This window comes from Melioribacteraceae bacterium, from assembly GCA_019638015.1.
Lineage (GTDB): Bacteria > Bacteroidota > Ignavibacteria > Ignavibacteriales > Melioribacteraceae > JAHBUP01.
Genome location: JAHBUP010000001.1, coordinates 2,537,545 through 2,595,215, shown reverse-complemented (window position 1 = coordinate 2,595,215; position 57,671 = coordinate 2,537,545). Strand labels below are relative to the sequence as shown.

General features: G+C 34.5%; 48 protein-coding genes, 3 tRNA genes and 1 other RNA gene (2 of these 52 only partly in view). 42 read left to right on the top strand and 10 right to left on the bottom strand.

All coding sequences use genetic code 11. From position 1 onward, the window contains the following. The 4 genes from KF816_11095 to KF816_11080 all read left to right on the top strand — a co-directional run. On the top strand, positions 1 to 426 hold the 3' end of the coding sequence (locus KF816_11095; GenBank protein ID MBX3008554.1) for a glycosyltransferase family 4 protein. 705 nt of this gene lie to the left of the window's left edge; the window shows 426 of its 1,131 coding nt (coding positions 706-1,131); its start codon lies off the left edge, out of view; its stop codon occupies positions 424 to 426. After that, positions 423 to 1,439, top strand: a complete 1,017-nt coding sequence (locus KF816_11090) for a glycosyltransferase family 9 protein (GenBank protein MBX3008553.1) — start codon at positions 423 to 425, stop codon at positions 1,437 to 1,439. The genes KF816_11095 and KF816_11090 overlap by 4 nt, the downstream gene beginning before the upstream one ends. Positions 1,440 to 1,482: 43 nt before the next feature. Further along, an RNA gene (gene ffs, locus KF816_11085) (signal recognition particle sRNA small type) lies at positions 1,483 to 1,579 on the top strand. Between the two features lie 159 nt (positions 1,580 to 1,738). Next, positions 1,739 to 3,652 carry a sialate O-acetylesterase gene (locus KF816_11080; protein ID MBX3008552.1) on the top strand — a complete coding sequence of 638 codons (1,914 nt, stop codon included), beginning with the start codon at positions 1,739 to 1,741 and terminating at the stop codon, positions 3,650 to 3,652. 10 nt (positions 3,653 to 3,662) lie between these two features. On the opposite strand, the gene uvrC is transcribed toward KF816_11080, so the two are convergent. Then, a complete protein-coding gene (gene uvrC / locus KF816_11075) occupies positions 3,663 to 5,492 on the bottom strand; it encodes an excinuclease ABC subunit UvrC (GenBank protein MBX3008551.1) in 1,830 nt (609 codons plus the stop codon). An 88-nt stretch (positions 5,493 to 5,580) separates the two neighbouring features. Beyond that, positions 5,581 to 6,819 carry a glucose-1-phosphate adenylyltransferase gene (glgC, locus tag KF816_11070; protein ID MBX3008550.1) on the bottom strand — a complete coding sequence of 413 codons (1,239 nt, stop codon included), beginning with the start codon at positions 6,817 to 6,819 and terminating at the stop codon, positions 5,581 to 5,583. Positions 6,820 to 6,924: 105 nt separating this feature from the next. Here glgC and KF816_11065 point away from each other — a divergent pair, with 105 nt between their 5' ends. From KF816_11065 to KF816_10965, 21 genes are all read left to right on the top strand, one after another. Further along, positions 6,925 to 8,631: a M1 family metallopeptidase gene (locus tag KF816_11065; protein ID MBX3008549.1), complete on the top strand. Its 1,707-nt coding sequence runs from the start codon at positions 6,925 to 6,927 to the stop codon at positions 8,629 to 8,631. A 12-nt stretch (positions 8,632 to 8,643) separates the two neighbouring features. Then, complete coding sequence (locus KF816_11060) at positions 8,644 to 9,366, top strand: UDP-2,3-diacylglucosamine diphosphatase (protein ID MBX3008548.1); 723 nt, start codon at positions 8,644 to 8,646, stop codon at positions 9,364 to 9,366. Position 9,367: 1 nt separating this feature from the next. Continuing rightward, a complete protein-coding gene (locus KF816_11055; protein ID MBX3008547.1) occupies positions 9,368 to 11,662 on the top strand; it encodes a PBP1A family penicillin-binding protein in 2,295 nt (764 codons plus the stop codon). A gap of 169 nt (positions 11,663 to 11,831) precedes the next feature. Continuing rightward, a tRNA-Leu gene (locus KF816_11050) sits at positions 11,832 to 11,915 on the top strand. 110 nt (positions 11,916 to 12,025) lie between these two features. Next, a complete protein-coding gene (gene hpnC / locus KF816_11045; protein MBX3008546.1) occupies positions 12,026 to 12,871 on the top strand; it encodes a squalene synthase HpnC in 846 nt (281 codons plus the stop codon). Then, entirely contained in the window at positions 12,868 to 13,710 is an 843-nt protein-coding gene (gene hpnD / locus KF816_11040) for a presqualene diphosphate synthase HpnD (protein ID MBX3008545.1), read from the top strand. Before hpnC ends, hpnD begins: the two co-directional genes overlap by 4 nt. Then, positions 13,710 to 14,996: a hydroxysqualene dehydroxylase HpnE gene (gene hpnE / locus KF816_11035; GenBank protein ID MBX3008544.1), complete on the top strand. Its 1,287-nt coding sequence runs from the start codon at positions 13,710 to 13,712 to the stop codon at positions 14,994 to 14,996. Before hpnD ends, hpnE begins: the two co-directional genes overlap by 1 nt. A gap of 67 nt (positions 14,997 to 15,063) precedes the next feature. Beyond that, positions 15,064 to 16,371 (top strand): citrate (Si)-synthase, encoded by a 1,308-nt coding sequence (locus KF816_11030; GenBank protein ID MBX3008543.1) that lies wholly within the window; start codon positions 15,064 to 15,066, stop codon positions 16,369 to 16,371. Positions 16,372 to 16,461: 90 nt separating this feature from the next. Beyond that, entirely contained in the window at positions 16,462 to 17,412 is a 951-nt protein-coding gene (locus KF816_11025; protein ID MBX3008542.1) for a lytic transglycosylase domain-containing protein, read from the top strand. Beyond that, positions 17,409 to 18,998 (top strand): Ppx/GppA family phosphatase, encoded by a 1,590-nt coding sequence (locus tag KF816_11020; protein ID MBX3008541.1) that lies wholly within the window; start codon positions 17,409 to 17,411, stop codon positions 18,996 to 18,998. The genes KF816_11025 and KF816_11020 overlap by 4 nt, the downstream gene beginning before the upstream one ends. 145 nt (positions 18,999 to 19,143) lie before the next feature. After that, a complete protein-coding gene (locus KF816_11015) occupies positions 19,144 to 20,772 on the top strand; it encodes a CTP synthase (protein MBX3008540.1) in 1,629 nt (542 codons plus the stop codon). Further along, on the top strand, positions 20,769 to 22,253 hold the full coding sequence (locus KF816_11010) for a DUF3808 domain-containing protein (GenBank protein ID MBX3008539.1): 1,485 nt from the start codon (positions 20,769 to 20,771) through the stop codon (positions 22,251 to 22,253). Before KF816_11015 ends, KF816_11010 begins: the two co-directional genes overlap by 4 nt. Positions 22,254 to 22,296: 43 nt before the next feature. Continuing rightward, positions 22,297 to 22,908 (top strand): phosphoribosylglycinamide formyltransferase, encoded by a 612-nt coding sequence (locus tag KF816_11005; protein ID MBX3008538.1) that lies wholly within the window; start codon positions 22,297 to 22,299, stop codon positions 22,906 to 22,908. Positions 22,909 to 22,919: 11 nt separating this feature from the next. Beyond that, entirely contained in the window at positions 22,920 to 24,437 is a 1,518-nt protein-coding gene (purH, locus tag KF816_11000) for a bifunctional phosphoribosylaminoimidazolecarboxamide formyltransferase/IMP cyclohydrolase (protein ID MBX3008537.1), read from the top strand. An 8-nt stretch (positions 24,438 to 24,445) separates the two neighbouring features. Then, positions 24,446 to 25,471, top strand: a complete 1,026-nt coding sequence (locus tag KF816_10995; GenBank protein MBX3008536.1) for a rod shape-determining protein — start codon at positions 24,446 to 24,448, stop codon at positions 25,469 to 25,471. After that, complete coding sequence (mreC, locus tag KF816_10990) at positions 25,471 to 26,298, top strand: rod shape-determining protein MreC (protein MBX3008535.1); 828 nt, start codon at positions 25,471 to 25,473, stop codon at positions 26,296 to 26,298. The genes KF816_10995 and mreC overlap by 1 nt, the downstream gene beginning before the upstream one ends. Before the next feature lie 3 nt (positions 26,299 to 26,301). Then, positions 26,302 to 26,793 carry a rod shape-determining protein MreD gene (gene mreD, locus KF816_10985; GenBank protein ID MBX3008534.1) on the top strand — a complete coding sequence of 164 codons (492 nt, stop codon included), beginning with the start codon at positions 26,302 to 26,304 and terminating at the stop codon, positions 26,791 to 26,793. Continuing rightward, entirely contained in the window at positions 26,786 to 28,615 is a 1,830-nt protein-coding gene (gene mrdA / locus KF816_10980) for a penicillin-binding protein 2 (GenBank protein MBX3008533.1), read from the top strand. The genes mreD and mrdA overlap by 8 nt, the downstream gene beginning before the upstream one ends. After that, complete coding sequence (gene rodA / locus KF816_10975; GenBank protein MBX3008532.1) at positions 28,605 to 29,834, top strand: rod shape-determining protein RodA; 1,230 nt, start codon at positions 28,605 to 28,607, stop codon at positions 29,832 to 29,834. The genes mrdA and rodA overlap by 11 nt, the downstream gene beginning before the upstream one ends. A gap of 5 nt (positions 29,835 to 29,839) precedes the next feature. After that, complete coding sequence (gene pyrF / locus KF816_10970) at positions 29,840 to 30,652, top strand: orotidine-5'-phosphate decarboxylase (GenBank protein ID MBX3008531.1); 813 nt, start codon at positions 29,840 to 29,842, stop codon at positions 30,650 to 30,652. Positions 30,653 to 30,747: 95 nt separating this feature from the next. Continuing rightward, complete coding sequence (locus tag KF816_10965) at positions 30,748 to 32,229, top strand: DUF2851 family protein (GenBank protein ID MBX3008530.1); 1,482 nt, start codon at positions 30,748 to 30,750, stop codon at positions 32,227 to 32,229. Here KF816_10965 and KF816_10960 read toward each other — a convergent pair. The 3 genes from KF816_10960 to KF816_10950 are packed head-to-tail and all read right to left on the bottom strand — an operon-like array spanning position 32,222 to position 34,554. After that, positions 32,222 to 32,824, bottom strand: a complete 603-nt coding sequence (locus KF816_10960; protein MBX3008529.1) for a bifunctional nuclease family protein — start codon at positions 32,822 to 32,824, stop codon at positions 32,222 to 32,224. The genes KF816_10965 and KF816_10960 overlap by 8 nt on opposite strands. 4 nt (positions 32,825 to 32,828) lie before the next feature. Next, positions 32,829 to 33,800 carry an electron transfer flavoprotein subunit alpha/FixB family protein gene (locus KF816_10955; GenBank protein ID MBX3008528.1) on the bottom strand — a complete coding sequence of 324 codons (972 nt, stop codon included), beginning with the start codon at positions 33,798 to 33,800 and terminating at the stop codon, positions 32,829 to 32,831. 7 nt (positions 33,801 to 33,807) lie between these two features. Next, positions 33,808 to 34,554 (bottom strand): electron transfer flavoprotein subunit beta/FixA family protein, encoded by a 747-nt coding sequence (locus KF816_10950; GenBank protein ID MBX3008527.1) that lies wholly within the window; start codon positions 34,552 to 34,554, stop codon positions 33,808 to 33,810. 120 nt (positions 34,555 to 34,674) lie between these two features. On the opposite strand from KF816_10950, the gene KF816_10945 reads away from it, so the two are divergent. The 8 genes from KF816_10945 (at position 34,675) to KF816_10910 (ending at position 47,949) form a co-directional block, all read left to right on the top strand. Beyond that, complete coding sequence (locus KF816_10945) at positions 34,675 to 34,962, top strand: ATP-dependent Clp protease adaptor ClpS (GenBank protein MBX3008526.1); 288 nt, start codon at positions 34,675 to 34,677, stop codon at positions 34,960 to 34,962. A gap of 99 nt (positions 34,963 to 35,061) precedes the next feature. Further along, positions 35,062 to 36,141 (top strand): redox-regulated ATPase YchF, encoded by a 1,080-nt coding sequence (gene ychF, locus KF816_10940; GenBank protein ID MBX3008525.1) that lies wholly within the window; start codon positions 35,062 to 35,064, stop codon positions 36,139 to 36,141. Between the two features lie 17 nt (positions 36,142 to 36,158). Then, positions 36,159 to 37,982 (top strand): translational GTPase TypA, encoded by a 1,824-nt coding sequence (typA, locus tag KF816_10935; GenBank protein ID MBX3008524.1) that lies wholly within the window; start codon positions 36,159 to 36,161, stop codon positions 37,980 to 37,982. 10 nt (positions 37,983 to 37,992) lie between these two features. After that, positions 37,993 to 39,450, top strand: a complete 1,458-nt coding sequence (locus KF816_10930; protein MBX3008523.1) for an aminoacyl-histidine dipeptidase — start codon at positions 37,993 to 37,995, stop codon at positions 39,448 to 39,450. 179 nt (positions 39,451 to 39,629) lie between these two features. Beyond that, positions 39,630 to 41,351: an AMP-binding protein gene (locus tag KF816_10925; GenBank protein ID MBX3008522.1), complete on the top strand. Its 1,722-nt coding sequence runs from the start codon at positions 39,630 to 39,632 to the stop codon at positions 41,349 to 41,351. A 179-nt stretch (positions 41,352 to 41,530) separates the two neighbouring features. After that, entirely contained in the window at positions 41,531 to 41,803 is a 273-nt protein-coding gene (locus KF816_10920) for a hypothetical protein (protein ID MBX3008521.1), read from the top strand. A gap of 62 nt (positions 41,804 to 41,865) precedes the next feature. Further along, positions 41,866 to 47,115, top strand: a complete 5,250-nt coding sequence (locus tag KF816_10915; GenBank protein MBX3008520.1) for a PAS domain S-box protein — start codon at positions 41,866 to 41,868, stop codon at positions 47,113 to 47,115. Positions 47,116 to 47,385: 270 nt separating this feature from the next. Beyond that, entirely contained in the window at positions 47,386 to 47,949 is a 564-nt protein-coding gene (locus KF816_10910; protein ID MBX3008519.1) for a pyridoxamine 5'-phosphate oxidase family protein, read from the top strand. A gap of 97 nt (positions 47,950 to 48,046) precedes the next feature. Here KF816_10910 and KF816_10905 read toward each other — a convergent pair whose 3' ends face one another. Then, a complete protein-coding gene (locus KF816_10905; protein MBX3008518.1) occupies positions 48,047 to 48,976 on the bottom strand; it encodes a hypothetical protein in 930 nt (309 codons plus the stop codon). A gap of 420 nt (positions 48,977 to 49,396) precedes the next feature. Here KF816_10905 and KF816_10900 point away from each other — a divergent pair, with 420 nt between their 5' ends. Further along, positions 49,397 to 50,719 (top strand): T9SS type A sorting domain-containing protein, encoded by a 1,323-nt coding sequence (locus tag KF816_10900; GenBank protein ID MBX3008517.1) that lies wholly within the window; start codon positions 49,397 to 49,399, stop codon positions 50,717 to 50,719. 56 nt (positions 50,720 to 50,775) lie between these two features. Here KF816_10900 and KF816_10895 read toward each other — a convergent pair. The 3 genes from KF816_10895 to KF816_10885 all read right to left on the bottom strand — a co-directional run bounded on the left by KF816_10895 (position 50,776) and on the right by KF816_10885 (position 51,604). Then, a tRNA-Cys gene (locus tag KF816_10895) sits at positions 50,776 to 50,849 on the bottom strand. A gap of 80 nt (positions 50,850 to 50,929) precedes the next feature. After that, positions 50,930 to 51,002: transfer RNA gene (locus tag KF816_10890), tRNA-Gly, on the bottom strand. A gap of 83 nt (positions 51,003 to 51,085) precedes the next feature. Continuing rightward, on the bottom strand, positions 51,086 to 51,604 hold the full coding sequence (locus KF816_10885; GenBank protein ID MBX3008516.1) for a DUF2179 domain-containing protein: 519 nt from the start codon (positions 51,602 to 51,604) through the stop codon (positions 51,086 to 51,088). A gap of 75 nt (positions 51,605 to 51,679) precedes the next feature. Between KF816_10885 and KF816_10880 the strand changes: the two genes are divergently transcribed. The 8 genes from KF816_10880 to KF816_10845 all read left to right on the top strand — a co-directional run bounded on the left by KF816_10880 (position 51,680) and on the right by KF816_10845 (position 57,351). Beyond that, entirely contained in the window at positions 51,680 to 52,318 is a 639-nt protein-coding gene (locus KF816_10880) for a protein-L-isoaspartate(D-aspartate) O-methyltransferase (protein ID MBX3008515.1), read from the top strand. After that, a complete protein-coding gene (miaA, locus tag KF816_10875) occupies positions 52,303 to 53,220 on the top strand; it encodes a tRNA (adenosine(37)-N6)-dimethylallyltransferase MiaA (GenBank protein MBX3008514.1) in 918 nt (305 codons plus the stop codon). The genes KF816_10880 and miaA overlap by 16 nt, the downstream gene beginning before the upstream one ends. Positions 53,221 to 53,272: 52 nt before the next feature. Continuing rightward, on the top strand, positions 53,273 to 54,637 hold the full coding sequence (locus tag KF816_10870) for a DUF1446 domain-containing protein (GenBank protein ID MBX3008513.1): 1,365 nt from the start codon (positions 53,273 to 53,275) through the stop codon (positions 54,635 to 54,637). Positions 54,638 to 54,762: 125 nt separating this feature from the next. Further along, positions 54,763 to 55,077 carry a hypothetical protein gene (locus KF816_10865; protein MBX3008512.1) on the top strand — a complete coding sequence of 105 codons (315 nt, stop codon included), beginning with the start codon at positions 54,763 to 54,765 and terminating at the stop codon, positions 55,075 to 55,077. Positions 55,078 to 55,141: 64 nt separating this feature from the next. Next, positions 55,142 to 56,203, top strand: a complete 1,062-nt coding sequence (gene prfB / locus KF816_10860) for a peptide chain release factor 2 (GenBank protein MBX3008511.1) — start codon at positions 55,142 to 55,144, stop codon at positions 56,201 to 56,203. A gap of 11 nt (positions 56,204 to 56,214) precedes the next feature. Beyond that, positions 56,215 to 56,538, top strand: coding sequence for a cyclic nucleotide-binding domain-containing protein (locus tag KF816_10855; protein ID MBX3008510.1), 324 nt, complete (start codon positions 56,215 to 56,217; stop codon positions 56,536 to 56,538). A gap of 14 nt (positions 56,539 to 56,552) precedes the next feature. Continuing rightward, the gene (locus KF816_10850) at positions 56,553 to 56,966 is read left to right on the top strand and encodes a secondary thiamine-phosphate synthase enzyme YjbQ (GenBank protein ID MBX3008509.1); all 414 of its coding nucleotides are present in this window, start codon (positions 56,553 to 56,555) and stop codon (positions 56,964 to 56,966) included. 49 nt (positions 56,967 to 57,015) lie between these two features. After that, positions 57,016 to 57,351 (top strand): methylated-DNA--[protein]-cysteine S-methyltransferase, encoded by a 336-nt coding sequence (locus tag KF816_10845; GenBank protein ID MBX3008508.1) that lies wholly within the window; start codon positions 57,016 to 57,018, stop codon positions 57,349 to 57,351. 4 nt (positions 57,352 to 57,355) lie between these two features. Here KF816_10845 and KF816_10840 read toward each other — a convergent pair whose 3' ends face one another. Further along, positions 57,356 to 57,671: the end of a hypothetical protein gene (locus KF816_10840; protein ID MBX3008507.1), read on the bottom strand. The gene runs 587 nt beyond the window's last position; the window shows 316 of its 903 coding nt (coding positions 588-903); the start codon falls outside the window, past its right edge; the stop codon is at positions 57,356 to 57,358.

The following is a 57,671-nucleotide window of genomic DNA, read 5'->3' as shown; positions in this document are numbered from 1 at the left end:
AAGGAATATGAGGAATATGCCAGAGACCTTGGAATTTTGGGGAGAGTATTTTTTATGGGAACGATAGCGCAATCTGAATTAATTAATTACACAGCCGGGGGAGATTTAGGAATCTGTTTAATTGAAAATATAAGTGTTAGTTATTACCACGCTCTTCCGAATAAACTATTTGAGTATATAAATGCGGGGTTGCCGGTTATCTCGAGTAATCTCCCTCAAATGAAAAAAATAGTTGAGCAGTATAATGTTGGAATTGTAATTGATGATTTATCTGCTGAGTCGATCGCATCTTCAATAAAAAAATTAATAAGTGAAAAAGGTTTGATGAACAAATACTCCTCCAATTGTTTAGAAACTTCAAAAGAACTCAATTGGCAAAAAGAGTATGAGCGGATCAGAGATAGATTGTTTGAGTTTGTTTTATGAAAAGGCAAAAAAGAATTTTAATTGCTCGTCCCGATAGAATTGGTGATGTAGTATTATCGACTGGGATCCCTCGCGAGATCAAAAAGAAATGGCGCAATAGCTTTGTAGCCGTTCTTGTAAGAAAATATACCGCCGATATATTTCTTAATAATCCCAACGTTGATGAGATAATTATACTTGATGACGTGGATGATTCTGCAAAATCATTCTTCAAGAAAGTTAGCCAAATACGAAACTATAAATTCACCCACTCATTAAGTTTATTACCGACCGAGAGATTGAACTATCTTTTATTTTTTGCCGGGATACCTTACCGGGTTGGGGTGAGCCATAAATTTTATCAATTTATTACTTGGACAAAATTTGTTTCGAGAAATAAATACATTCCATTGCGTCACGAAGCTGATTATTGTATGGATCTTGCCCGTAAAATAGGGGTAGAGACTACAAATTACACTCCTGAAATATTTTTAAGTAAAACAGAAAGTGAATTAGTCCAATCATTAAGAAGTAAAATACTAGCCGGTAAAAAATATTTAGTGGGAGTTCATATAACAAGCGGTAATTCTGCTCCAAATATGCCTCTTCCTGAATACCGTAAGTTGATTGACCAACTATCAATTGATCCCGAAATACAAGTTGTAGTCACAGATAACAATATTCCCGATGAATTCATCAACGAACATTCACATTTTATCAACAAAAGCAAAAGTTTGCGTGAATCGATGATCGGTTTTGCGAGCATGGATTGTTTAGTTTCCACCAGCACAGGTCCAATGCATATTGCTTCCGCTCTTGGAATAAAAACGGTTTCATTATTTTGCCCGCTTACTGCATGCTCGCCCAAACTGTGGGGTCCCCTCGGGAATGAATCAGAGATAATTCTGCCTGAAGAGTGGTATTGTAAAACAAAATGTCCGGGAGATCCAAAAAAGTGTAGATTTGAGGGGGACGGTGGAATTAATTCAGAGAAGATTATTGAGCGGTTAAAAGGTTTTCTAAAACAAACCTAAATTTTTCTCTTCAACTTATTTTCCTATATTAGCAACCCAAATTTTCCGCGGGTTAATCGGCAAGTTAATACCCAACTCCGTCAGGTCCGGAAGGAAGCAGCGGTTAGTATCTAACTTGGGTGATTTTACCCGCGGTTTTTTTTATCCATACATTCTCCTTCAATCTTGTTTCCATTCTAATTAAAAACTATTTTGAAAAGTGTTATTATTACACCGGACAATTAAATTTGTATTACGATTGTAAATTATTAAGCTGAGGTAAGCCCATGAGACCCCGAATCAATTTTTTACTTACTACGATGCTATTAGCATCATTTTTAATGTTTGATCAGTCCAACGCGCAGATATCATTACCAAAATTAATAAGTGATGGAATGGTACTGCAGAGGGATGTAAAACTAACAATATGGGGCTGGGCTTCCTCCGGGGAGAAAGTTGAAATTGATTTTCTTAATAAGAAATATTCGAGCGTGACTGATAAGAATGGTAATTGGAGTATCACAATTCCAAAATTGAAGAGTGGTGGACCATTCGATATGGTCATTAAAGGTAAAAATGAAATCGTGATAAAAAATATTTTGATTGGTGATGTTTGGGTTTGCGGGGGACAATCAAATATGCAGACAAATATGGAACGGATTCGCGATTTATATGAAAGTGAAGTATCAAGTGCAAGCAATGAAAAGATTAGACAATTTATAGTTCCACAGAAATATGATTTTAACCAACCTCGAAAAGATATAAGCGGAGGAAACTGGATCTCTGTTTCACCAAGCACAATTCAAAACTTTAGCGGAGTAGCCTACTTTTTTGCTAAAAAATTGTTTGAAAGATATGGAGTACCTATTGGATTAATAAATACCGCTATCGGGGGAACTCCGGCAGAAGCCTGGGTTAGTGAAGAAACACTTAAAAATTTCCCAACTCATCTTGAGATTCTCAATGAATTTAAAAATGAAAAATTTGTTAATGAAATAATTAGCAATAATGAAAAAATCAGCCGTGAATGGATTTCTAATTTGAACAAAATTGATTTGGGATATGCTTCACAAAGAGATGATAGTTTGGATTTTTTCGAAAACATAAATAATTGGGGTGAGATTAATATCCCCGGATTTTGGGATGAGCAGGGGGTTGGGAAAATTAATGGTTCAGTTTGGTTCATAAAATCGTTTGCGGTGCCTAAATCTATGTTAGGGAAAGAATTAAAACTTTACTTAGGAAGAATTGTTGATAGCGATTCAACATTTATTAATAGCAAATTTGTAGGATCGGTTTCATATCAATATCCGCCAAGAAAATACAAAATACCTGCTGGTTTATTGCATGAAGAAAATAATGAAATTGTGGTTAGGGTAGTGAATAATATAGGACGAGGTGGATTTATAAAAGATAAACCTTATTATATAACCGATGGTGAACAAAAATTGGATTTAAGCGGTGAATGGAAATATAAAGTAGGCGCAATTGTGAATCCTCACCCTCCAACAATTACTGTGCATTACAAACCGACCGGTTTATATAATGGAATGGTTGCCCCTCTATTTAATTATTCTATTAAAGGTGTAATCTGGTATCAAGGGGAATCGAATACCGGAAAAGCAATAGAATACCAGTCTTTGATGCCGGCGCTTATCAACGATTGGCGGAAAAATTGGAAGAATAAAAACTTACCGTTTCTCTATGTTCAGCTTCCCAATTTTATGGAAACAAATAGCGAACCGGTGGAAAGCCAATGGGCTGAACTTCGGGATGCCCAACTTAAAACTTTATCAGTACCAAATACAGGAATGGCCGTAGCTATTGACCTAGGGGAGTGGAATGATATTCATCCTTTCAATAAAAAAGATGTAGGTGAACGACTCGCCCTAGCGGCGCAAAAAATTGCATATAGCAATAAAAAAATTGTTCACTCGGGTCCAATATATAAATCAATGAAAATAAACGACAATTCTGTAATCCTTTCATTTGAAAATGTTGGAAGCGGACTAATGACGAAAGATGGGAAAGAACTAAAATATTTTGCGATTGCAGGTGAAGATGGGAAATATGTTTGGGCGAGTGCAAAGATTGAAAATAATAAAGTTATAGTTTGGAATGATGAGGTGAAAAATCCAAAATTCGTTCGTTATGCATGGGCTAATAATCCCGAGGGGGCTAATCTTTATAATAAGGAGGGACTCCCCGCATCACCATTTCAAGCGGGAAAATAATTAGCAAGTATTAAGAAGTAGTTCCCGGATTATAGTGTTCGTATATAGTTTTTGCTTTTGCTTTACCTACTACTTTAGTTAGTGTTTCAATTGAAGCACTTTTGATTTTTTCGACACTTTCTAACTCTGTTAAAAGTTTCTCGGCAAGTTTACCGCCAATTCCATTTATCTCGGTCAATTCGGTTGTAATTGTTCTTTTACTCCTTCTTTCACGATGAAATGAAATTGCAAAACGGTGAGCCTCATCTCTAAGGTGCTGAAGCAATTTTAAACTTGATGAAGTTTTGGGAATAGATTGAGCTTCCGTGTCATAGGGTAAAAAGACTTCCTCCAATCTTTTTGCTAGCCCAATTACTTCAATATTTGAAAGTCCCAAATTCTTTAATATTTCTATCGCGCTTGATAGTTGTCCCTTACCTCCATCAACCATAACTAAATCGGGCAAATCTTTTTTCTCCTCAACCAATCTTTTATATCTGCGCTCAATAATTTCTCTCATGCTCGCAAAATCGTCAGGACCTTCTACGGTTTTAATTATAAATTTTCTATACAAACTTTTTTTAGGTTTGCCATCAATAAAACAAACCATACTAGCTACCGCGTCTGTTCCCTGCAGATTGCTATTATCAAAACATTCAATAACGCGGGGAAGTTTTTTCAATCGTAAATCTCTTTGAAGTGCGGATAAAACATAGGGAAGATTTCCCTCCTTTTTCATTCTTTGAAGTTGGATCTCTTTTAATTGAAGAATCGCGTTCTGCTTACACATATGAAGTAGTGATTTGGCTTCACTCTGTTTTTGTGGAATAGTAAATGAACATTTTTTACCCGATTTATTATTCAGCCACTCAATGAGCGTATCAGTTTCTTCTGGCTCAATCTCAACAATAATTTCCTTTGGTATTTCAACAAACTCATCATAATAGAACTTTATTATTGATGCATAAATTTTTGATAAATCCTCATTTTCCAATGAAGAAAGATTCATCTGTTTTTTCCCTACAAGTCTGCCGGAGCGGATATTTAGAATTGTAGCGGCAACGTCTTTCCCCTCGTTAGCTGCGCTAATTATATCGCGGTCATCCATATCGGAGCTTACAATTCTTTGTTTAGAAGTATAAACGCTCAACTGCTCAATTTTATCCCGAAGGTCAGCCGCCTTTTCAAATTCCAAATTGGAAGCAAAAACACTCATCTCTTTTTTTAACTCATCAATCAGTTCTGAGGTTTTACCCTTTAATATTTTAATTACCCGGTTTACCTGGTTTTGATAATGCTGGGAAGAAACCAAACCTTCGCATGGTCCTTCACATTTTTTAATATGATAATCCAAACAGATTTTTATTTTTTTCTTTTCGATAGCTTCATTTGTTATATCGTATTTGCAACTTCTAATTTTGAACAGTTTTGAAATCATTCTCAAAGAGTTTTTCATGTTTTTTACATCGGTGTAGGGCCCAAAATATTTTGAACCGTCTCTGATTATAGTTCTGGTCGGAAATATTTGTGGGAATAGTTCATTAGTAACACGGATGTAGGGAAATGTCTTGTCATCTTTAAGGTTAATATTGTAATGAGGTTTGATTTGCTTTATGAGATTATTTTCAAGAACAAGAGCTTCAATTTCGTTAGCTGTAATAATTAGTTCTATATCAGCGATCTTTGAAACAAGAATCGTGGTCTTGGGAGAATCGGTTGATCCGTGAAAATAACTTTTAACCCGGTTTCGCAAGTTCTTTGCTTTCCCAACATATATTATTTTCCCCTTATCATTTTTGTATTGATAAATACCGGGCGAATTGGGAAGGTTTTCTAATTTCTGTTTTAGTAATTCATTCATGTTAAATATTGATTCTCTTACCGTGAAATTAGGTAATTTGGTTTAAAACAAAAAAGGGCTGATAACCAGCCCTTTAAAGGAAAGCAATTTATTTAAAGACGTAATTCTTTGGAATAACCACAATGCCGGTATCGGAAACAGTGAATCTCTTTTTATCTGTCTCAGGATCAAATCCTATTTCTGAACCTTCTGGAACGGAAACATTTTTATCAATAATTACTCGGCGTAAGCGTGAGTGTCTTCCAATTTTGCAATTATCCATAATTATCGAATCTGTAATGTAACTGTAACTGTTAACGCGAACATTAAAACCAATAATGGAACGTTCAACTAATCCGCCGGAGATAATAGTGCCATCAGAAACAAGGGAGTTAATAGCTCGACCAACTCTTTCACCTTCGTGTGAAAGTGTTTTAGCCGGAGGATATTGCTCCTGCTGAGTTCTGAGTGGCCAATCATAATCATATAAATTGAAGTGAGGATTCACACTAATTAAATCCATACTTGCTGCGTAGTAGCTGTCGATTGTTCCTACGTCAACCCAGTAGGGTTCATCCTTTTTATTTTCATCAACAAACCGGTAAGCGTTTATATCATAATTATTCTTAATCATAAATGGTATAATATCTTTGCCAAAATCCAGGTTCGTTATTTTTTCCTTTTCTGTTTTTAGGAAAACTTCCTTTAAAGCGGCAACATTAAAAACATAAATTCCCATATTCACAAATGAATGATCGGGCTTATCAGGTATAACCGGGGGATTCTTAGGTTTTTCTACGAATGATTTTACTCTATAAGCTTCATCAATTTCTATAACACCAAACCTATTTGCCTGCGATTTTGGAACTTGAATACTGGCAATAGATAGATGAGCTTTTTTCTCGATATGGTATTGAATCATTTTAAGGTAATCCATCTTATAAATATGGTCACCAGATAAAATTAATAGCCATTCAAAATGATCATCCTCGAGCAAATTATAATTTTGATGAATTGCGTTCGCTGTGCCCAAATACCAATTGTTACTGGTCTTAAATTGCGGTGGAACAGAGTAGATAAATTCCTTCAACTCCGGATTAAAAATATTCCATGCCTCGTAAAGGTGCCGATTTAGAGAATCTGATTTGTATTGAGTTAACACATAAATTTTTCTCAAACCGGAATTCAAGCAATTTGAGAGGGCAAAATCGATGATACGATATTTGCCGCCAAATGGAACTGATGGCTTTGTTCTGTGCGCAGTTAATGGGAATAATCTTTCTCCAACACCTCCCGCTAAAACCATCGTTAAAGTTTTACGTAAAATCGATGAGCCGGTATATGCCATATTTATCCTGTTTTGATTTCACTAAAATATATTTAATTAATAATTGATTGGCAATCAAAGAAATATGTAACTTTGAAATAATTTCATGTCGCTTTTAGGAATAAAATGATAAACCGAACAAAAGTATTTTTTTTAATCTTGTTATTATTTGCATTTTCTGTGATAATGACAGTTTATCTCTATAATCGTTTTTCCATTTTTCTTGAGGAAGACTATATCTCGAATTCTCTTTCGGCTGTTGAAATTTATGATGACATCGAAACAGAAAATCTCGAGAAATATAACCCGAAATATCAAAGAGATTTAGATGTACTCCTTTATAAAATAAATTTAGAACTTTTTCCTGATGAGAAAGAAATATCTGGTGATGTTACTATCCGCGCCAAAGTGCTTGATAAGTCGATAAATAAAATAGTGCTTAATTTATACGACAATATGAACATTCGGGAAATAAAAGTAAATAAATTCAATGTTAATTATATTCAGAGAGAAAGAACTTTAGAAATATCACCCAACTTTAGTTTAGAAGATACAATTGATGTACGAGTAATCTACAGCGGTTCTCCCCAAAAAAAAGGTTTTGGTTCTTTTAACTTTGATACAGCATCAGGTAAACCATTCATATACACGCTTAATGAGCCGGTTTATGCCTCTACCTGGTTCCCATGTGTTGATCTGCCCGATGATAAAGCATTAGCAGAAATTAATGTAAAAGCTGATTCAACTCTCACAACTGTGTCAAATGGTAAATTAATTAATGTTAAAAAAGAGGGGAACAAAACAATTTACGAATGGAAAACGGTATATCCGATTTCAACTTATCTAATTACTTTTATTACGGGCAACCTTAAATCGTTTGGTGAAAAATACTATTCATCGGCCGGAGATTCACTTCAACTATCATATTTTGCTTTACCAAATAACCTCGATAATGCTAAAAAGGATTTCGCCGATCATAAAAAATATTTAAAGGTGTTTGAAGAATTATTCGGTCCATATCCTTTTCTAAAGGAAAAGTATGGAGTAGCGGAGATTTTATGGAAATATGGAGCTATGGAAAATCAAACAATTACCAGTATTGGATCAAATTTTATTTCCGGAAGAAAATTTTTCTCCGATATGCTCATACATGAATTGGCTCATCACTGGTGGGGAAACTCGGTTGGACCAAAAACCTGGAAAGATATCTGGCTTAATGAAGGATTCGCTACCTATTCCGAAGCACTTTACTGGGAAAAGGAGAGTGGAATTAGCGCTTTAGTCTCAACTATGAGAAGTAAAAAAGGGGATTTCAATTCCGGCACACTTTACAATCCTCAAATCTCTCTTTTTAGTAGCACAATTTATAACAAGGGGGCTTGGGTTCTTCACATGCTTAGAAGGGAAATGGGATCGGAAATGTTTTTTGAATTCCTTAAGGAATACTATAAGACTTTTGCATATAAAAATGCCGATACTTACGACCTAAAGAAAATGACCGAGAAAATCTCCGGAAAAAAACTCGATTACTTTTTCGATCAGTGGGTTTTTAAAGGGGAAGGTATTATTGATATTGAATTTAGCTGGCGAGTGGAAAAGACTGGCAAAAGTTTTTCTTCACAATTATTTATTGATCAATTACAAAATGGCTACGATATTTATAAATTTCCGGTTGATATTAAATTTATTTTTGAAGATGGGACTGAATCTTTAGAACAAGTAAGAGTAGATTCAAGAAAAAGTAGTTTTATATTTGGTTTGAATAAAAAACCGGTTGAAGTAATTTTAGATCCTGATATGTGGCTGCTGGCCAAAATAAATATTTCGAATTAAATAGGTAATATATTGGAGAAGGTTTATGTCTTTATCTCAGACTTACATCTCGGACTACTGGATGAAGATACTGAGAGACAGAGAGAAAAAAAAGTTGTAGATTTCCTAAAAGAAGCCAAAAAAGTATCCGATGAACTTTTTATTATTGGCGATCTTTTTGATTATTGGTTCGAGTATAAAAGAGTTATGCAAAAAGGATTTATTAGAACCTTAGCCGCTTTAGCTGATTATGCCGATGAAGGAAATCAAATTCATTATTTCATTGGTAATCATGATTTTATGCACCGCGATTTTTTTGAGAAAGAAATTGGAGCTAAACTTTACCATGATCCCATTGATATTGTTCTAAATGATAAAAGGTTTTTTATTGGGCACGGCGATGGGCTGGTAAAAAATGACTACGGCTATATTTTCTTGAAATCAATACTAAGGAATAAATTCTTCCAAAAATTGTATTCCTTTGTTCATCCTAACCTGGGTATTAGAATAGCAAGTTCATCAAGTAAAACCAGTAGAAAATATACGGCGAAAAAGAACTATGGCACTATTGATGGACTTTTAGAAACAGCGAAAGAAAAGATTGATGAAGGATTTGATTATGTTCTCTTGGGACACTCCCATTCTAGAGAGAATTTAAATTACAAAAATGGAACCTATATTAACTTGGGAACATGGCTTGATAAACCCTGCTATGGTAAATTTGTTGAAACTTTTGAGATAATTGAATGGAATTAAAATGCAGAATGTAAATACTCCAAATAAAAAAAATGCTCCTAAGAAAAAGAGAAGGCTTTCTTCAACTCTGCTTTACATTTTGGCTGGGATATTTCTCGTAGCTTCAATTTTCTTCTCCCTCTATATATCTGAAGGTCTCCCTTCTCTAGAAGAGCTTGAAAGCCCTCGTTCACAGCTTGCGAGCAATGTGTGGAGTGTCGACGGACAACTCATTGGACAGTTCTTCAGACAAAATAGAGTTGAGGCTAGTATTGATTCTATTCCTCAGCATGTAATTAATGCTCTGATAGCGACAGAGGATAAAAATTTTTATGACCATTGGGGTGTTGATGTTCAGCGGTTTATAAAGGCAATGATTAAAAATGTATTTCTCTTTAAAAGAGAAGGTGCTTCAACTATAACTCAGCAGTTAGCAAAAAATTTATATGAATTAAAAAGAAAACGAGAAAGCTCTTTCGATACAGTTGTTCGAAAAATTAGAGAATGGGTTACCGCAATCCAAATTGAAAAAAATTATACAAAGAAAGAAATATTGGAGATGTATTTAAACATTTCCTGGTTTGGACGGGGAGCTTATGGAATCCAAATGGCCTCGAAAATATACTTCGACAAGAATGTAAATGATCTTAGTGTACTTGATGCCGGGATATTAATTAGTCTCCTTAAATCGGCTGTTATTTATGACCCTTATAATAGGTACGAGAACGCATTCCGAAGAAGAAACCTTGTTATCGATAATATGGTTGCTTCTGAATTCTTAAATGAAGATGAAGCTGCACGGTTAAAACAAGAACCAATTAAGGTTTCGTATAAAAGATTTGAGCAGGGATTTACCGGTACAATTGCACCTCATTTTTTAGAATATATTCGTCAGCAGATGGAAAAGATTTCAGATAAGTATGGCTTCGATTTATATGAAGACGGATTAAATATTTATACTACTCTCGATAGCCGTATGCAAAAAATTGCCAATGATGCGGTAACATTGCATATAAATCCTTACCAAATTCAATTTGATAAGTCCTGGTCCTGGAAAAGTAATGCATCATTATTAAACGAATTAATTGATAGAGCCATTAGATCCAAAAAAGAATATCGAGCCGCTCAATCCGAAGGAGAAAAACGAAGTATCTATAACAGGTTTCTAAAAGACCAAGTATTTGCAGATTCGGTAGGAAATGTGGCCAAACGAATTGAAGTTGGATTTGTTGCACTCGATGTGAAAACTGGAGAAGTTCGTGCGATGGTAGGGGGTAAGAATCAGAAATTCCTCTATGGATTAAACCATGCGACACAAATTAAAAGGCAGCCCGGTTCTTCATTTAAGCCGATTGTTTATGCTACTGCAATAGATAATGGATTATACCCCGCATTCCCAATTCTAAATCAACGTATCAATCACAATGGCTGGAGCCCGGAAAATTTTGATAGAGAAACAAGCGGTTTTACTACACTTAGGCAGGCTATTGCAAAATCATTAAACCTAGTGTCGGCAAGACTGATCGTTGAAGGCCATGCTCCATTATGGAAAATAGGGAATATAGCTGAAAGATTGGGTATAAAAAGTAAATTAGATTTGGTACCTGCGATTTCATTAGGAACTAGTGAAGTTTCACCACTTGAATTAACAAGTGCATTTAGCACAATTGCTAATCACGGAATTTATAATGAACCAATTTCAATCCTGAGGATTGAAGATAAAGATGGGGGATTAATTGAACGGTTCAGTTCATATGCTAGAGAAGCAATATCGGAGGAGACGGCATATATAACTGCAGATATGATGCGCTCGGTTGTTGATAATGGAACCGCGCAGTCAGCAAGATCCATTTATAAATTTCAAAGACCAGCTGGCGGAAAGACCGGAACGACTCAAGCTTATGCCGATACATGGTTTGTCGGGTTCACTCCTCAGATATGTGCAGGAGTTTGGGTTGGTTTTGATGACCACAGAATTAAATTTACAGGCGCATTAGGCCAGGGTGCCAGAGCGGCTTTACCAATTTGGGCAATATTTATGCATGATGTTTATCAAAAATTAAATTTGCCCGTCGAAGATTTTGCCCTTCCGTCTAGCGGAAATGTAGTACCAGTAAAATTTTGCCGCGAATCAATTTTTGAAAATGGAGAACCAAAATTATATTCTTCTGACTGCAAAGGAGGAGTGGTTACAGATTTGGCCAATATCAAAGATATTCCGGAACTATATAATTCTTATAGAGATTCATCCTTTAAGTTTTTCGATCGATACGGATTTAGAGATTCGCTATCCCGTGAGGCTAGGGAAATAAGGTAATTTTGTAAATGGGGAGAATCATATTTATTTTTGAACAGTCATAAAATAATTTTAAAGTTTATTATTGTCCGCATGGCCTAACTTGTCCGCCATAATTTTGGCGGATTGGTAGCGGTTCTAAAAAGAATATATTTAGCGGTAAAATATAGTTTACTTAAAATGGTTTATTGCCCAGATGGCGGAATTGGTATACGCGCTAGTTTCAGGAGCTAGTGAGAGCAATCTCGTAGGGGTTCGAGTCCCCTTCTGGGCACAATTAAATCTCATATTTAGGCTTTTCAAAATTCACATCAACTCATTTCCTGAAAACAAATTTTTAACCTATCTTTTGCTCCAAAAGAATTAATTAACTCAATCAATAAAATGAATTTGGACAGAGCATATAATAGTGCAATTGATTTCGCACAATCACACTACGAAAACTTCCCGGTGATCTCCAAATTTTTACCCAAAGAAATCCGAAAACATATCGCCGTAGTTTATCAATTCGCTCGGCAAGCAGATGATTTAGCCGATGAAGGGGAGGTGAGTGATGAACTTAGAACTAAGAACTTAGAATTGTATGAAAAAAAGCTTGAACTCAGCTTGAATGAAAAGCCTGAAAGTGAGTTCTGGTTTGCGCTTTCCTCAACAATAAAAACAAAAAATTTAACCCCAAAATATTTTTATGATTTAATTGACGCGTTTAAGCAGGATATAGTTAAAAAAAGATATACCGATTCTGAAGAATTATTGAATTATTGCAGTCGTTCTGCGAATCCGGTTGGTAGAATTATTTTAGAACTTTATGAAATAAGAAATGAAAAGGAATTGTTTTATTCTGATCAGATTTGTACCGCCTTACAGCTTACTAATTTTTATCAGGATGTTTCCGTGGATATATTGAAAGGACGGATTTACATTCCGATTACCGAAATGAAAAAGTTTGGACTAGATGATTTCTGGATTATCTCAAAAAAACATGATGAAAACTCCAAAAAACTAGTGACTGAATTGGTTCAGCAAACTGACTCGATGTTTGATGAGGGGAAGAAATTACTCCCCTCCGTTCCCTTTTTATTGAGAATGCAGTTAAAATTAACCATCATCGGGGGTAAAAAGATTTTGGAAAAAATCAAAATGAATGATTATAATGTAGTAGAGAAACGACCGGTTCTTTCACGGAGAGACATTTTAGAATCATTAATTAAATTATTCGTTAAAATTTGATGAATCATTCAAAACAAATAGCTAAAGAAAGCAACAGCAGTTTTTACTACGCATTTTCTCTTTTATCAAAACAAAAGAGGGAGGCGATGAATACTGTTTACGCTTTTTGCCGCAAGACGGATGATATTGTTGATGAGGGGAATGAGTCGGATGATTATAAATATGATCAATTAAAAAAGTGGCGTATAGAATTTGAAAAAGCTTTGCACGGTCACTCACATTATCCTTTATTAAACAAAGTGGCCGAAATTATTCAGCAGTTCAATATTCCCCTTGAGCCTTTTTTTGAACTGATAATAGGTATGGAAATGGACTTGCAGAAAAAACGCTACTTAAATTTCGAAGATCTTGTTCAATATTGTTATAGGGTAGCATCTACTGTTGGATTGATGTGTATCGAAATATTTGGTTATAAAAATGCTTCAACAAAAGAATATGCTGTAAACCTCGGACTCGCGATGCAGATGACGAACATTTTACGCGATGTAAAAAAAGATGCGGAGAATGGGAGAATTTATCTTCCTCAAAAAGATCTTTCTACTTTTAACTATTCGGAAGATGAATTATTAAGAAGTACATATAACAATAATTTCATCAATTTAATGAAGTATGAATCGGAGCGTGCCGAATCGTTTTTCACTAAAGCAAATAACAAGCTGGATTTTGAAGATAAGCCAAGCATGTTCCCGGCGCGCGCCATGCAACATATTTATGCTAAACTCCTGCATAAAATAAAAGCAGAAAATTACGATGTTATGAATAATAGAATTAACGTTGGTAAGGTTGAAAAGGTTACTATTTCGCTGGGTGTGTGGGCAAAATATAACTTAGTTTATTGATGAAAAAAATTTTAATAATTGGCGGTGGTCTTTCCGGTTTAACTTCTGCAGTATATCTCTCAAAACTTAATCATAAAGTTACACTTCTCGAAGCATCCCCAAAATTTGGTGGGAGAACTTATTCTATATTTAATGAAACTAAAAAAGAGTTTTTCGATAACGGTCAACACTTATTGATGGGCTGTTACGAGGAAACTCTTGATTTCCTTAAACTAATGGATGCTGAACATCTTATTGAAATCCAACCTTATCTTGATTTAACCTATGTGGATAAAGACTCAATTCATCATAAGCTTAGAGCAGATAAACTGAATTACCCATTTAACCTTCTTCGGGCAATCCTAAAATTTTCCGGACTCTCATTTAAAGAACGCTTATTGATCATAGATTTTTTGTTGGATATGCTCTGTTGTAACAAGGAAGATTTATCTGATCTTACAGTTTATGATTGGCTTAAATTAAAGGGACAGGGTCAAAATGCTATAAATTCTTTCTGGGAATTATTAACGGTAAGTACACTCAATACAAAAATTGAGGAAGCAAGCGCAGTCATTTTTGATGAGGTTTTGACCCGAATCTTTTTCACAGGCAACGATGCCGCTAAAATTATTTTCCCCAAAACTAATCTAAATCAGTTGTTTGTTGAACCCGCATTGACATTTCTCAAAAATCATAAAAATAATGCAATTCACTCAGAAAAAGTTACTCAGATTAATTTTGAGAACGAATTTGTAAAAAGTATTGTTTCGGAAAGTAGAGTTTACAGTAATTACGATTTTTACATATTTGCGATTCCGATTCATTCACTTCAAAAAATAAAAAATATTGAATCTCAATTATTTCATTCGCATCAAATTGAATATTCTCCTATTGTAAATGCTCACATTTGGTTGAATAGAAATCCATTTACGGAAAGAATTTATGGATTGATGGGTTCTGAGTTACATTGGATTTTTAACAATGGTAATTTTATAAGCCTTACTTCAAGTGCTTCTAACAGGTGGGGCAAAATGGATAAGGAGATAATAATACAAGAAATCTGTTCGGAGATAAAAAAATATTTTCCTATATTCAACAAAGAAATGGTTGAGGATTGGAAAATTATTAAAGAGAAACGCGCAACATTTAGAGCTGATTCGAAAATTTTAGAATTGCGCAAAGCATTTATGTCACAAAAAAATAATCTACTTTTTACCGGTGATTGGGTTGATAACGGATTGCCTGCTACAATTGAAGGGGCAATTATGAATGGTAAAAAAGCCGCAAAAGCAGTAGCCGATGCATAATTAATCGCGAGCTTCATTTTTGAAGCATTTTATATAAATGGTTTACTAAATTAATTTCGGAGGATTTATGGCAGTGCTTAAAGATAAATTGCGGGAAAAAATACTCCTCGAGCGGCCGAGGACAGAAAAATTACTTAAAGAATATGGCAATGTTAAGATTGACGAAGTGACTATTGGACAAGTAATAGGTGGCATGCGTGATATAAAAAGTTTGGTAACAGATATTTCATATCTTGATCCGCAAGAGGGAATTAGATTTCGAGGATTAACTATTCCCGAGGTTTTGGAGAAACTCCCAATTGTCGATAATTCAGAGTATCCATCAGTTGAGGGATTTTTTTCTTTCCTACTAACAGGTGATGTTCCCACACCTGATGAGATAAAAGATATTAGAGCAGATTTCGATAGAAGAAAAGAGGTACCACAATATGTTTTTGATGTAATTCACGCTTTCCCAAAGGATGCTCATCCGATGACAATGTTTTCAGCCGCAATATTGGCTATGCAAAAGGAATCTCTATTCGATAAGGCTTACAAAAAAAATATCAAGAAAAGTGAATATTGGGAATACTATTTCGAAGATTCTATGAATCTACTTGCAAAACTTCCCGAAATCGCCGCTCATATCTACAGATGGAAATATAAAAATGGTGATGTAATTAAGAGTAATCCTACTTTGGGATTTGGCTCAAATTTTGCGCATATGATGGGTATTCCTAGTCCATACGACGATGTTTCAAGGTTATATTTTATCCTGCACTCCGATCACGAAAGCGGCAATGTTAGCGCCCATAGCGGGCATTTAGTTGCAAGCGCACTATCAGATATTTACTACTCAATTAGCGCAATGTTAAACGGCTTAGCCGGTCCATTGCATGGTTTGGCAAATGAAGAAGTTTTACGGTGGCTTCAAGGCGTTTATGAAAAGATGGGTGGTAAAGAACCTACTGAGGATGAAATTAAAAAGTTTGTTTGTGATACCCTTGAGAGTGGACAGGTAATTCCCGGATTCGGTCATGCTGTTTTAAGAAAAACAGATCCCCGCTATACCGCTCAAAGGGAATTTAGTCTAAAACATATTCCCGATGATCCATTATTTAAATATGTCGATCTGCTTTATAAAGTAGTACCAGGTATTTTACTTGAAAAGGGTAAAGCTAAGAACCCATGGCCAAATGTTGATGCTCAATCGGGGGTGATTCAATGGCATTATGGAGTAAAAGAATATGATTTTTACACTGTATTATTTGGAGTTGGTCGAGCATTGGGAGTTTGTAGCAATATTATTTGGGCTCGTGCGCTTGGATATCCACTTGAAAGACCAAAATCATTAACCACAAAAATGCTTGAAGATGCGGCATTTGGTGCTAAATAAAATTACCATATTTCTTATTTTTGAAAGGCGAATCTTTGATTCGCCTTTTTTATTTAACCAGATTATTCAAAATAATTCCAATAAAACATTATGACCAAACGATATTTACTATGGAGCGGTGTAGCAATACTTTTTTGCTTTCTAGTTGCTACCGCAGCTTTTCTTTATCTCGAGTTGGAGAGAATTAAAAGCAGTGCACCAGTTATAATCACTGAAAGAGAAAAGAGAATATCTTCCCCTCCAATACCGGAAAAACTTGAGTTTTGCGGTGAAGCTGTTCCACTCAATGATTTTGATATTTACGAAAGGATGGACAGAGAATTATTAGTAAATACTTATTGGCACTCTGCAACATTGTTATATTTAAAGAGAGCAAATCGCTGGTTCCCAATTATTGAACCGATTCTTGAAGAATATGGAATACCTGATGACTTCAAATATATGGCAGTGGCTGAGAGCGGGTTATCAAATGCAGTCTCAAATGTGAGTGCGGCAGGTTTTTGGCAATTTATGGATTCCGCAGCAAAGAAATATGGATTAATAATTGACGATGAGATTGATGAAAGATATAATATTGAAAAAGCAACTATTGCAGCGTGTAAATATCTCAAGGAATCATATGCAAAATATAATAATTGGACTTTAGCCGCCGCCTCATATAATCGGGGAGTTAATGGAATTGACCGACAACTAACAAGTCAATCAGTTAAAGATTATTATCGCTTATTTCTGAATGAGGAGACATATAGATTTGTCTTCAGAATAATAGCGTTAAAAGAAATTTTTCGGGCTCCCGAACAATACGGTTTTTATTTTACAGACGATCAACTCTATCAACCATTTGAGACAATTGAAGTTACTGTAAATTATTCGATTCCAAACCTAACACAGTTTGCCCGAAAGTTTGGTATCGATTATAAAATTTTGAAAATATTTAATCCATGGATTAAAGGGCAATCTTTGAATAACAAAAACAAACATAAACTTGTCTTTAAAATTCCAAAGCCCGGTACATTAAACTCTATTGGTGATAACCAATGAAACTAGTGAATAATGAACTATCAGCAATAAATCTAGCCGCAATCGATATAGGTACAAACAGCTTTCACATGATTATTGTGAAATTAAAAGAGAATGGAAATTTTGAAATAATTGATCGTGTGAAAGAGGTAATCCGACTTGGAGAAGGAAGCGGAGGGAATCTGAAGTATATTTCCGAAACATCCACTCAAAGAGCTGTTGAATCACTAAAAAGATTTAAAACAATAGCCGAATCTCACAACGCAAAAATTAGAGCCGTTGCAACTAGCGCAGTGCGTGAGGCTAACAATAGAAATGAATTTATCACCGAAGCATTTGAGAAAACTGGTTTAAACATTGAAGTAATTAGCGGCTATGAAGAAGCAAGGTTAATATATCTCGGTATTCTGAAAGCCGTTCCGGTTTATAGTCAAAAAAGTTTGATAATTGATATCGGCGGAGGTAGTACCGAATTTTTAATTGGGAAAAATGGAATATCAATACTGGTAGGAAGCATTAAAATTGGAGCGGTTAGATTGACAAACAAATTTTTCCCCGATTTTATTTCATCGGAGAAGAGAGTTGAGGAATGCCGGCAATGGGTAAATGGAGAATTGTACCAGATACTTGATTCAATCAAGCTAGAGGGATTTAAAGTTTGTGTGGGTTCTTCCGGCACAATTATGTCCATCGGTTTGATGTTGCATGCAAAACGGAATGGTGGTGAAATTGCGCAATCTATTCTGAATAATTTTGAATTCACTTGTGATGAGTTAAAGGAGGTGGAAAAAGAAATTCTGGTTAATAAATCATTAGGTAAAAGAAAGAAAATTGTTGGACTTGATGAAAAGAGAGCCGAAATAATTACTGCCGGGGTTATAATTCTTTCTTCCATTTTTGATTTTTTAAAGATTGAAAAAATGATAATATCTGGTTACTCACTTCGAGAAGGAATAATTATCGACTCTGTTCACAAACTGTTTCAGAACTCTTCAATTACTAATCTTAACGAAATTAGAAAAGGAAGTATTATTAATCTGGCAGAAAATTTTCGTTATGATAGAAAGCATTCGGCTCATGTGGCAAAATTAGCATTAAAAATATTTGACGATTTAAAGGATCTCCATAAAATGGGGAATGAATACCGTGAGTATCTGGAAGCCGCATCAATATTGCATGATATTGGGTATCACATTTCTCATACAAATCACCATCATCATTCTGCTTATATTATAAAAAACGGTGAGCTGCTTGGATTCAATGAACTTGAGATCAATATAATTTCACAAACCGCGAGATACCATAGAAAAAGTCACCCTAAAAATAGTCACGTTGATTACGCGAAACTTTCTGATAAAGATAAAGCTATCGTTAAGAGTCTTTCATCAATACTTCGCATCGCTGATTCCCTTGAGAGAATTCATAAACAGAACGTTTTGGGAATTGAAGCTGTTCAGCAAGGTAAAAAAGTACATTTCAAAATAACGGCGAAAGAGGGAAGCGATTTATCAATTGAACTCTGGAATCTTGAAAGACGCAAAATTCTATTCGAGGAGACCTTCGGATTGAAAACAGAATTTCACGTAATTAATACAATTAAGAATTAAATTACTAAAATTGTTCTATTTTATAATCTAGCTAATTGTTAAGAAAAAATCACAAAATTGACTTTTTTCATTAAAAAAATTTCAGAGATAGAGAGTTTTTTTTTATCTTTGACAAACGAATTGTCCAATCAAAATCTGATCAAACATGCCTATCAAGAAGAAAGTTAAGTACATTTTTGTTACTGGAGGAGTTGTCTCATCACTTGGAAAAGGAATTACGGCTTCTTCTTTAGGATTATTGTTGAAATTGCGCGGTTACAGTGTTACCATTCAAAAATTTGATCCCTATATTAATGTTGACCCCGGCACAATGAACCCATTTCAGCATGGTGAAGTATATGTTACCGATGATGGAGCCGAGACAGATTTAGACTTAGGACATTACGAAAGATTTTTAGATGTAAATATGAGCAAGGCAAACAATACTACTACCGGACAAGTATATAATGAAGTCATCACCAAAGAACGAAGAGGGGACTATCTTGGTGCAACAGTTCAGGTTATCCCCCACATAACCGATGAAATTAAAAAGAGAATGAGAATATTAGGTGATAGTGGAAAATATGATATTGTAATTACAGAGATTGGTGGTACTGTTGGCGATATTGAAAGTTTACCTTTTATTGAAGCCATGCGCCAAATTATGCTTGAGTTGGGACGCAAACACGCTCTGAGTATTCATGTAACATTAGTCCCATTTATTTCATCAGCCGGTGAAATGAAAACAAAACCTACTCAACATAGCGTAAAAAATCTTCTTGAACTAGGAATTCAGCCAAATGTATTGGTATGCAGATCAGAAGAAAAATTAGCGAAAGAGATTACTGAGAAAATAGCATCATTCACTAATGTGAATAAGGATGCGGTTATTTCAGCTCACGATTGCTCCACAATTTATGAAGTGCCGATTGTTCTCCATGAGCAAAATCTTGATTTAATTGTTCTCGATAAATTAAAACTCCCCGGATTAAATCAAAAGCTGGATCAGTGGAAAGCCTTTGTTGACAAAGTTGTTGAATCAACAAGTGAAATTAAAATTGCAATTTGCGGAAAGTATGTTGAAAATAAAGATGCATACAAAAGTATCAGCGAAGCTTTTATTCATGCCGGAGCGGAAAATGATGTAAAAGTTAAAACAGATTTTATAAGTTCTGAGCTGGTTGAGACTAAAGGGGCAAAAAATATTTTCAATGGTTATCATGGAATTTTAATCCCGGGCGGATTTGGTGAGCGTGGAATTGAAGGTAAAATTCTTGCGATTAAATATGCGCGCGAAAATAATATACCTTTCTTCGGAATATGCCTTGGACTGCAATGCGCTGTAATTGAATTTGCGAGAAACGTCTGCGGAATAAAAAAGGCAAACAGCCAAGAGTTCGAAAAAAATCAATACAATGTTATTCATATAATGCCCGATCAATTAAAAGTTACAACCAAAGGCGCAACAATGAGGCTGGGCGCATATCCTTGCAACATCAAAAAAAATACATTGGCATTTGATGCCTATCGGAAAAATAAAATTTCTGAAAGACACCGCCATCGCTACGAAGTAAATAACAAATTCCGTGAAACCCTCGAGAAGTATGGAATGATAATAAGTGGTAGTTCACCTGATGATCAATTAGTGGAAATGATTGAACTTGATAATCATCCTTGGTTTGTAGGCTGTCAGTTTCACCCCGAACTTAAATCCCGTGCAACTAAAGCCCATCCACTCTTTCGTGAATTTATAAGCGCGGCCGTAAAATATTCTAAAGGAAAAATTCAAAATTGAAAACGAAATTAATATTAGCCTATTTGCTTCTTTGCTTAACCTCTACACACGCGCAATTAAATAGTTTGGTGCAGCAAGGTTTAGAGCGTGCGTATAATTTTGAATTTGTAGAAGCTGAAAAAATATACAATAGAGTAATTGATCGATATCCGAATTCACCGCATGGGTTTTACCGAATTGCACAAATACACTTTTGGATTTATCTCGGTACGAGAGATCAGGGCGAATATGAGGTATTTAAAAAATTTGCAGAACTTACTGAAGATCGACTTAATAAACAGATAGGCGCAAATCCAAATGATTACCGGCTAATAAATATGGCGGGTAATCTTGCTTCATTTACAGCAATGGCTGAAGCAATAAATAATTCCAGTATCGATGTGTTTTGGTCTTCTAAAAAAGCAGTTGGTTATTTTGAAAAAGCTATTGAAATCAATCCAAAATTCTATGACGCGTATCTCGGATTAGGATTGTACGATTACGCCATGAGTTTTGTCCCCGAGTTTTTAAAATGGGCAGTTAATTTAACCGGACTCTCGTCCGATAAACAGAGAGGGTTAAAACACATTAAAACAGCCTATTTGCGAGGAACATCCACAAAGACTGAAGCAGCCTTTCATCTTTCCAAAATTTATACAGAATATGTTGCTGAATATGATAGCGCAATTTCTCACTTGCAATCATTAACTTCTAAATATCCCAAAAACTCATTATTTCTTTACCAATATGGCGTTACACTCGCCAGGGATCTGCAATTTGATAGAGCTTTAAATTATTTTGATCGAGTGATCAAACTTAATAATAAGAATATTCCACAGCTGGTAGCTTTATCTCATTTTCGTAAAGGTGAAATATTCTTTAAGCGAAATCAATTTAAAACAGCAATAACGCAATTCAACCAATTTCTTGATATGTCCAAAGAGTTAGATCTAACTGCTGCTGCAGCATTCCATGTCGCGATTTCAGCAAAGATGCTCGGTAATGATGAAGAATATGAGAGAAATTTATTACTCGCTCAAGGTGGTAATCAAGATCTTTTTGAAGATGCTTATGGTAAACAAAAAAGCGAGTTTTATATGAAGAATGGTATTTCATCTGAGGAACTAAAACTAATCAGAATGAAAAATTATCTTGATGCGGGAAAGTATAAAACTGTAATTGATTCACTAGAAAAAGAAGTGGATGGCTTTGATTCTAAATTGCAAAAAGCACTATCATATGGGTTTCTTTCTGAGGCCTCACTTAGATTAAAAAAGTATAAAAATGCTTTAAACTATGCTGAGCAGGTTATTCAACTTGCACCTTCCACAGAAAAATGGATTTTAGTGCTTGCTGAGTTAAACATCGCAAAAGCCTATTTCTTTACCGGTGATAAAGACACCGCTAAAGATTATTTGAAGAAAGCAGAAAATCGGAATGACTACGAGTATAAAGATTATTTAGCCTCAAAAATTGAATGGCTAAAAAGAAGAATTCGATAGTTAATTGTAACATTAATAAAGTTTTTCTTATAAATAATATTCTATGTACAAAATCGCTGTTTTTGTATCTGGTAGAGGCTCAAATTTTAAAGCAGTCTATAATTCTATTAATAGTAGTAATGCTCAAATTTGTGCACTTGTTAGTGATGTTAAGGATTGCGGAGCAGTAAAGTTCGCAATAGAAAATAAGGTACCAGTTTATTATTTAAAAACTAAATTGAATCCGGATGGATTTTCGTTTGTCAGCTTAGCGGAAGAGTTTACACAAAAAGGAATTGATTTAATTGTTCTGGCTGGATTTCTTAAAAAAATTGCTGATGAGTTTGTTGACGCCTTTAACAACAAAATAATAAACATTCATCCTGCTTTACTTCCTGCTTTCGGCGGAAAAGGAATGTATGGACATTTTGTGCATGAAGCTGTTTTTAATTCAACAGCAAAAGTGTCAGGCGCAACAGTTCACTTTGTTGATAAAATTTATGATAATGGAAAAATAATTTATCAAAAATGTGTCAACATTCAGCATTGTACCAATGCAGGTGAAATTGCTGAAACTGTATTAAAAGTTGAACATGAAATTCTTCCTCTTGTAGTAAATAAGTTTATTGATAATAAAATTAAAATTGTAAACAATCGTGTGATTATTGAAGATTGATAGGATATAAATTGGAAAAATTTGCTCTTATAAGTGTTTCGGATAAGTCTGGCTTGGCTGAACTTGCCGTAGGATTAAATCATGCTGGTTATAAAATTATAGCTACGGGTAATACATTTAAAGTCATTAACGAGTTAGGAATTGAATGTATTGAGATCAAGGATTTCACCTCTTTTCCTGAAATATTTTCGGGGAGGGTTAAAACTCTTCACCCAAAAGTATTTGGGGGAATTTTAATGCGGAGAGATAATGAATCCGATAAAAAAGAAGCCTTTCAGAATGAGGTTCATCCCATCGATGTTATCTGTGTCAATTTATATCCATTCCCAAAAGTTGTTGATAGAACTGATATTTCCCTTCAAGAGAAAATTGAGAATATCGATATCGGCGGTCCAAGTCTGATTCGTGCATCGGCAAAGAATTATAAATATGTTTCTGTGCTTACAAGTCCTAATCAGTACACTAATTTTCTCGATGAGTTAAAAAATGGAGAAGTAAGTTTAGAGACAAAACAAAAACTTGCGTTTGAGGCTTTTGCTTACACCTCTTTTTACGATACATTAATTGCGAATTATTTTGAAAAGGAATTTGATCAGCCAAAAACTTCCATCCGTTTTAATTTACCCGAATCATTTTCACTTAGATATGGCGAAAACCCACATCAAGAAGCTCATTTATTTGGCTATTTTGAAAAGTACTTTAAAACTTTACATGGGAAGGATTTATCATATAACAATATAGTTGATTTAGCTGCCGCTGCTGAACTTGTAAATGATTTTAGTGATTGCGCATGCGCCATTATTAAACATACAAATCCTTGTGGTGCCGCAATTGGTAAAGATGTTCTAGACGCTTATTTGAGAGCGCTTAGCTGTGATACTGTATCTGCATTTGGTGGTATTGTTGCTTTTAATAGGGAAGTCGATCTAGCCACTGCCGAAAAATTAAATGAAATATTCTTGGAAATAGTTTGTGCTCCTTCTTATTCTAATGAAGCACTTCAGCTTCTTCAATCAAAAAAGAACAGGAGAATTATACAAGTTGTAAATTCTGATTTCAGTAGTGAACCGATGGTAAAAAGTGTACCTGGTGGACTGCTGATTCAAGAAAAGGATAAATCGATTTTAGCTGAAAAGAATATCAAACTCGTTACTAATAAAAAATATACAGAAAATGAATATGAGGATTTAAAGTTTGCATGGATTGTATGCAAGCATACGAAATCAAATTCTATTGTTTATGTGAAGGATAAAAAAGCAATTGGAGTAGGCGCCGGACAAATGTCGAGAGTTGACTCAACTAAAATTGCCGCTTCGAAAGCCAAGCAGTTTGGACACGATTTGATAGGTGCCGTCGCAGCATCGGATGCATTTTTCCCATTTGCTGATGGACTTTTAGAAATTATCTCTAATGGAATAACAGCTGTGATTCAGCCAGGTGGTTCTGTAAGGGATGAGGAAGTAATTAGTGCAGCAAATGATAAAAACATTTCAATGATTTTTACAGGAATTAGAAATTTTAAACACTAAGAGGTTGAATGGGAATATTTGATTTATTTTCGACTGACATTGCAATTGATCTTGGCACCGCCAATACATTAATTTATATCAAAGGCAGAGGCATAGTTCTGAATGAACCGTCGATTGTTGCATTTGATAGAAATACTAAAAAAATAATTGAGTTAGGAAATAAAGCTAAAGAGATGCAGGGAAGAGAACATCGTGAAATTAGAGTGACTAGGCCAATGCGCGATGGAGTAATTGCCGACTTTGAAATTGCTGAAGGAATGATTCGGGCATTTATTAAAAAGGTTGCTCCTGCATCAATTACAAGCAAAAGAATTGTAATTGCAGTACCAAGTGGTGTTACTGAAGTTGAAAAACGTGCTGTTAGAGATGCGGCTGAACATGCCGGGGCTAAGGAAGTTCACTTAATTGCTGAACCGATGGCAGCCGCAATTGGAATTGGAATAGATGTGGAAGCTCCCGTGGGAAATATGATTATTGATATTGGAGGCGGTACCACTGAAATAGCGGTTATTGCTCTTGCTGGAATAGTTAATGAAGAATCTGTTCGAATTGCCGGCGATGAAATGAATAATGCAATTGCGCAGTTCTTTAAGAAGAATTATAACTTGTTGATTGGAGAAAGAACAGCTGAATCAATTAAATGTGAGGTTGGCTCTGCTGTACCATTAAAAGAGGAAGTAACGATACAAGTTAAAGGAAGAGATCTTGTAGGTGGCATACCGAAAACCGCTGAAGTTAGCTCGGTAGAAATTAGAGAAGCATTAACTGAAAACATTAGCCAGATAGTGGAGGCGGTAAAACAAACACTCGAAAGAACTCCACCTGAATTATCGGCCGATATACTGGATAGAGGAGTTATGCTCACCGGCGGCGGTGCTTTACTCAAAGGATTAGATGAAAGAATTAGAATGGAAACAAATTTACCAGTTCATGTTGCTGAGGACCCTCTGACAGCGGTAGTTCGCGGAGCGGGTAAGGCAATTGAAAATCTTAATAAGTATTCAAAGGTATTTATTCGTAAAAGAACTTACTGATGCTTAAAATATTTTTAAAATTAATTGAATTATTTAAAGCGAATATAGTCTTCACGATTTTATTATCTGTCAGTTTTTTTATGCTTGCCCAAAATAATGATGAATCTGCCAGCCATATCAAAGCCTATACATTAGGTGTTTATGCTGTCGTAAATGAATATACTACTTCCTTCATCAATCTTTTCAAACCAGATAAATCACTAGAAGAACTTAAGAGAGAAAACGCCTCGCTCATGTTAGAAGTAAATCGATTAAGATCACTCGAAAGTGAAAATGAAGATTTAAGAAGTAAGCTTGGATACCTTGATACAACAAGTATAAAATTAATTACAGCAAAAATTGTATCAAAATTGGTTACAAAGGTTCAAGGTAATTTCATTGTTAATAGAGGATTAAATGACGGTGTACAAAAAGGAATGCCTGTAATTACCGAGAAGGGGCTTGTTGGAATTATTGATGTCGTGGATAATAATTACTCGATAGTTAAAAATTTGCTGAATACTAGTTTGAATATAGCTGTATCAATAAAAAGACTAAACATTGATGGCATTCTCAATTATGATGGCAATCATCTTATCATAAAAAATATACCAACTACATACGATATTAAAACCGGAGATATTGTTGAGACATCGGTTTTAAGCACTGCATTTCCTCCCAAAATTCCGGTAGGATTTGTTTCCAAGAAAGAATCCAATATGTATGGTCTTCTCCACAATTTAACTGTTAATTCTTACGAAGATGTGAACGCGGTTTCGAATATTTTTATTGTCATGGAAGTGCCCAGTAAAACAATTAATAATCTCGAATTGAATTTCTCAAAATAAAATATGTTAGACCATCTTAAACCTTTAATATATTTTTTACCGCTGGTTGTTATTCAGCTGGTAATTGTTCCAATAATTTCTATACAAAATATTACACCCAACTTAATATTGGTGCTCATTTTTTATTACACACTTCTTAAAGGGCAAATTTATGGAACAGTACTTGGTTTTATTTTTGGATTTTTATTCGATCTGTTGAGCGGTGGATTGCTTGGCGCGTCGATGGTTTCGTTTACCATATCTGCTTTTATTGTAGGCTATTTTTACAGCGAAAATAAATTAGATACAAATTTGGCATCCTACTTTTTTTTAATAATTTTATTCATCGGCGCTACAATTAATTCGATTGTTTATTCAGCAGCCGCTAAGGAAAGTGTGGATGTTCGATTTTCATTTTTACTTTTTGAATCTGGCGTACTTCCTGCAATTTACACTACTATTTTTGGGTTAATTGTAGTTACTTTGAATTCCAAAAAGGGTCTGTTTCATGAGTGAAGAGTTGTTCGGTTCATTAGTTCGAAAAAGAATTCTATATTTAACTATAGTTGGATTTATCACTATCGCATCATTTCAACTTTTTAAAATGCAGATAATTGATCAATCAGCATATTCAACCAAATCTGATGATAATAGTGTAAAGCCGATTTACCAAACAGCTCCGCGGGGTGTATTTTATGACCGCAATATGAATGTGATGGTAGGAAATAAACCGTCCTTTACTTTGAGAATTACTCCTTCTGATTATAACACTGAATTAAATCCTTTTATTGAAGCAATATTAAATGTTGAACCTGGTTATATCAATAAAATATTAAAACAAACTCAAACCTATTCCAAATATATCCCGCGTCGAATTTCTAAAGATGTTGATTTTAAAGTTATTGCATGGTACGAAGAAAATATGTCCAAACTTCCCGGCGTAGATTATATAATGGAAACTCAGAGAGATTATTCCTTTGGAATTATGGGCTCGCACATGTTTGGTTACACAAAAGAAATTTCTCAACGAATGCTTCAAGCAAGGAAAAAAGAATATTCGATGGGGGATGAAATTGGATTTAGTGGACTCGAAAAAAGTTATGAAGATATTCTTAGAGGTCAAAAGGGGATTAAATATGTATTGGTAGATTCAAAGCAGAAAACTATTGGAAGTTATAAAGAAGGGGGAACTGATATAGAATCTGTAAAAGGGTATGATTTAGTATTAAGTATTGATAAAGATGCGCAGCAGGTTGCTGAAGAAGCGTTTAAAGATAAGCGTGGGGCGGTAGTTGCAATTGAGCCGGCAACCGGTGAAATTTTAGCGTTTCTTAGTGCTCCGGAATATGATCTTGCTAATTTCGCTAGTGTAACCTCCAATGATATTTGGCGTCAGCTCAATATCGATCCTCAAAAACCAATGTTTAATCGTGCTACAATGTCGATTTATTCTCCCGGATCAACATATAAAATGCTATCGGCGTTGGCTGCTCTTGAAGAGGGAATAATTGATACTAATACAAGGATTGGTTGCAGTGGTGGTTTTCAATTTGGTGATAGATTTTTTAAATGTTTACATGTTCATGGAAGCACTGATGTTAAAACATCTATCGAAAAATCATGCAATACATTTTATTACCAGCTTATATTAAAACTAGGATTGGACCGCTGGGCAGAATATTCTCAAAAATTTGGCTTTGGTAAAAAATCGGGTTTAGATATTGGTGAAGAGATTACCGGACTAGTACCAAACACTAAATATTACGATAGAGTATTTGGAAAAGGTAGGTGGACAAGAGGATTCTTAATTAGCCTGGGAATCGGTCAGGGTGAACTTAGTGTTACACCATTACAACTCGCCCGGTATGCAGCACTATTTGCCAATTATGGTAAATCGGCAAATCCTCATTTCCTAAAAAGTTATATTGAAACACAATCTCGAAAAAGAGTAGATGTGAAACCACAATATTTTGACATTGGAATTAGCAAGAGATCGTTTGACATTGTGAGAGAGGGAATGTTTAGGGTTGTAAATGGAGCTGGAACTGCTGGAAATATTAGATTACCTGATTTGACTATTGCTGGTAAAACTGGTACAGCACAAAACCCACATGGTAAGGAGCACGCTGTGTTTGTAGGTTTTGCACCATACGATAACCCTAAAATAGCGGTAGCGGTTATAGTTGAAAATGCCGGTTATGGAAGTGTTGCTGCCGCTCCAATAGCCCGTGATGTAATGCAGGCTTATCTTCAAAAAGATAAGTTAAAAGCAAAAAGGGAATTGGAAAAGAAATTAGAAATCCAGAAAAAAGAAAAGGATTTGGTAATTGCAAATTAATTATAAACCACAGGATAAGTTTGACTTCGCCATTTTCTTACCAGTAGTGGGATTAATTGTTATTGGACTCTTTGCAATTTATAGTGCTACCGTGAATCATCCAACAGCAAGTGGTAATTTTGAAAAACAACTATTGTTCGCTGCTATTTCTTTATTTGTTTTTGGTATAATTTATTATTTACCCCACCAAACTTTTAAATCTCTGTCATCATCTACTTATGCTATTTCACTTCTGTTTTTAATTGCCGTTCTTGTTGTGGGAAAAACGGTTTATGGCGCGAAAAGCTGGTTTGGTGTCGGTTCATATGGATTCCAACCATCTGAACTTGCAAAACTAGGGACAATTCTTTTTTTATCGGACTGGCTTACAAAAACTAACCGCGATGTAAACAGGTTTCAAGATATTTTATTTGCGCTTGGTATTGGATTCGTGCCGATAATATTTATTTTGCTTCAACCTGATATGGGGACTTCAATTGTATTTATTCTTATTACAATGTCGTTAATATTTTGGAGCGGAATAAGCTTATTTGGTTTGTTTGTTGTGCTCTCTCCTGGGGTTGTAATCTTTGCATCATTGTTCGGAACACTTCCTTTTATAGCCGCGATGCTATTGATTACAGCCGCACTCTTTTTCTTTAAGAAAGATTTGTTCAATAGTATTACTGTATTTATAATGAATCTATCTGCAGGATTCTTTTTCGATTTTATTTTTAAGATACTCAAGCCACATCAGCAAAAACGAATTGAATCATTTTTAGATCCATCTGCCGATCCTCTTGGTTCAGGATATAACGCATTGCAAGCAAAAGTCGCGATTGGTTCAGGTGGCTTATTTGGAAAAGGTTATCTTCAAGGCAACCAGACTCAGCTCCGATTTATACCTGAACAATGGACAGATTTTATTTACTGCGTGGTGGGTGAAGAGTTTGGTTTTATTGGAAGCATGCTTGTTATCACACTTTTTCTAATAATATTTTTAAGGTTATTGAAACTAAGCTCGATAGCTAAAAGCAAGTTTAGCGTTTTAGTGGTGGTGGGCATTAACGCAACTTTATTTGCACATTTTGCGATCAATATTGGAATGAATTTAGGAATTACTCCGGTTGTTGGTCTCCCTCTTCCTTTCTTAAGTTATGGGGGTAGCTCATTGATGATTAACATGGCTATGATAGGGATTGTTTTAAATATTTATCGCAATAGAAAAGATCATACATAAGGAATATGAAATTGAACGCACTTTCAAAACTAAAAAATAGAATAGCTGATGGTTTTCATATTTGTGTTGGGTTAGATACCGATGTAAATAAAATCCCCAAACACTTACTTAAATATGATAATCCTGTATTAGTTTTCAACGAGCAGATCATCGAAGCAACTAAAGATTTTACATGCGCATTCAAAATTAATTTTGCTTTTTATGAGAAATATGGCGCCAGAGGATTTGAGATTATTGAGAACACTTTAAAGAAAATACCAAACTCGGTACTCACCATTGCGGATGCTAAAAGGGGAGATATTGGCAATACATCACAAATGTATGCTCAATCGGTTTTTGATCATTTTAATTTTGATTCAATTACTCTCCACCCATATATGGGTTTTGATTCACTCTCTCCGTTTTTAGAATACACTGATAAGCTTAATTTTATACTTGCATTAACATCCAATCCCGGCAATGCTGATTTTGAAAAATTAATTGTGAATGATGGGAAATTTCTATTTCAACATGTAATTGAAAAAACTAATGGTTGGAATAAAAATAGTAATTGCGGATTAGTATTTGGTGCGACCAACAAAAGTGAACTCGAAGAAAACATAAATAGTTTTGAGGATATGCCTATTCTGCTGCCTGGAGTTGGGGCACAGGGGGGAAGTCTGGAAGATGTTTCTTCCATATTTAAAAAAAATAATAAGAGAAATTTTTTAGTGAATGTAAGTAGAGCACTTCTGTATACTGATTCTTCCGAAAACTTTGCCTCCTCAGCTTTGTCTGTTTTGGCCGATTATAATTCCGTAGTAAATAAATATTGCTGATTAAAAATATTTAGCATTTTAATTTCGATTATGTTAAATTAAAAAAGAGCTTCGACTCTTTTGTTATTTGGATCGTAAATTAAAACGGTTAATAAATGCATAAAGAAAGTAAAGTTGCTGAGACTGTTTTGTACGAAGTTTGGAAAAAACAGAATTATAAAAATCATCTGAAAACATTAAATGGGGATGATGTTGAGGTACTTGACACCGGTACTGAGAATGATTCTACTTCCGGCCCCGATTTTAAAAACGCTCGAATTAGAATAGGCAATTTTACATTTGTCGGGGATATTGAGATTGATACCGATTATTCCGATTGGAAATCTCATGGTCATAACATTGACAACAAATACAACAAAGTAATTCTGCACGCAACTCTTTTTAATAAAAATCATTATGCTTTCGTTTACACTAGAGATGGGAGAAAAATACCCTCGATTCCACTTAAAACATTTATAGATGAATCTCATCTCGATAATTTGAAAAATGAACTGGAAAAGTTGAATGAGCATCCAAATTCACATCTAAAGTGTACTAGTTTGCTTCAAGTTTGCCCACAAGAGAATAAACTGAAATTTCTTGAGAAACTCGGTATTGAAAGATTTGAGAAGAAATGTAATCGTGTCTTTGATCGATTGAAAGAATTAAAATTTCTGGATGAACTGAAAATTAATGAACCAATAATAAGATATGATCTGACAGAAAAATTTCATGAAAGGAAATTTTCGTCTGCCGATTTTGATAATAAAGAAATCTGGCTTCAAGTGCTGCATGAGCTTATTTTTGAAGCACTCGGCTATTCAAAAAATAAGTCGCAGATGATAAATCTGGCTCACCGTGCCAACATACAGTTTCTTAAAAAAATTGAGCCTGATGGTATTCTTATCCAAAAATATGAAGCGGCTCTATTTAATATTGCTGGTCTAATACAGAAAGAAGATACATTAACAGAAATCGCTACAAAATCATATTCTGAATCTCTAAGTATCAACTGGAATAGTATTAAAAGTTATTATGATAATGATTTTATGGATGAAGCGGAGTGGAATTTTTTCCGACTTCGCCCTCAAAACTTTCCTACAATAAGAATTGCTGGAGGGGCGAGGTTTATAAAAGCCTTGCTTCATGAGAATTTAATTGGAACATTCGCAAAAAAAATTACGGAGATTCACAATTTAACGGTTCTAATTAATTCACTCAGATCGGTTTTAATAATTAGGGGCGAGGGATTCTGGAGAAATCATTTTGTATTTGATCAACCGGCTAATGTTGAAATTAAATATTTTGTAGGAGCTTCCAGAGCAGATGAAATTCTTGTTAATGTAATTCTTCCTTTCTTTTCTGTTTATTTCGAAATTTTCGGCAAACCGGCACTCTCTAAAAAAATATTGAAGATGTATCAAGTATTTGAGCAAAAATCTGATAATCAAATAATTATTGATGTATCGAAAGGATTGATGCTTGAAGAGTATTCAAAGAAAACAATTTATGCTCAGGGGATGATAGAGCTATTTCGCAATTTCTGCTCAAAAAATAAATGTCTCGAATGTGAAATTGGGGGATATGTGTTTAATTAGTTAAACCGTTGATTTTGTTAATCTCATCTCTAAGTTTAGCCGCCCTTTCATAATCTTCTTTCTCTAACGCTTCTCTCAATAAATTTTGCAATTGGGCTAACTTCGATTCAGAGTTATTTATTTTTGCCGATTTTTGTTCAGTTTCAATTTCTCCCTTTGGTTCATCATACTCAGATGGTTCATCTGCCGATGGCTCAAATGATGCCATATTCATTACATCATCAGCAACATAAAGAGGGGCGCCAGTGCGTACAGCAAGAGCAATTGCATCACTAGGTCTTGAATCAATTTCATTACTTAAACTGGATATCTCAAGTTTAATTTTTGCATAGAATGTGTTATCACGCAATTCATCAATTATTATTTCGGTGACTGTACCGCCCAGATTATCAATAATACTTTTTAGTAAATCATGGGTTAAAGGTCTTGGTGGTTTTATCCCTTCAATTTCCAAAGCAATAGCCTGGGCTTCGAATGATCCAATTATAATAGGGAGCCGGCGGACTCCATAAATTTCTTTTAGCAATAATGCATATGCCCCGCCGGCTGATGGGCTAGCCGATAACCCTAAAATCTCAACTTGAATCTTTTCCAATAATCTATGCCTTAAGTTTTTTGATTTCTTCAATAAGAACTGGTACAACTTCGAAAACATCACCAACTATACCATAATCTGCCGCTTGAAAAATTGGAGCATCCTTATCCTTATTTATTGCTACAATATATTTAGAGGAACGCATCCCAGCAAGATGCTGGATTGCACCAGATATACCGAGAGCAATATATAAATTTGGAGAAACAGTTTTTCCTGTCTGTCCAACCTGCTCTCCATGAGGTCTCCAACCTGCATCTACAACTGCGCGGGATGCTCCGCAAGCAGCATCACCAATAGCTTCAGCTAATTCTTCAACCAAATGAAAATGTTCCGCGCCTTTCATTCCTCTTCCCCCTGAAACAATAATATTAGCTTCGGCAACATCTAATTTCCCCTCTGCTTTTTTCAAGTCAATAACTTTTACTCTTAGATCGGGTGATTCCACATTTTCGATAGAAACATCAGCTAATTCTCCCGAATTATCACCAGCGGGAAAAACATTGGGACGAAGAACAAATACTTTTACATCTGAATTAATTTTAACTTCAGCGAGAGCTTTTCCAGCAAAAATGGGACGTATTGCTTTGTATTCATTATTCTCAAAATTCAATTCGGTACAATCGGCTGCGATACCCGCATTTAATTTTACCGCAACTCTCGGTGCCAAATCTTTGCCTAGCGCAGTATTAGAAAATAGAATTATATCGGCATTTATTTTTGCGGCATATTCACCAACTAAAACTGAATATGCTGACGAAGAATAATTCTCGAGTTGTGGATTAGAAAATATTTTTACCTTAGAAATACCATATCCACCAATTAATTCGGGGTTTGATACAGCATTACCAACAATAACAGCTTCTGCCTCAATACTTAATTTTGCCGATAATAACGAGGCAGTGCGGGCAGCTTCGAGTGATGATTTTTTAATTTGCCCATTTCTTTGTTCGATGTATACTAAAATTTTATTTGCCATTTTTCACCTATATAACCTTAGCTTCTTCTCTTAATAATCGCACCAATTCTGGGACAGCTGAAGAATCGGTACCCACAATTAAACCAGCTTTTTTTGGAGCCGGTTTTTTAAGTGAAACAACTTCAACTGTATTTTCCACCGGAGCCGGAATTTTTTCCTCGATCACTTTTTTCTTAGCGGCCATAATTCCTTTTAATGATGCGTATCTAGGTTCGTTCAATCCCTTTTGGCACGTTACTATTGCAGGAAGAGCAGTCTCTACTACCTCTTTACCTCCTTCAATTTCCCTGTCACAAATAATCTTATTTCCATCGAGAGAAAAACTAACTGCAACTGTGACTGAATTATAGCCTAAAATTTCAGAAGTTAACTGTCCTACGATAGAATGGTCAAAATCAACAGATTGTTTACCAAAAAATACAAGCTCAGCATTCTGATTTTTTATCTCTTCAGCTAATGCCTTTGCTACTGAAACAGAATCGCGGTAGGAATCATCCTTTAGCAAAACCGCGTTATCAATTCCCATTGCCAAAGCTTTTCTTAATGTTTCTTTATTACTCTCGCCGCCAAGAGAAATTGCTACAGTTTCGGCGCCAATTTTTTCTTTTGTTTTAAGGGCTTCTTCTATTGCAAACTCATCATAAGGATTTATGATATAAGTTACTCCTGCTTGATCAATCGATTTACCATCGCTTCCAATATTAATTTTTGTGGCGGTATCGGGAACGTGGCTTACACACACCGCTATTTTCATTAAACCTCCTATTTTCGAAACATTATTAGTTATTCATTAACTCTTTTGCAAACCAAATATAAATAAAATTTATTTTTTTGACGCAATTTTATAATTTGCCTATTAAATAAACAAAATTATATGAGTGATCTAAAACCAAAAGAATATAATGAAGAGGAAGTGCTTGACGAAACAACAATCGGTCTTCCTTATAAGGTTATTCTTTATAATGATGAATTTCATTCTTTCGACGAGGTTATAAATCAGTTAATGAAGGCAATTAATTGTTCATATCAGGAAGCGCGCGGCTATGCATTTGAAACACATGTCAAGGGCAAATCGGTAGTATTTAGCGGTGAACTCAATATTTGTTTAAAAGTTACCTCCATTCTTGAAGAAATTTCACTTCATACTCAAATAGTATCCTAAATTCACAAATTTAGTACCCCTTATTTTAAGGGTTAATTACCCATAATTGGTTATATTTGGCTGCTAAATTTCAGTTCGTAATTAATTAAGAGAGAATATATGCAGATTGGATTAGTTGGATTGCAGTTTTCGGGCAAATCAACATTATTTGAAACACTTTCTGAAAACCACAGTAATTCTTCCGGCTCATTGGACCAGGCAGTTATTGAAGTTGTTAAAGTACCCGATGATAGATTAGACCGGCTTTCATCAATATTTAATCCTAAAAAACAAGTCAACGCCACTATAGAGGTATTTGATTTCCCAGGATTAAGAATGTCGGATGATAATAAAGTTAAAATTACCTCGGCATTTTTAAATAGCGTGCGCAATAATGATGCGCTGTTTTATGTGATTCGCGCCTTCGAGGATGATTCGGTGATGCATCCTATGAACAGTATTGATCCTAAGAGAGATATTGAATTCCTTGAGACCGAATTTCTACTGTCGGATCTTGCATTTTTAGAAAACAGATTGGAAAAAATTCGTAAAGATGTACTAAAATCTAAGGATGAAAAATTAAAGAGGGAATTGCCACTACTTGAAAAATGTTATGCTCATTGTGAAAAAGAACTACCGCTAAGATCATTACCTCTCGATGAAAACGAAACCAAGCTTCTTTCGGGGTATCAATTGTTAACTATAAAGAAATTAGGAATTGCTCTCAATCTTGATGAAAATTCTATTTCTGGAGTTGATGAGAAATTAAAAGAGATAATGCCATTAATTCACAAAATCGATGCGGCAATTATTCCATTCTTCGCCAAAATTGAGCTTGAGTTATCAAAAATGGGGGAAGAAGATAGAACTGCATTTATGAGTGATTACGGAATAAAAGAATCCGCACTCTCGAAAATACTTAGAACATCTTATGAACTTCTTGGACTTCACTCATTCTTTACGGTTGGAGAGGATGAATGCAGGGCGTGGACAATTAAAAAGAATTATACAGCACAACAATCGGCAGGAGTAATTCACACCGATTTTTTCAACCGTTTTATCAGAGCTGAGGTTGTTGGTTATGATGATTTTATTAATCATGGTTCATTTAGTAAATGCAAAGATGCTGGAGTATGGCGGCTTGAGGGTAAAGAATACATCGTTAAAGATGGGGACATTTTAAATATTAGACATAATTAAAGGAAATTATTTTGAAAATAGATAAAATCAGAAATATTGGTATTATTGCTCACGTTGATCATGGTAAAACTACATTAGTAGATTATATGCTTAAGCAAACTGGTGCTTGGCGCGCAAATCAACAAGTTGAAAAGAGAGTTATGGATTCCAATCAAATTGAAAAAGAAAGAGGAATCACTATTCTCGCAAAAAACTGCAGTATCAAATACAATGATGTAAAGATTAATATTGTCGATACCCCAGGCCACGCCGATTTTGGAGGCGAAGTTGAGAGAACATTAAGAATGGTTAATGGAGTGCTTTTATTGGTTGACGCGGCTGAAGGTCCTCTTCCTCAAACAAAGTTTGTGTTAAAAAAATCATTGGATCTTGGGTTAAAACCAATTGTTGTTATAAACAAAATTGATAGAAAAGACGCTAGGTCGCATCAAGTATTAAATGAGGTTTTTGATTTATTCGTAAGTTTAGGCGCCGCAGAGGAACAACTTGATTTCCCATATGTATTCGCGATTGCTAAAGAGGGAATAGCAAAATATAATTTAGAGGATGAATCGAATAACTTAGTACCTCTTCTTGATACCATCTTAAAAAACGTTCCGGCTCCGGAAGCTGAAACAGATAAACCTTTCAGAATGCTGGTTTCATCAATTGATTATAATGATTATTTAGGAAGAATTGGTATTGGCAGAGTTCATTCTGGTACTCTTAAAAATGGGGACCCGATTGTACTTGTTACAAAGAATGGGGAAAGTATTTCTTCAAAGATTTCAAAACTTTATACATTCGATAATATTAAAAGAGTGGAAGTTGATGAAATTACTGCAGGTGATATTGGTGCATTTGCCGGTTTGGAAGATGTAGATATTGGAGATACAGTTTGTAATCCAAGCAATATAGAACCGCTTCCATTTGTTGCTATTGATGAGCCCACATTGACAATGAATTTTATAGTTAATAATTCTCCTTTTGCCGGATTAGAGGGAAAATATGTTACAACTAGAAATTTAAGCGAACGCCTCTCAAAAGAACTTAAAACCAATGTGAGTTTAAAAGTTGAAATGACAGATTCTCCTGATATGTTCAGAGTAAGCGGCAGAGGAGAGTTGCATCTTGCGATCTTAATAGAAAATATGAGACGTGAAGGTTATGAATTACAATTGAGCAAACCTCAAGTAATTATGAAAAAGATTTTAGATGTTTTGTGCGAGCCCTATGAGCATGTAATTATTGATGTGCCTGAAGAATATATTGGAGTTGTAATTGAAAAATTAGGTAAACGAAAAGGTGAAATGAAAAATATGATCACCTTTAATGAAAATACAAGACTCGAGTTTTTGATCCCCGCACGAGGCTTAATTGGGTATAGATCGGAATTTATGACTGACACCCGCGGTACCGGTATTTTACATCACAACTTTCATGGGTATGAACCCTTTAAGGGAGAAATTCCCGGAAGGACAAGAGGAGCTTTATATTCTCAAGAAGAGGGAATTGCTTCGGCTTACGCTATGTATAAACTGCAGGAACGATCGGTGTTTTTTATTGAACCTCAAACCAAAGTTTATGAAGGAATGATTGTTGGGGAAAACTCACGCGACAATGATATGAAGGTTAATGTTTGCAAAACCAAGCAGTTAACAAATATGCGCGCTTCGGGTGCGGATGAAGCTATTAGACTTGAACCGGCTAGAATTTTAACTTTAGAAATGGCTATTGAATGGATTAATGAGGATGAATATGTTGAGGTTACTCCACAAAATATTCGATTAAGAAAAAAATACCTAACCGAACTCGATAAAAAAAATGCTAGATTAGCAGAAAAACAACAAATTAATCAATAATGGAAAAAGTATGAACGCAATTGAAAGCCTTTCACCTCACATTCTTTGGAAACGATTTTATGAAATAAGCCAGATACCACGTAATTCAAAAAATGAAGAACAAATCAGACAATACCTAAAAAGTTTTGCAGAACATCATGGTTTTACTTTTAATGAGGATTCGGTTGGTAATATTGTTATACATGTCCCGCCAACTCCTGGTAAAGAAAATTTGCCAACCATTGTGCTTCAAAGTCATGTAGATATGGTATGTGAAAAAAATCGGGATACAATTCATGATTTTTCAAAAGATCCGATAAAATTAGTTAAAGATGGTGAGTGGATAAAAGCTGACGGGACTACACTTGGGGCCGATAATGGCATTGGTGCGGCTGCATCTCTTGCCGTTGCTGGTGAAGAAGATTTTGAACATGGTCCACTTGAATTATTATTTACCGTTGATGAAGAGACCGGATTAACAGGAGCTAATAATTTGCAACCTGGTTTTATCACCGGCAAATTATTACTAAATCTTGACACCGAAGAAGATGGCGCATTTTATGTTGGCTGCGCTGGAGGAATGGATACTGCAGGAATTTTACCCATTGAATTTGAAAAGATTAATGAAAAATTGTCGATCTATAATATTTTCATAAGCGGATTAAAAGGGGGGCATAGCGGCATCAATATTAATGATGGCAGGGCTAATGCTATAAAACTAATGGCACATCTTCTTAAAAATTTAAAGTCGTTCGAATTCCAAATTGTTCAATTTGTGGGCGGTTCTAAAAGAAATGCAATTCCTAGGGAGGCTGAAGCAACTATTCTTATTGATGCCAAATATGAATCCGAGATCCGTGAGGCGATTAATGAGTTCGCGATAAATACATCTCTTCAATTTAGAAAGGCTGAAGATGAAATTAAAATTAGTATCGATAAAAAGGATTTTGCAGATATCACATTTAAAAATGCATTCTCAATACATTTTAGAGATAAATTAATTAATACAATTATTGCCTTGCCTCATGGAGTTGTTGCAATGAGCAGCGAAATTCCTGGATTGGTTGAGACCTCAACAAATTTAGCCACAGTTGTCCAAAACGAAAATGAAATTATTATTGGTACAAGCCAAAGAAGCTCAATAGAATCCTCTAAAAAAAGTATCGCCTCGGTTGTTGAATCGGTATTGAGACTGGCAGGGGCAAAAGTAAAAGTTGGTGATGGCTACCCGGGCTGGCAGCCAAATATGAAATCTCCTCTGCTTAAAAAGGGGATGCAGATTTATAGAATAATGTTTTCAAAAGAACCTGTTATTAAGGCTGTACATGCCGGATTGGAATGCGGTATTTTAGGGGATAGATACCCCGGACTTGATATGCTTTCTTTGGGCCCCACAATCGAGGGAGCTCACTCACCAGACGAAAGAGTTAACATTGTTGATGTTGAAAAATTTTATAGATTGCTTAAAGAAATAATTAGGAGTATTTAAAAGTTTCTTCAATAGTCTAATAAAAAATTTGAGGATTATTAAGAAAACTTAAAATTTCTGTTTGAGTGTTGACTCCATCAACATTCAAGTTATTTCAATATTATATGAGCAATTGTATGTTCTTTTCTTGTTAACTTATTTTCATTTATGCTAAATCATTCAACAAAAATAGATGAGATATGAAAAAGCAAATCAGATTAAACGACGTACCAAAAATTTATTCAATTCAAGAAATGGTTGTTAGGTCAGCATCAGTTTTTGGACCTAAGCTGGCGCTTGAGGATCTAAATCCAACACCCATAAACAAAGTCTCATTTAATGAATTGCTCGATTATATACTTCGTTTTGGAAATTCCTTAACTCAATGCGGTATAAAAGAAAGAACTCATATTGCGATAATTGGAGAAAATAGAGTCCAGTGGTCAATTGGATTTTTAACCGGTTTGTGTTTCAATCATGTAATTGTTCCGATCGATAAGAATCTTACTACAAACGAAATAATGAATATAATCCATGAATCTGATTCTGAAGTCATTATATTCTCCGGATCATTCGCGAGTGTTTTCGCTGAAAGTAAAAACTCTTTAAAAAGAATTAAGCATTTTATATGTATGGATGAAACTAAGGAGGATAAAGATTTCCTTAGTATGACTGATATGATGAAAAATACAGCTCCTATTAATGTACAAAATCTTCCAAAAATCAATAATGATGAAATAGCGGAAATTATATTCACCAGTGGATCACTCGGTAGAGCAAAAGGAGTAATGTTATCCCAGAAAAATTTAGCTTCTAATCTTGTTGATATGGTTAGTATGCTTTTAATTACAGAGAAGGATAAATTTTTATCAGTTCTACCTATACATCACACTTATGAATGCACATGCGGAATGATGTGCCCATTGTATTGCGGTGCTTCAGTTTCTTATGCGAGATCACTTAAAACAATTGTTGATGATCTTCAAAAAGTAAATGCTACAGTACTTTTAGGGGTTCCACTTCTTTACGATAAAATGTTTAAAAGAGTAATGAAATCAATCAAAGAGGATAAACTCAAGTCCATACTCGTTCCTAAATTAGTTTCATTAAGTAATTTAATTGGAGCAATTGGTTATAAAGAAATAAAGAAAAAAATATTTCATGAATTGCACGCTCGATTTGGCGGTTCAATTAGGTTGTTTATAGCAGGAGGTGCTGCTCCCGACCCTTTGGTAGCAAAAGGATTAAGAGAATTCGGTTTTCATTTTGTTCAGGGATATGGATTAACTGAAACTTCGCCGATTTTAGCGCTGAATAATATAGAAAATTTTAAAGATGATGCCGCAGGTATTCCGCTTCCCCGCGTTGAAATAAAGATTAATAATCCCGATGAAAATGGCAGCGGTGAAATTTTTGCTAAAGGTCCAAATATTATGCTTGGATATTACAAAAATGAGAAAGCTACAAAAGATACTTTTGAAGGGGATTGGTTCAAAACCGGTGATATTGGATTTTTTGACCAAGATGGATTTCTTCATATAAATGGTAGGAAGAAAAATGTAATTATCTCCAAAAGCGGTAAAAATGTTTTCCCGGAAGAAATAGAGGATATTCTAGTTCGTAGTCCTTTCATTCTTGAATGTATTGTTTACGGAGAAGAAGATTCGAAGCAAGATGAGATAATAGCAGCTCAAATTGTTGTGGATGCTGAAGCATTTATTGAAATGGCGGAATTAAAAAAAATACAAATTACCGAAGAACTAATGCATAATACCATTGCCGGTGAAATTGAAAAAACGAATAAACAATTAACCGGCTATAAACAAATCAAAAAATTCCATATTCGTGAAAATGAATTTGAAAAAACAACAACTCAAAAAATTAAGAGGTACTCGGCACAGAATTCAAGACCAATTGAATAATATAAGTAAGGCTGCTTCACAGAAATATTTTGATATTCTAATTATCATATTTTGGAGCAGCCTGAATACTTTTTGGACGTTAATCTTAATTTGAAAATAACCAATCTTAAATCATACCAAATACTAAAGAAAATGTAGTTTTTACCGATAATAAGGGGAGAAAATAAACTAGCAGAATTATGACTGATACAGAAAAAATTAAGTGGTTCGAACGGGCAGTAAAATTTCAATTGGACGGAATGATATTTCTTGTTATGAAGTCAAGAAAAAGTGATTCGGCTCAGTGGGCAATCGAAGATATTCCTAACGGAAAGATTCTCAATTCAAATTTGGAATGGGAAGATGAACCCGAGAAGGCGAAAAGAGATGAATCATTTTTAATTCGTACCCGTTTTGACCTTGAGACGGCAATCACTATGTATGATCAATATAAAATGTTCTCTGTTTTATAGACCTCAGTTTTGGTATATTATTCATAAACAAAAGCAGTATTGATGATTTAGGAAATTCTTAAATGTATTTTAATGCAGATTACCGAAACAGAAAATTTCCACCAATTATTCTAATAGCTGCATATACTTTTTTATCTCTAATTGGCAGAAACTTTGCTTTAATAGAATTAACCGAAATCTCCTTTTTCTGGTTCGCGCCTGGATTAGCAATTTTTGGATTGTATTTATTCGGTAAAAAAGTTGTGCCTTTTTTGCTCCTATCAATGATTTCAGTCTACACTTATGAATTTTACATTGTAAACAATTTCCAACTCTCAACAGCAATTGTAGTAGCCATAGTACCATCACTACTTGAGCTTATTCAAGCATATGTGGCATTATATTATATTAAAACGAAAGATTTATCAAATCCATTTTCAGATCGAAGAGCATTTTTAATGTTCGTATTTTTTATTCTTCTTCTCCCCTCAATTTTTACATCGTGGGCGTGGGTTATTTACTTCGATTCCTTAATTTATTCGATGCCCAGCGTCGGTACTTATCTGTTTCAAAAAATAGCTATGAAGACTTTATCAGACGCATTCGGTGTTTTCATAATTTTTTCACTATTCAGCCTTATTAAAACAAATAAATATACTAATGTAAAAATTGGAGAAATTGTAAAATATATAGGCTTTACTTTAATATTTGCCATAGTCTCAATGATCTCATTTTTCTACTTTCAATTTTTGGCAATTTTAATAGTACCTTTATTGATAGCCGCACTACTAATGTCCGGGATAATATCACTACCAATAAATTCATTGGTTATTTTATTAACTGGTATAGCCGCTATACAAACCGGAGCTGGATTTTGGAAATCAGAAAATAATTTCAATTCCATTTTTATTTTCTTTTCACTATCCCTTTCACTGATATTGACTATAGCTTTTATTCATTCATTATTAAATGAAATTAAAGGAAGTAGAGTAACCGATTCATCAATTGAGACTACTGAACCAAAAATTGAATTTAGCGATTCACTAAAATCTTTTATTCAGAATTCTCCCCTTGGAATTATAGCCATTAATAATGATGACCAAATTATTAAGATTAATTCAGCCGCTCAAAAAATCACTGGCTACCTTGAAAATGAAATTAGGTTAGGTAATTTAAAATTATTTATCGCTGATGAATCCTACTCGATTATTGAGACAATGAAATCAGAGCATCATAAAGAAGCATCTTTTCAACATATTAAACTAAAAAATAAAAGTAATGATTGGAAAAATGTGCTGGCTTCAATGACGCATGTAGAATATAATGGAGAGATTGTTTTATTACTATATTTTATTGATGAAACGGAGAATATTAAGATCCAACAAAACTTGGATGAATCTATTAAGTTGATGGATATTCTCCTCGCTCATATCCCTATTTATCTTTTTATAAAGGATAATAACGACCGCACATTAGTCCTTAGTCATCAGTATGAAAAAATGCTTGGTAAACCAATTTCTGAATTACTAAATAAAACTAGTCATGATTTATTCCCGAAAGAATTAGCCGATAAAATAAAAGCCGATGACCAGGAAATATTTAGGAAAAATATTCTTTTTGAAGTAGAAGAAGAATTAAATGGAAAACACTATTTCACGAAGAAAATGCCGATCAAGTTGAGCGATAATAAGTCAATATTAATAGGTTTTACTGCAGATATAACGGAATTAAAGAGTACTGAGCTAGAACTTAAAAAAATACAGGTTCAATTAGAGCAGTTAGTAAGCGAAAGGACTTCCGAACTCACAAGTAAGATTGATGAACTATCCGTTAAAGAAAAGGAATTAACTGAATCCAGAAACTTACTCGAAAGACGGGTACAAGAGAGAACATTATTATTAAATACTAAAAATGATGAGCTAGTAAGTGAAATATCTCTGAGGAAAAATATTGAAGAATCGCTCAGAAGAAGTGAAGCACAACTTAATTTTAAACTGGAAGCAATAACTTCGCCTAATGTTGAACTTGAATTGGAAGAGTTGATTAAAGCTATCGATCTTGAAGCATTAGAAAAATTATTTAATCAATTTCATTCACTAACTGGTTATCCTATTTCCATTACTGATGTAAATGGCAATACAAGGATAAGAGTCGGCTGGGTAAAAGCTTGTGAGTCATTCCATAGAGTAAATTCTAAATCATGCAAAAATTGCACCGAAAGCGATGTGTACTTAACTCAACCAATTGGCAAATCTGAAATAAGAATTTATAAGTGCAAAAATAATCTTTGGGAAGCTGTTACGCCAATTTACTTAGGGGATAAGCATGTACTGAATCTTTTCTTCGGTCAATTCTTCTTTAATGATGAGGAACTCGATTTATCAATTTTTGAGCAACAGTCAAATCTCTATGGTTTTGATCATGATGAATATTTGAAGGCAGTTAAAGAAATAAGGAGATTTTCAAGAACTGAAGTTGAGGCGGCAATAAAGTTTTATTCAGTGATGGCAGATATTATTTGCTCAACCAGTCTAAGTAATATTAAACTTGCAAAAATCCTTAATGATTTAAAGAACAAAGAAAGTGAACTAATTAGAAGCCGGAATAGATATGAGGGACTCTTTAAAAATTCACCTATCTCTGTTTGGGAGCAGGACTATTCTGAAGTTGTTAAATATGTCCAAGGTATACAAAAAGAAGGTGTTACTGATTTACGCGACTATTTAAAGCAAAACAAAAAATATTTATTAGAATGCACAAAATTGTTGAAAATAGTTGGAGTAAATAATTTTACGTTGAAATTATTTGAAGCAACAACGGAAGAAGAATTGTTCAGCAATTTTAAACGTTTGATTATGCCCAAATCGCTAAATCATTTCGCTGATTCGATTATCAATTTATATGAAGGAAAAAGAAGTTTTGAAGGTGAGCTTGAACTCCGAACCTTAAAGGGGAAAAAGATAAATGTTGAGTATTTTATTGCCGCTACTCCCGGAAGAGAAGGACAGTTAGATTATGTAATTGTAAATATGCTTGATGTAACTGAGAAAAAAGAGACTTTAAATCAACTTGAAGCCGAGAGGAAGCAATTAGAAGTATTTTTTGACACTGCTGTGGATTTACTCTGTATCGCCGACCTTGATGGGAAATTTGTAAGATTAAATAAAGAGTGGGAAAATGTACTTGGTTACAGCATCGAAGAATTGGTAGGAAAGGATTTTTATAGTTTTATTCACCCGGATGATATTGATGCAACCATCAAAGCAACATCGGTACTTAAAGAAGGTGAAATGGTCCTAAATTTTGTGAGCAGATACAGATGCAAGGATAATTCCTACCGCTGGATCGAGTGGAAGTCAATATCAAATAATAACCTTATATATGCAGCCGCGAGAGATATCACCAACTCTTATAATTTCAATATAGAACTGCAAAGAAGTGAATCGAGATATAGAGAGCTATTCGAAACTATGGCACAGGGAGTAATCTATCAAGATGAAAAGGGAAGAATAATAAACGCAAATCCTGCAGCCCAAAAATTATTAGGAATTAAACTTGAGAAAATGATCGCTGATGATATTGTTGAAGAATGGAATAATTTTATTAATCTTGATGGAAGTATTTTATCTCAAGAAGAGCATCCTGCGTTTTTAGCATTGCAGACAGGCAAGCAAGTAACTAATAAAGTTCTTGGGGTTTATAATTCTGAAATTATGGATTGGGTATGGGTAATGGTTAATGCAATTCCGCAATTTAGAGAAGGAGTGGAGAAACCTTATCAGGTATTTTCAACGCTTGATAATATTACTGAGTTGAAGATGGCTCAAGATTCCTTGATGGCAAGTGAAGAGAGATATTCACTTGCTCAGAGGGCAGCACAAATTGGAAGTTGGGATTGGGACATTCTTACAAATGATGTTGGATGGTCAAATGAAATTGAAGGGATGTTCGGTTTTGAACCTGGTGGTTTTGATGGAAGGTTTGAAACATATATTAATTGCATTCATCCCAATGACAGGCCTTTAATGTTAAATTCAATTGATCAAGCAATGAAAGGCGCTGATTTTAATGTTGAGGTAAGAATAGTTTGGCAAAATGGAGAGGTTCATTGGATTAATGGAACTGGTGATGTTGTTTATAATACAGATCATATACCAATCAGAATGCTGGGAATTGTTCAAGACATTACTGCACGTAAGCTTGCAGAAAATGAGGTTAAAGCTAATGAAGAAAAATTTAGACGAATTTTTGAGGATAGCCCATTAGGGTTGATTATTCTATCATCCGATTTCAGCTTTTTGGAAGTAAATTCAGCGTTTAGTAAACTACTTGGTTATTATACTAATGAATTAAGGTCAATCTCTCTCCCCAGCATCATTCATCCGGATGATTTGAATGAGATACTTGCCGGAATTAAACAATTGGGAGAAAGAAAGATTCAGCAGTGCCGCTCTGAACTAAGGTATATTACACGATACGGCGAGATAATATGGGCCAATTTTTCAGTTAGTATTTTGAGGAATAGCGATGGCACATTCCGGTCATTCTTGGCGATGATAAGTGACATCTCTGACAGAAAAAAGGCAGAAGAACTTTTAATTAGCGCAAAAAATGAGGCTGTTCAAAAAAGTAATGAGTTAAAAGAACTTAATGCTACTAAAGATAAATTCTTTTCAATAATCGCACACGACCTTAAGAATCCATTCTTCTATTTGTTGGCTTCAAGCCAATTTATAAAAGAGGAGTTTAATAATCTCGATGAAAATGAAAAATATGAAATTGTCAGCCGGTTCCATGACGGTACTGGCAAAATTTATAAGTTACTAGAAAATTTGCTTCAGTGGTCGAGAATGAAGTTGGATAGAATTGAATTTAAGGTCGAGGATATTACACTCTCTTCTATTATTAAAGAAGAATTAGAAGATTCTGAATTAGGAACCGAGAATAAAAATATTACAATCACTAAAAAATATAATGATGATATTACTTTTAAGGCCGATAGAAATATGTTTAGAACGGTGATTCGAAATCTGATTAGTAATGCAATTAAATTTTCGCACAAAGGTGGTGAAATTATTGTAAGCGCAAAGTCAGAACCAAACTTATTCTCATTCTCAGTGCAAGATTTTGGTGTGGGTATTCCACAGAATAATCTCGAAAAGTTATTCAAAATTGATGGTGAAGTTTCAACAAAAGGAACTAATGATGAGGAAGGTACAGGGCTGGGATTAATTCTCTGCAAGGAATTTATTGATAAACATAATGGAGCAATCAAAGTTGAAAGCGAACCCAAAAAGGGAAGTACATTCACAGTATCAATACCACAAAACTAACTGCCAACTAAACTTATTTTAATAATTAGTGTCGCGGCTGATATTTATAAATGCGGTAAAATTGTAATGCAATAGAATTCAGCACCAGCACAAACTATTTTAACATTTTTTCAATTCTCCAAAAATAATTAATCTAAAAATTTCTAGTATAAGTCATAAAACTTTCTTGGATATTCGCGTCTAATTAAGTGCCTTTTTATCATGTTCGGCAAGCCAGTCATTTCTAGCGAATACTTTTATTTATATAATTAAAACAGGAGAGATAGACCGATGTATTCTGAAATTGCAAATAATATTATTAAGCTAACTCGCTTTGTTGCGGTAATTATAATTATGCTGTTAGCTTTGAGAACCATCAATGCCCAAGAAACTAATCAGAATATGGAACGTGATTCTATAATAATTGCAGCGAAGGAAATTATTAGTCATGTGAAATATTGTGCATTAGTTACACTAGATTCAAATGGTACAGCAAATGTACGAACGATGAATCCATTCCCACCCGAAGAAGATATGACTGTTTGGATGGCAACAAACACAAAAACGAGAAAGTATGAAGAGATAAAAAAGAATCCAGCTGTAACCCTTTATTACGCAAATCATGCTTCTGCTGAAGGGTATGTAACAATAACTGGCAAAGCATTTCTCGTGGATGATTATAATGAAAAACTTAAAAGAAAGAGAGATTATTGGGAGCAATCATTCCCCGATTGGAAATATTTAGTTCTCATTAAAATTGTGCCCGAAAAACTAGAAGTAATCAATTATAAGAGAAAAATGATGAATGAACCAAATAAGTGGGCAGTTCCATCAATATTATTTAATAATGACTAGTCTTAAAAGTTTACTAATATTTATAACCTAATTTTATTTATGTCACACTAAGCAGATAAAAGTACAGTTGAGTATATAAATTTCACAATATATTTAGTTACATACTCCAAGGTTCTGCTTTGATATCAAATGTATCAGACCATTGTGTGTGTAATCTTTCTATTTTATCAATTATTTCTTTGGGGAGTGGAGTAATATTTTTTACCGCTTCAGCAAAGTCAATTAAATTTTCAAAATTTGCTGTTGAGCCCACAGTTGCTCTCACTAATTTGAAACTATGCGCAAATCTGACACAAAATTCTGTCCAGCTTTTTATTCCCGATTCTTCAAAGATTGGTGCGATTTCTACCGCACGATTTTGTAGATATTCTTTCCATGCAAATCCCGGGATATCCCTCAATTTATGAACTGGTCCCCCCGAAACAGTCCTCATCGCAATTATAGGTTCTTCTTTTTCATTTAGTAAATTCCATAATTCATTTGAAGCAAAGCGCTGTAAAGGATTAAGGTAAAAAATATAACCATCTATTATTCCTACAGAAAAACCTGCTCGCAATGCTTTCAACGGAGGTGCACTAGTCCAAGGGAAAACTTCGACGACAAATCTTTCAACTAAGCCTTCATCTTTTAGTTTTTGAAATTCCTCAAAACATTTTCCACCGTTAGAATAATCGGCTGCTAAATTTCCCCCTAGGCATAATTGCCCAATATTAATCTTATCAACTCCCAATGGATTAATATTCTGATAAATCACATCTCTCAATTCTGAAATTTCATTCCACCCAATTTTCACAATTAATTTGGGAACCTGAGTTCTATCACTGTCAAACGACTTTCTCAAAACATCTAGAGCATTATTATAAGTATGGCTGGTATGAAACCAATCGAATGATTTCATTGCCTCGGAAGCTATTTCTACTCTTGTACTGAATGGAATATTATCATCCCCCAGACGGGTAGTGCCATATATAAATGGTGGGAGATCGATTAATATTTCTCTTTTTGATGAGGGATTTTTAACGCTCATAGGTTCCTTTAAAAGAATTTTGGTAAATATATAATAACTTATTTGAAATATGTAAATCTTTATCAGATTCTGAAATAATAAGAGCAGATTAATAATTCAAATTATTTTTGAAGAATTATTAATCGTTATCCCGATTAACGTAATCATAAATTTCCAGATAAAGGTTTCGATATAGGAGAACAATATAAATCGATTTATATTGTTGTATGATCACAAGATAATTTGATTATTTTTCCTGACAAAAATATTTAAATTAAAAATAGTATTTGTTAAACCATTGTAAATTATGAGAAAGAAGTAAAAACTCTCACCTATGTTTATTGAATTAATAATTCTATCTTAAATCCAATTAGATAAATGAAATTTTAATAGATTTTGTTTACTTACTATAGCTATCATTTTATTTGGGAAGTAAAAGTTATGATCAAAAATATTTGGAAAATTAGTTTTGTTGCACTTTTAGTCTTTAATGGCGTGATTTGTTTTGCACAGAAGATGCCGGAGTCATACTTCGAAACTTCTTTCGGGAAACTGGAATATGGATTATTTATTCCCTCAAACTATGATTCCTCAAAATCTTATCCACTAGTAATGTTCCTTCATGGGTGGAGTAGTAATTACACTGTCTATTTAAAATTTTATGACCAACTATTTCAATCTAAAAATCCTTGTTTTGTTTATACACCTAAAACTCCGGTAGATTGGGGCGACTGGAGTGGCTGGAAATGGGAGGGTACTGACTTCTCCAGTTTATCAGAACCAACACAGACTGCAATGCAGCTTCTTGACAGTTTGATTTTGAAATATTCTATTGATACAAATCGTTTATATATTTATGGCATATCGATGGGGGGTGAAGGCGTTTTTGATTTATTGCATAAACTTCCCAATAAATTTGCCGCGGGTATATCAATTTGTGGTGGAGGATTTGCTCACTGGGCAGAAAGAATCGCATCAACTCCTTTTTGGATGTTTCATGGCAGTAAAGATGAAATTAATCCACCGGATTTAACAGAACGTGTTTACAACAGGTTAATGGAATTAGGCGCTACAAAGATGCGTTATACAAATTATATTGGCTATGGACATTCGATTTGGGATAAGGCACAGTCAGAACCATCGTTTTATGATTGGATGTTTTCATTCGATAAAAGTATGAATGAATACAAACCATTTGATGGAGAAATGGTAATAACCGGAAGTATAACAGATAAAATTAAATTACAGTGGAATTACAAAAGAAATGAATCTTCTGCTCCAGAAAAAATTTGGTACTATAATATATTTAATTCAAAAGGATTGATAGCAACGGTAGAACATGGAATTAATTCTTATACTTTTAAACCTAATAATATTATTGACACCTTCAAACTACAAGCAGTTAATTATCATTTTCAGAAATCTAATTTTTCCAACAGTTTATATTATAACAATGGAATAATTACAACTACTTATAATGATGGGAATTCTCTTATTCTTAATGAATATAAACTCGAACAAAACCACCCAAACCCCTTTAATCCTGAAACAATTATTAATTACTCAATACCAAACGCTGAATTTGTTTCGCTAAGAGTTTATGATTTGTTAGGAAGAGAAGTAAAAACGTTGGTAAATGAAAAAAAACAAGCAGGTAATTATTCGGTTAATTTTAATGGTATCGGATTAATGAGCGGCGTTTATTATTACAATCTTAAATGTGACGGTAAAACTAGCACAAAAAAAATGATTCTTATAAAATGATGACTTGATTCAAAAAATAAAAAACCCCGAAAACAATTTATTTTCGGGGTTTTATGAGGCGCCGGTCGGATTCGAACCGACGAATAAAGGTTTTGCAGACCTTCCCCTTAAGCCACTTGGGTACAGCGCCATTTTAGTGAAGAACGTAGAGTGAAGAGTTTAGAGTATTATGAACATAGAAAAAAAATCCCGAAAAATCGGGACTTGTAGAGCGGGAAACGGGACTTGAACCCGCGACATCAACCTTGGCAAGGTTGCGCTCTACCAACTGAGCTATTCCCGCATAAAAATTTATAAGAACTACAAAAATTGTGGCGTAAATATAACATTCCAATATCATTAAAGGCAAATTCCATTAAAAATTTTTTAAACTCGAGCGCCATGCATAAATCCACGATATGGCCTCGAATGTTGAACTGTAATAAATGCGTGTTTATCTATGCTTTCAACAATATTCATTACATCATTCAAATGTTTACGTTTAATTATTATTAGCAAAATTTCAATATCCCCCGATTTGCCCTCGCCGGGAATTATGGTAACACCAAATTTACTATCCCGAAGCTGCTGAGCTATTAACTCGGTAAACTTTGTAGATATTATATTTACCTGAACATAACCAAGTGCAACTTTTTGTTCTAATGATATACCCAAAATATTTCCAATGGCAAATCCAATAGCATATCCGAACAGATTAATGGTATTATCCATGTGTGTCACAATATAACGCATTGCAAAAATCCAGATTAATACTTCAACAAATCCGGCAGCGGCAGCATGATATTTTTTCCCATGAACCACAAGTATTGTTCTGAAGGTCCCAACCGTAACATCAGCTATTCTCATCATCATAATTAATAGGGCGCCGCCAAATAGTTCTATCATTTTATTGCTCCAAAATCCAAATTAATAATCATTATCTTTTTATCTTTACACCTCAAATTTAAGAAGATATCTACGATGTATGAAAATGAAAGAGCACAATTAATCGAAATTCTGAAAAAAAGAGGAATTAGGAATCAATTAGTTCTTGATGCGTTTAATAAAGTTGAACGGCATAAATTTGTCCCCGAAATCATGATCCCAAATTCATATAAAGATGTAGCATTACCCATCGGGTATGGACAAACAATTTCTCAGCCATACACTGTTGCATTTATGACAGAAGCACTCGATCCCAAACCCAATCAAAAAATTTTGGAAATTGGTACGGGTTCCGGTTTTCAGGCGGCAATATTAGCCGGCATAGGCGTAAGGGTATTTACAATTGAAAGGAATCATGATCTATATAATAATGCCTTAAATCTATTTGATAAACTAAATTTAAGAATTGCCGCAAGATGCAGTGATGGTACATTAGGCTGGTCGGAGTTTGCCCCCTACGATGGAATTATAGTTACTGCGGGCGGGCCCTCTATTCCGGTTAATTTAAAAAAACAACTTGCCGTCGGCGGAAAGATGATAATCCCGGTTGGAAATAAAGAATCGCAAACCCTAAAAATTATTACAAAAGTTGCCGAAGATGATTTTTTAATTAAAGAAGTTCCCTATTTTGCTTTTGTGCCTTTAATAGGTAAAGAAGGATGGAAAGAAAAGTAATAGTTATTGTCGGGCCTACCTGTTCGGGTAAATCTAATGTCGCCATTGAACTTGCGGAGCATCTTAATACTGAAATAATTTCAGCCGATAGCCGACAGATATATAAATATTTGGATATTGGAACAGCGAAGCCATCTAAAAATGAAATGAACCGAGTTAAGCATCATTTTATTGATAAGCTGCTTCCAAATCAATTCTATAATGTTAATATGTTCGAGAAGGAGGCTCTCGAACTAATCGAAAAATTATTATCGAAAAATAAAATTCCAATTGTCGTTGGTGGATCCGGATTATACGTAAAAGCTCTAATTGATGGGGTTTTTGATTCAGTTGATAATGATGATGAATATAGAGAAGAGTTGAGGCTTAAAAGAGAGAAATTCGGTAATGAATATTTGTATGATGAATTAATAAAAGTTGATCCGGCCGCGGCTTCAACAATGCTTCCTTCAAACTGGAAACGGGTTATGAGAGCACTGGAAATTTTTAATATCACTGGAGAATCTATATTAACATTACATAAAGAGCATAAAAGGGAAACCGATATTAATTTTATCCAGTTCGGAATAGAATGGGGAAGAGAAATTCTTTATAAGAATATTGAACTAAGAGTGGACAAAATGATTGAAGCGGGTTTAGTGGATGAAATAAAAAAAGTTCTTGCATTGGGTTATTCTGAAGAATTAAATTCACTTAATACCGTGGGTTATAAAGAAATAATTTCCTTCTTAAAAAATGAAATACCGCTTGATAGAGCAACTGAATTAATAAAGCGTAATACACGCAGATATGCCAAAAGGCAATTTACATGGTTTAGGAAAGACAATCGTATAAAATGGTTTGAAGTTCAGGATGTTGAACAATTAGATTCACTTCACTTAACATTCGCAAAAATGATGTAAATTAGGAATGATTTATCTCTCAATAATTAAATACTTGTAAGGAATAAATTCCTTGAAAGAAAAAATTAGGATAGCATCGGGGCAAGGCTTTTGGGGCGATTTGATTGAAGCGCCATATAATCAAGTGATGGAAGGAGAAATTGATTATTTGGTTATGGATTATCTCGCTGAAGTAACAATGTCAATCCTTCAAAAACAAAAAAATAAAGACCCAAAACTTGGATACGCAAAGGATTTACCTCCACTTATTGGAAGAATCTTGCCAACTTGCACGCAAAAAGGAATTAAAGTAATTACTAATGGCGGGGGAGTGAATCCACTTTCATGCGCTGATGAGATTTTAAGAATAAGTAAAGAACTTGGATTTAATGATTTAAAAGTTGCGGTTGTAACCGGTGATAACATTATTAACAAGATTGATGAATTTATTGAATCCGGTAATTCATTAAGTAATATGGAAACTGGCGAACCAATTTCAATTGTGAAAAATAAATTACTAAGTGCAAATGTTTATTTAGGGGCGGCTCCAATTGTCGAAGCTTTAAAACTTGGCGCCGATATCGTTATTACCGGCAGAACTACAGATACCGGTTTAACATTAGCACCAATGATTTATGAATTTGATTGGGATATGAATGATTATAATTTAATGTCGGCTGGTACAATCGCCGGGCATATTCTTGAATGCGGTGCTCAAGCAAGCGGGGGTAACTTTTTAGCCGATTGGGAATCAGTTCCAAATTATGCGAATATTGGATTCCCGATTGCCGAAGCATTTCCGAATGGTGAATTCATAATCACAAAACATGGATCGCTTGGCGGAATAGTTTCTATTGAAACAGTTTCTGAACAGCTGGTTTATGAAATTGGAGATCCAAAAAATTACATTACACCCGATTGCATTGCGGATTTTACTTCAATTAATTTAGAAGAAGTTGGTAAAAATAAGGTTAGAGTATTTGGAATTACAGGTTTTCCCGCTACCGAGTTTTATAAAGTTTCGTGCAGTTATAATGATGGATATAGCGCTTCCGGGTCATTAACTTACTCGTGGCCAGATGCGTTAAAAAAATGTAAAGCCGCAGATAAAATATTGAGAGAAAGATTGCAGAACCTCAACCTCACATTTGATGAGATCAATACTGAATTTATTGGCTACAATTCTTGTCACGGTCCTCTTGCTTCAAAAATTAATGAAGCTGAAATAAATGAAATAATGTTGAGGATTTCTGTACGTTCCAAAGACTATAATTCTGTTGAGAGATTTGGAAAGGAAATAGCTCCATTAATTTTAACCGGTCCACCGAGTGTTACGGGATTTGCTGGAGGCAGACCAAAACCTAGTGAAGTTGTAGCTTATTGGCCAGCGCTAATTTCAAAAAAACTAATTAAATATGAAGTAAAATTAGTAAGTTAAAAAAATCTGCATGCTTTGCGAAAAACTCGGCGAACTCTGCGTTTAAAGAAAAAACCTAACCGCAGAAAACGCAAAGGACACGCAGAGAATTATGAATAATAAAAGTTTTACTGAGAAGAGATAAAATGAAAATAAAAATAATTGATATTGCACATGGTCGAAGTGGTGATAAAGGGGATGCGGCAAATATTGGTGTAATTGCTTACGATCAAAATGGGTATGAGATAATTTCAAAATATCTTACTGCTGAGAGAGTGAAAAAACATTTTGAGGGTATATGTCAAGGTAAAGTTGAGCGATTTGAACTGCCAAATATCCGCGCATTAAATTTCCTTCTTCACAATACACTCGGTGGTGGAGGGACTGTCTCTTTAAAACATGACGCACAAGGTAAAACGTTGGCGGCTGCATTATTAAGAATGGAAATTGAAACTGAATAAATAATACTATTAAAGGAGCTACAAATGTTCGATGAAGAATTAAAAACAGCAAAAGAATTAGGCGATAAAATCGGCAATCTACGAGGTTATCTTTAAATTAGATATAAAAGAAAGAGAAATAGAAGAGATAAATAATCAGTCCGAGTCAACAACATTCTGGAGTGATCAAAAAACCGCTCAAGGATTGCTGCAAAAAGCGAAATCATTGCAAATTTGGGTGAATGCATGGAATAAACTATCATCCCAGCAAAAGCAGATTATTGAATTTATTGAACTCGCCGAAATGGAAAATGATGACTCATTCCGTAAAGAGATTGAAAATGAGATAACAAAACTCAAGTCAGAGTATTCAAAGTTCGAATTGAAAAGTATGCTGAGCGGCAAAAATGATGAAAAGAATTGCATACTAACGATTCATTCCGGTGCCGGAGGTACAGAAGCGCAGGACTGGGCTGAGATGATTATGAGAATGTATTTACGGTGGTGTGAGCAAAATGGATTTAAAGCTAATCTGGTTGATTGGCTGGATGGTGACGGCGCCGGTATTAAAAGTGCGACTATAGAAATCGAAGGGGAATTTGCATTCGGATATCTGAAAGCCGAAAATGGAGTTCATCGACTTGTGCGTATTTCTCCTTTCGATGCTAATAAAAGAAGACATACATCATTTGCTTCGGTGTACGTTATCCCCGAAATAGATGACTCGATAGAAATTGATATAAATCCGGCGGATTTAAGAATTGATACATACAGATCTGGTGGAAAGGGGGGGCAGAACGTAAATAAGGTAGAAACTGCTGTACGTATTACCCATATTCCATCGGGAGTTGTTGCCGCGTGCCAAACTGAACGTTCTCAACTGCAGAATAGAAACAATGCAATGAAAATGCTCCGGTCACGGTTATATCAAATTGAAGTGGATAAACAGGAAGCCGCACAAAATGAAATTGAAAAAAATAAAATGAAAATTGAATGGGGGAGTCAAATTCGTTCGTATGTTTTTCATCCTTATAATCTTGTTAAAGATCACAGAACGAACTATGAAACTTCCGATACTCAGGGTGTAATGAATGGTGAATTAAATAATTTTATTAAAGAATACCTGTTGAAATTTTCTGAAAATTAGGGAGTTAAAATATGTCATCAATGAAAATGTATAGAAAAGATGAAGTAATTGCCGCAGAAGGCGATAAGGCTAAATGTTTTTATGTTTTGGTTGATGGCAAAATTGGAGTATTTAAAAACAAACATAAAATTGTTGAGTACTCAAAACCGGGAGTAATTGTGGGTGAGTTGAGCCGTATCCTTAATCGTCCTCGTAATGCCGATATTATTGCTCTCGAAGATTCTAACCTATTGTCGATTGAGGGAGAAATTGAAGAGATAATTAGAGTTTATCCCGATATCTCAAAGAAATTAATTAAAACTCTTGCCGAAAGATTAGCCGATTCAACAAAATAATTATTTGAGGAATTATGAAATTCTACACAGAGCATCTCTGGTTTAATACTTCAAAGAAGAGGGAATACATAAATATTACTGGGGAAGTTGAAAACGCATTATTAAAAAGCGGTATTAAGGAGGGGATGATTTTAGTATCCGCAATGCATATAACAGCCGGTGTTTATGTTAACGATGCTGAGCATGGATTAATTCAGGATATTGATGAATGGCTGGAAAAGCTTGCTCCTTTCAAAGAAGACTACCGGCATCATCGCACAGGAGAGGATAATGGCGATGCTCACCTTAAAAGTTTATTGATTCATCACGAGGTTATTGTCCCAGTCACAAATGGTAAGCTTGATTTTGGTCCATGGCAGCAAGTTTATTATGCCGAGTTTGATGGACAGAGGCGAAAAAGACTATTAATTAAAGTAATGGGTGAATGATTCATTATTGAACATTTTGTTTTAAAAAACGAGAATGGATAGTTGAGAGTTGGCTAAAGATAAAGATGATTTTTTTGATAGAGTATTCAAAGTTGTTGCGAAAATTCCAAATGGTAAAGTAACCACTTATGGCGCAATTGCAGAAGCGTGCGGAATAAAATCATCTGCACGAACTGTCGGCTGGGCTTTAAATAGCGCAAAGAATAGTTCATTACCGTGTCATAGGGTTGTAAATAGATATGGCGCTTTGACAGGTAAAGTTCATTTTGGTGATCTAAATTTGATGCAGGACTTATTGGTAAGTGAGGGAATTGAATTTGATAAAAAAGGCTGCGTAAAAATGAAAAAACATTTTTGGCAGCCCTCTATAAAAATAAATAATTAATTATTTAATAACGTACTACCTTAACCGATGAAACTCCACCATCCACTGAAATATATATTTTGTTTTCTGCTGTATCGAAATTTTCCGTTTCAGAATAACCTGAATCTCTTTTAATAAATCCTATTAAATATTTGGATACAATTGCAGTTTCTCCTTTGAAAGAACAGCCGGAGGATTTGGGAATCCTAATTGTAATTGATGATGCACCCATCTCAATTTTTACATCGGTAGAAGGATATTTATCACCCAATGTAATGGTGGTGTTTGTAGCTCCTGTATGAAGTTCAAGATCTCTGATCTTAAAATTAGATAAATCAAAT

Coding starts and splice junctions, on each gene's coding strand:
- KF816_11065 (MBX3008549.1), top strand. CDS start 6,925: ATGATAAACCGAACAAAAGTATTTTTTTTAATCTTGTTATTATTTGCA.
- KF816_11030 (MBX3008543.1), top strand. CDS start 15,064: ATGGCAGTGCTTAAAGATAAATTGCGGGAAAAAATACTCCTCGAGCGG.
- glgC (MBX3008550.1), bottom strand. CDS start 6,819: ATGGCATATACCGGCTCATCGATTTTACGTAAAACTTTAACGATGGTT.
- KF816_11020 (MBX3008541.1), top strand. CDS start 17,409: ATGAAACTAGTGAATAATGAACTATCAGCAATAAATCTAGCCGCAATC.
- KF816_10920 (MBX3008521.1), top strand. CDS start 41,531: ATGACTGATACAGAAAAAATTAAGTGGTTCGAACGGGCAGTAAAATTT.
- KF816_11080 (MBX3008552.1), top strand. CDS start 1,739: ATGCTATTAGCATCATTTTTAATGTTTGATCAGTCCAACGCGCAGATA.
- KF816_10945 (MBX3008526.1), top strand. CDS start 34,675: ATGAGTGATCTAAAACCAAAAGAATATAATGAAGAGGAAGTGCTTGAC.
- KF816_10995 (MBX3008536.1), top strand. CDS start 24,446: ATGGGAATATTTGATTTATTTTCGACTGACATTGCAATTGATCTTGGC.
- KF816_11025 (MBX3008542.1), top strand. CDS start 16,462: ATGACCAAACGATATTTACTATGGAGCGGTGTAGCAATACTTTTTTGC.
- KF816_10850 (MBX3008509.1), top strand. CDS start 56,553: ATGAAATTCTACACAGAGCATCTCTGGTTTAATACTTCAAAGAAGAGG.
- KF816_10925 (MBX3008522.1), top strand. CDS start 39,630: ATGAAAAAGCAAATCAGATTAAACGACGTACCAAAAATTTATTCAATT.
- hpnE (MBX3008544.1), top strand. CDS start 13,710: ATGAAAAAAATTTTAATAATTGGCGGTGGTCTTTCCGGTTTAACTTCT.
- KF816_10930 (MBX3008523.1), top strand. CDS start 37,993: ATGAACGCAATTGAAAGCCTTTCACCTCACATTCTTTGGAAACGATTT.
- KF816_10900 (MBX3008517.1), top strand. CDS start 49,397: ATGATCAAAAATATTTGGAAAATTAGTTTTGTTGCACTTTTAGTCTTT.
- pyrF (MBX3008531.1), top strand. CDS start 29,840: ATGAAATTGAACGCACTTTCAAAACTAAAAAATAGAATAGCTGATGGT.
- hpnC (MBX3008546.1), top strand. CDS start 12,026: ATGAATTTGGACAGAGCATATAATAGTGCAATTGATTTCGCACAATCA.
- mreC (MBX3008535.1), top strand. CDS start 25,471: ATGCTTAAAATATTTTTAAAATTAATTGAATTATTTAAAGCGAATATA.
- uvrC (MBX3008551.1), bottom strand. CDS start 5,492: ATGAATGAATTACTAAAACAGAAATTAGAAAACCTTCCCAATTCGCCC.
- KF816_10965 (MBX3008530.1), top strand. CDS start 30,748: ATGCATAAAGAAAGTAAAGTTGCTGAGACTGTTTTGTACGAAGTTTGG.
- KF816_10865 (MBX3008512.1), top strand. CDS start 54,763: ATGAAAATAAAAATAATTGATATTGCACATGGTCGAAGTGGTGATAAA.
- ychF (MBX3008525.1), top strand. CDS start 35,062: ATGCAGATTGGATTAGTTGGATTGCAGTTTTCGGGCAAATCAACATTA.
- KF816_10950 (MBX3008527.1), bottom strand. CDS start 34,554: ATGAAAATAGCGGTGTGTGTAAGCCACGTTCCCGATACCGCCACAAAA.
- KF816_10855 (MBX3008510.1), top strand. CDS start 56,215: ATGTCATCAATGAAAATGTATAGAAAAGATGAAGTAATTGCCGCAGAA.
- KF816_11005 (MBX3008538.1), top strand. CDS start 22,297: ATGTACAAAATCGCTGTTTTTGTATCTGGTAGAGGCTCAAATTTTAAA.
- KF816_10905 (MBX3008518.1), bottom strand. CDS start 48,976: ATGAGCGTTAAAAATCCCTCATCAAAAAGAGAAATATTAATCGATCTC.
- KF816_10915 (MBX3008520.1), top strand. CDS start 41,866: ATGTATTTTAATGCAGATTACCGAAACAGAAAATTTCCACCAATTATT.
- KF816_11090 (MBX3008553.1), top strand. CDS start 423: ATGAAAAGGCAAAAAAGAATTTTAATTGCTCGTCCCGATAGAATTGGT.
- KF816_10885 (MBX3008516.1), bottom strand. CDS start 51,604: ATGATAGAACTATTTGGCGGCGCCCTATTAATTATGATGATGAGAATA.
- mreD (MBX3008534.1), top strand. CDS start 26,302: ATGTTAGACCATCTTAAACCTTTAATATATTTTTTACCGCTGGTTGTT.
- KF816_11015 (MBX3008540.1), top strand. CDS start 19,144: ATGCCTATCAAGAAGAAAGTTAAGTACATTTTTGTTACTGGAGGAGTT.
- KF816_10880 (MBX3008515.1), top strand. CDS start 51,680: ATGTATGAAAATGAAAGAGCACAATTAATCGAAATTCTGAAAAAAAGA.
- miaA (MBX3008514.1), top strand. CDS start 52,303: ATGGAAAGAAAAGTAATAGTTATTGTCGGGCCTACCTGTTCGGGTAAA.
- mrdA (MBX3008533.1), top strand. CDS start 26,786: ATGAGTGAAGAGTTGTTCGGTTCATTAGTTCGAAAAAGAATTCTATAT.
- KF816_11055 (MBX3008547.1), top strand. CDS start 9,368: ATGCAGAATGTAAATACTCCAAATAAAAAAAATGCTCCTAAGAAAAAG.
- KF816_10910 (MBX3008519.1), top strand. CDS start 47,386: ATGTATTCTGAAATTGCAAATAATATTATTAAGCTAACTCGCTTTGTT.
- KF816_10955 (MBX3008528.1), bottom strand. CDS start 33,800: ATGGCAAATAAAATTTTAGTATACATCGAACAAAGAAATGGGCAAATT.